The following is a 57,671-nucleotide window of genomic DNA, read 5'->3' as shown; positions in this document are numbered from 1 at the left end:
AACATAAAATTGAAAGGCACCTTTAATTTAATAAGTTTTTGTTTAGTTTGAAACTAAAGCAAATAAAATTAAGCCAGCATTTGACCGGAAAAACATTCAGAAAAGGAATGACGTCCGGTTCCCCGTCATTCCGAGTGGAGAAAATTGGCATTTACAGAAAGGGAATGACATCGGTTTCTACGTCATTCCGAGTCCCTAACATTTTAAAAATGTTCAGAAAGGGTAATGACATTTAGGATATATCATTCTGGCCTCGGCAAGCTCGGCCACCGGGGTTGTCTAGTTGGGAGGTGGGGGTGGGAAAAGCGGCGGCGCCGCTTTTCCCACCCCCACCTTTATTAACCAGATTCTCCGTTCCCCGAGCTTGCCGAGGGGTATTTTACATTTATGTCATTGGTAGTGGAGAAAATTTGGCATTTACAGAAAGGAAATGACATCAAAATGGGCAGTAGACCTCTCCTGACGTCGAGGTGACAAGGCAAAGTTTTATTATAGATTTAATGCTATCTGTAGTTCTAAACACTCGATTTCAAAATCTGTCATTGGTAGTTATGAAAATTAGCATTTACAGAAAAGGTTGTGACATCTAGGTGGGCTGCAGACCTCTCCTGACGTCGAGGTGACAAGGCAAAGTCCTGTAATAGAATTGAATGCTATTTGTAGTCCTAAACCATCAATTTCAAAGTCTGTCAATGGTAGTTACCAACATTTTAAATATGTTGAATACTTAGCAAAACTAAAACACATAAAACATGGCTTCTATAATGTCTTTTTCAACAAAGGCCTTAATTTTGCTTTCTTAAATTCAAAAGAAAAACAAACCAACATTATTGTGAAAAAAATTATTCTTTTGGCAATAGCCTTTCTCCCATTGATGGCAATTGCTCAAGAGCCCGGTATTGGGCTTAGATTGGGAGAGCCTTTATCGATCACCTACAAGACATTTCTTGACGATCAGATTTCTATTGAGGGCATGATTGGTCGCGGAGGTCCAAATAGTGCTCAATATTACAGGCGTTCTTTTGACAATAACCGGCCAAGTTCCAATGCCTTTTATTTTGGACACAGCACGTCCAATTCAGTATCCTTCAATATCAGGGGTGCTTATCACGAAGATTTCACCAGTGATTTAGGAATTGAAGTTGGATACTTATTGGGTTATGCGGGAGTTGGTGCCCAATTGAGGTCTGTGATGGTAGATTATACATACACCGACACATCTATTTCAGCCAACTTGCTGAGGGAAAGTAGGAGAAACATGGATTTTGGCCCTGAAATCTTTGGAGGAGCCGAATACTATTTTGATGAATTGCCAATCAGTGTTTTTGGAGAAGCTGGATTGTTTATGGAATTGATTGACAGGTTTGGGCATTTGAGATTTCAGGGGGCATTGGGTGTCAGGTATTTGTTTTAAGGGATGAAGAAAAAAACAATTGGTAGCTTGTTAGTTTTCCTTATTTTGGGAGGAATGTTATTGTTTTATATTTTGGGTGGTTTCAACCCTATTGAAATTGAAGCTGAGAATCTTGGAGAGATAGACCTTTCTGGCGTCCATTTCAGGGGTAGGCCTCAGGATGAAGCATTGAGAGAGGCCTTCCAAAAAATAGAAGATTTGAAAAAGCTTTACCCCGAGGCCAGGCTGCATACCATTTATTATTCAGAACCTGCTGGGAAAATGGATACTATGGAAGTATTTGTTGGATTGGAATCAAAATGGGTCAAGAAGGAGGAGGGATTGCAAATGATTTCGTTGCAAGCCCAAAAAGCTGTTGTAGCAACTATTACTGCCCATCGTTTTGTGATGCCAGGTCCTATGAAAGTTAAAGCCAGATTAGAAGCATTTGCCAAAGATCAAGAGCTGCCAAAGCCTGAAATTTTTGTGGATCAGATCATTGGTCCCAATGAAGTAAAAGTTATTGCTGTTGGTAATTGAAAAATATATGGAATAGTTTTGTTGGAATGACTTTCTATTAGCCCACAACCAATATAAAAAAAATTCGTCTTGAACTTAATTCTCTTTCATCTAAATAATCAACCCATGAAAAAATTACTTGTATTAATATTTTTGGGAAGCTTTGCCTTCCTTCACGCTTGTGTTGGTCCTGTAGGACCTCCAGGACCTCCAGGCCCCCAAGGTCGAGATGGACTGGTGTTATTAGGTGAGGCTTTTGAGGTGGATATTAATTTCACAGAGGCAAACGGTTACGCAGACATATTTACCCTTAACCCTCCTATTGAGCCAAGCGATGTTCTTCTTGTATATGTCAGGTGGGAAGTAGACAATGGAACGCCCATCTGGAGACATCTACCTCAATCAGTCTTTTTTGATGAAGGTATATTAGTGTATAATTTCGATTTTACCGAAGGTGATTTCGAAATTTTCATGGAAACTACTTTTGATCCAGCATTACTTGATAATTCATGGACTAGAAACCAAAGGTTCAGAATTGTAATAATTCCTGCTGAGTTTGGAAGTGCAAGAATTGATTACAATGACTATGACGGGGTGATGAGTCTGCTTGGCTTGTCAGAAAGTGATATCGTAAAGTTGAAATCAAAAAAAGAAAATTAAATTGGATGCAGTTAAATTACCAGTGCTATGTTAAAGATGAATTGACAATCTTTCCTGCAGAACTTGTCCCGATTCATTCGGGAGACGCAAAGACGTAAAGAAGGATAACTTGAATCTTTTTGCGATGGTAATAACCTTTGATATTAGAATTAACATAACACGAGGTGCTAAATGCAGGTCATCTACATTTATAAGGATGAGATGTATTTAATGAACTAATCCAATTATTTACCAAATCTCTCAGCAGGTGATTCCCTTTTTTGGGGAATCACCTGCTGAGAGATTTTTTGTTCTATCTTTGCGGCATGCAATTGAAAAATGATTTATTGATAAGGGCAGCCAAAGGTGAATCTGTAGAAAGGACGCCTGTTTGGTTGATGCGTCAGGCAGGTAGAATACTGCCTGAATATAGAGCAGTAAGGGAAAGTGTAAGTGGATTCATAGAATTGGCTCAAACGCCTGAACTTGCAGCTGAAGTAACCATTCAGCCTGTTGATCTTTTAGGTGTAGATGCAGCCATTATTTTTTCGGATATTCTGGTGATTCCCGAAGCCATGGGGCTTCCTTATGAAATGGTTGAGAAAAGAGGGCCTTTTTTCCCTGAAACAATACAGTCTGCTTCAGACCTTAAAAAATTGCGGGTTGCCAATGGGACAGATGACTTGAGGTATGTAATTGATGCCATCAGTATTACCAAAAAAGCATTGAATGGAAGGGTTCCACTGATAGGTTTTGCTGGAGCGCCATGGACAATTTTCGCCTACATGATCGAAGGTTCCGGAAGTAAGACTTTTTCTAAAGCCAGGGCGATGCTGTACAGGGAAGCGATTTTGTCTCATAAGCTTCTTCAAATGATCACCGACAGTACAATCAATTACCTGAAAGCACAGATTGATGCAGGGGTCAACTTGGTTCAGGTTTTTGACAGTTGGGCGGGAATTTTGCCGCCTGATCATTACAAGGAGTTTTCTTTACCTTACATAACCCAAATCTGTGATGCTATTCATGAGGTACCGAAGACAGTTTTTGCCAAAGGAGCTTTTTTTGTTAGGGAAGAGATGGGCCAATTGAATTGTGAAACGATTGGCTTGGATTGGAATATAGGGATAGCAGAATCCCGAAAAATGATTGGCCCGGATAAAACATTACAAGGGAATTTAGACCCTGCAGCACTTTATGGAAGTCCGAAGCAAGTTGAGGATGCTACCAATGCAATGATGGATCAATTTAAGGGTTGTAGGCATATTGCTAACCTAGGACATGGAGTTTATCCAGATATTGATCCGGAAATGGTCAAAATCTTTATACAAACAGTTAAAAATTACAGATAATCATAAAATCTGTGAATAATCATTAAAAAAGGAAGGTGTTGCACCTTCCTTTTTTTGTTTTTGTCAAAATTTCAGCTGGTATTTTGAAAATTCTACAAAAAAATAAGTATTAGGTTAATTTTTAAGCTATATAACTCTATAATCATTGTATTTTTGAAAAAATGTGTTAATTTTCGAACTCATAATCAGTATAAAAATGTAAAAAACTTTTAAACTGGTTTAAAAACAAACCTATTTACTCACAAAACCTATTAAACCTATGAAAAACACATTTACAAAATTAGGGGCAGCCCTAATGTTGGTTGGATTGCTGAGCATTTCGACCTTGATTCAAGATGCCAAAGCCCAAGAGGAAAGCAAATTCAGTATGGATGTCACGCTTAACTCAGATATCTTCTTTGGCTTTTATCCTTTCTTCCAAGGTGCCTACAGTATCAGTGATAAAACTGATTTCACATTTTACGGTATCCTTTGGTCAGGAGGAACAGGAAGTGGTTGGGGAAATTGGACTGAATTCGGTATAGGGTTCAGTTCAGAAGTCTCCGAAGGTATCTCCGTCACCCCACAAATCGGATTGTTGAACGGAAGTTTGACATCAGGTCTTGGTGTTCCTGTATTGGGAGAAGGTATTGTGCCAAACCTTACTGTAGGGATAGACAAATCAAAATTTGAAGGAGAGATTTATTTGGGATACTATTATGGTTTGAACCATGGTAACGCCTCAACCTTAAACTTTTTACACTATTGGGTCAATGGTGGCGTTAAAGTAAGCCCATTGTTTTCTGCTGGATTGCATTTTGAGCAATTAAGGTTTACAGGTGGAAGCGAACAAGAACCTGACGCGGCTTATAATTACTATGTAGCCTTGGGCCCATACATTCAGTTTGCAAATCCTAAAGGAGGCGCCTTTACTAGATTCACAGCGGGCGGTGACTTAAGACCGGAAGAGATGGTTGCAAAAAGTGAATGGAGACAGCCTTCTTTCTTTAAATTAACGGTTGGATATAGCTTCTAAAAACAATCAAGTGGCCGGTTTATTTTCCGGCCACTTTACCTTTTGTATGAAGTCACTTGATCTCCTATTTTGATTTTTTCCCCTTCCAAAAGAGACATGTTTTGTCCAAACAACACTTTATCTCCAAAATTCCGATATCCTGAAAGGGTTTTAAGCGGTTCTTTGCCTTTCTCTCCGGTAGTTTGGTCAACTGTGGTCATCACGCACCGGGCACATGGTTTTGTGATTCTAAAAATAGCTTCTCCAATTTTCACCTGACCCCATTCATCCTCTTCAAAAGCTTTCCCTCCGGCAAAAACCAAGTTTGGTCTGAATCGGTCCATGGGTACAGGTTGGTCAAGCCTGCTGTTCAAATCATCCAAAGATGACTGACCTATCAGCAAATAAGGCATCCCATCCGCAAAACTGACAGATTCATTTTTTACGGCATATTTTGACGGGACTTTTCGATTTGTGGAAATGGGCATGTATACCAATTCGCAGGGTAATCCAAAAACATCAGAAAACCAATCGCTTATTTTTTTGTCCACCACTTGACCGATTACCTCATCATCCCATATTCTTACAGGTATCATTTCCTTACTTTTTGGCTCAAGTGGGATATGAATCTTTTTTTCCTGTTGGTTTTTAAGGAAAATCTCAATGCCGCTATCAATTATGTTTGTTTGCAGCAAAGCCATGCTTGGATGTTTCCTTTGGCTCAAGAAGTCTCCCTGATTGTCAACCAGCATCCATCTTCGGTCATATTTTAGCCCTCTTTCTTCTAAAACGGCTTCCTCCAATCTTATACCTCCCAATGATTTGATGGGATAAACGTAAATGTCCTGTAATTGCATTTGGTGTGAAATGATTTTCAAATCTAATCTAAATACTTGTTACCGCCACTCTTTAAATCTATCCGGAATTTCTGGAGAAAAGAGCTTGGTGAAGATAAACCTGATGGGGTTTTCTTGTTCAGCCTTCAAAAGAGCAATAGGATTGTTAATAAAATAGCTGAGGTTTTTGTTGAATGAATTGGGTGAAAGGATAGAAACCATCAAAAAACAGATCAAAAAAATGACAGCCCATTTTTTTCTATCTCTAGCCAATCTTTTTTTCCTAAAAGTTTCCATACAGCTAAGATACAAAAGGAGTGCTTTTGGTTGCAAGGTTAAAAAGGGAATTTTAGTAAATAAAGGTAAAAATCAAAATAAAACGTAAATAATGCTATGCTGATGCAATTAGGTTTTTCATTTATAAGTTTAAAGATTTAAAATCCTGCTTATAAAATTATTGACTCTGACTATAAATAAGATGATATCTAAACTCAACATTGAACATTTGATTTTGACAACTTGGAAATTGCTAAAATCGAAAATCTTGAAATATAGCAATGGTGAGGTGAGGCTGATTTTCACTTTTTTAATAAAATCCAAAAATTTTAACTATTCGAAAAGTTCAATCGTTTTCCTTTGTTGAATCAGCAACAGAAAGCTCTTTTTATTAATGATTGATGAAAAATACCATAATTCTGTTAACAGAGGTTGTCCCAAAACCGATCAGTGACAATTGTTAAAAATTGCAAAATCAAATTTAAACAATCAATTTAGAATTGAAATTAACTATAGAAACCATTTCGTTTTTTTCAAAACAACAAACCCTATGAGAAATTATTTACTTAAAAAGAAAGCATTTTTGATGATTGCTACGCTGATGATCATCAGTATGGCAACTGCAAATGCGCAAGGTCGGGAGGTGTCAGGAACAATCCTCGATGCCACGCTTAAAGATCCTTTGCCAGGTGTAACTGTTCTGATCAAAGGTACTACAAGAGGTACGACTACTGATCTGGATGGTCAATTCAGACTAAACGTTCAGCCAGGTGATGAAACCTTGGTGATCTCGTTCGTGGGCTTTACTCCCCAAGAATTACCAATTGGAAATCAATCGGTTTTTAATGTAGAGTTAGAAGAAGACATCATGAGTCTTCAGGAATCAGTTGTGATTGGTTACGGTACTCAGGATAAAAAGGAAATCACTTCTGCGGTGGCTTCTGTTGGGTCCGAACAATTTAACCGAGGTAACTTCACCAACCCAACTCAATTGTTGCAGGGAAAAGTTGCAGGTCTATCTGTGACCCGTCCAGGTGGTAATCCTAATTCGCAACCAACGGTCAGATTGAGAGGTATATCATCTTTTGGCGCTACTCAGTCTCCACTGATTGTATTGGATGGCGTGATTGGAGCCTCTATTGATGCAGTCGATCCAAATGACATTGAGACTTTTGATGTTTTGAAAGATGCCTCTGCTGCTGCCATATATGGTACAAGGGGAGCGGCAGGTGTAATCCTGATCACTACCAAGAGAGGATCTTCCAGAAAAGGTGTCTCTAATGTGACGATCAATTCTTTTGGCTCTGCTGATGTAGCTACTAATCTTATCCCTATCCTTTCCCCTGAGCAATTTGTAGAAAGAGGTGGCGTGGATTATGGATCAAAGACTGATTGGAGAGACGAAATACTTCAGACTGCTTATAATGGTACTGTCAATGCTTCGGTAACTGGAGGATTTGAAAATACTTCTTATTTGGCTTCTGTCAACTATCGTAACAACGATGGTATCATCAAAGGAACCAATAGGGAAACTTTGAACACAAGATTTAATATGAATCATGGTGCCCTGAATAATAGGTTAAGAATGAACCTTTCTCTTTCCTACACAGATACTGAGGCCCAAGATGTCAATAGTGAGGCGGTAAGATATGCCACGGTTTTCAATCCCACTGCCCCTATCAGGGAGTCAGGTGAAGAAGCAGAAAGAAATTTCGGAGGATATTTCCAAAGACCGTTGTTTGATTTCTACAATCCGGTGGCATTGATCAACCAACAAAAATTTACAACGGAAGTTAGGGCTGCCCTGTATTCCTATAGAGTAGAGTATGATATTTCAGATAAAATCACGGTTGCATCCCAGTTTTCTCAGGATAAACTGACTGTATTGAGTACTCAGTTTTTTTCCCGTCAGGATTTTCAGACAGGATTTGGTCGAAGTGGTCAGGCTGGACAGAACATGTTTGACAGGACACAATCCATCTGGAACGGAACCATCAGGTTTGAAGACGAAATCTTCGATAGGATGAACTTCACTTTCTTATTGGGTGGTGAAACCCAAACTTTTGCTGAAAGGGGTATGAATGCTTCCACCGCTAGGTTTCTATTTGACCTAGGCCCAAATAATCTTGGAGCAGGTGGATTAAGGTTTGGCCCGGGAACAGGAATGGACTCTTTTGCTTCCAGAGCGGTATTGAATTCTTTCTTTGGAAGAGCGAACTTCAACTACAGCAACACCTATTTCTTATCAGCTTCATTAAGAGCTGAGACCTATTCAGGATTCGGTAGAGATAACCAAACAGGATATTTTCCTGCAGTCAGTGCAGGTGCTGACTTTACGCAGATTTTTGATATGGGTATATTCAGTCAGTTTAAGCCTAGGGCTTCGTTTGGTATAGTGGGTCAGTTGCCACCTTCTCCAACTTTGGCTTTGGGAATCTTTGGCAATGGCAATAGAATTCCATTAAATCCTGATGATCCTATTGGTTCAGTGTTTGTTGGTCCAAGAAGATTGAGCAATCCTAATCCTCAATTGCAATGGGAAACAACTCAGGAATTTACAGTTGGTTTGGATTATGGCCTTTTTAATGGTAGAGTGACTGGTCAGATGGATTACTACCAAAGGAATATTTCTGATTTGATTTTCAATGTAACAGTAGGTAGGGGATTCCCAAGTGCAGTTGAGCCAGGAAGACCATACACTGCAGATAATGTTTGGGCGAATGTTGCCTCACTATCCAGTGCTGGTTTTGAATTTTTGGCTACTGTCAATGATGTCAAGTTAGGACCTGTTTCTTGGTCTCCAACCTTGAACTTCACCATTTACAAAAGGACCAGAATTTCGGATCTAGGTGCAGGAAGCTTGAGTATTGGTGAAATTAGACAGGGTGTGCCAGGTTCCCCAGGTCAGAATGACAACCCGATGATTTGGAATAGAGAAGGAGAAAGAATCGGTGATTTCTATGGTCCGAGATTACTGGGGTTAACGGATGGAGGAGAATATATTCTTTCAGGCGAAACTCCAGGAGAATTTGAAAGATTGGGAAGTGCTTTGCCAACAGGTGATTTTGGATTCTCCAACACCTTTGTGTATGGCAATTGGGACTTGAATTTCTTGCTGAGAGGCAGTTGGGGACATTTGATTTACAACTCCTTCAGAGGGTTCTATGAAAACGCCGATGGAGCATCTCTTACATGGAATTCTGTGTTGACCAAAAACACTCCGACCGCTCCGCTTGTTACATCTACGCCTTCTTTCTCAGATCTTTATTTGGAAAGGGGTGATTTTGCAAGATTGGATAACCTTCAGATTGGCTATAATATTCCAACAGGATCTGCCAGTATAAATAACCTTAGGGTATATGGAGGTGTTCAAAATCTATTTACAATTACCCAATTCTCCGGTGTCGATCCTGAAGTAAGATGGCAAGATGGCGATAATCCACTTGCTCCAGGTATTGAAAGAAGAAACACTTACTTCTTGCCAAGAATCTGGACAATGGGATTAACATTAACCTTTAAATAACATAAACTCAAATAATATATGTTACGATCAATTAAATCATTATGTGTTGGAGGCCTCGTCGCATTGACGATGGGGTCATGCTGGGAACTGGAGCAAGATGTTCTTTCGGGAATCACCCAAGAACAATTGGATGCCAATGTTACGCCGGAACTGATAGAAGTGTTAAAGCAATCAGCTTATAGTGCGGTTGTGGGCAATTGGGGAGGTCATGGTGGTCTCTACAGTGCAATAGAAGTATCTTCAGATGAATTGTCGATACCACAAAAGGGTGCTGACTGGGAAGATGGCGGCATATGGCTGAGAGCACACAGACATGCTTGGATCAATACTGATGGCCCTTACAATGGAGCTTGGCAGTATGCTTTTGGTGTGGTAGCCGAAGCTAACCTTTTGATTATTCAGTTTCCTGATCTTGAGGAATTGGTTGCTGAATTAAAGGTTTTGAGAGCTTTAGGATACCTTTGGCTCATTGATAACTTTGGTAATGTGCCAATAGTCGTAGAGACAGACGTGGCGCCAAATCCACCGACAAATAGCAGGGCAGAAGTTTTTGCTTTCATTGAGAGCAGTATTCTTGAAAACGCAGATCTATTGACCAGAAACAATACCAGGACAAACTTGAATTATTGGACTGCCCATATGATTCTGGCCAAATTGTATCTCAATGCTGAGGTATACATTGGTCAGCCAAGATGGGCGGAAGCAAAAGCAGCCCTTGATGTGATTATCAATGAGGGACCTTATAGCTTGGCTCCTAACTTCTTTGCAAATTTTGCCAACAGTAATTCCAATTCTCCCGAAAACATGTTTACACTTCCTTATGATGCCAATAACGCAGGAGGATTTAACATTCATCAGATGACTTTCCATTATAGCACTCAGCAGACTTTCGAATTGCAGGAGCAGCCATGGAACGGCTATGCTGCATTGGAAGAATTCTATAACAGTTACGAAGATGGTGATGTGAGGAAAAACAGTTTAAGAGAAGGTCCTCAATTCCGTTCTGATGGAGTTACCCCGATTATCGATGCTTCCGCGGAAGCCGGTGATCCTGATGGACCGGAAATAAATTTCACGCCAAATATCAATGAATTGGCTCCGAATGCATTTAGACAGGCAGGGACAAGGGTTAATAAATTTGAAATTCCATTGGGTTCAGGTCCTAATTTGAATAATGATTTCCCAATTTTCAGATTTGCTGATGTGCTTTTGATGAGAGCCGAAGCAAGTTGGAGGTTAGGAGAAACTGCTGAAGCCCTAAGCTTTGTCAATCAAGTACGCGAAAGAGCCAATGTAGCTCCACTTACCTCAATTGATGCGGACGTATTGTTGGCAGAAAGGGGAAGAGAAATGTTTGCTGAAGGTCATAGAAGATCTGATTTGATCCGATTTGGTAGGTTTAATGACGCTTGGTGGGAGAAAAGTCCTTCTGAACCTTTCAGAAATCTTTTCCCAGTACCTGAAGCACAACTTTTGGCCAATCCAAACTTGACTCAAAATCCTGGTTATTAATTATATAATTTTAAAAATAATCAATAAAAGAAGTGCACATTGTGCACTTCTTTTTGATTTAATACCCTTCTGTTCTGTCAAATTGTTAATATTACGATTCATAAATAGATATCAGAATCAACTCCATACCTTGAAACGCCCATTTACCGTTATATTCATTTTAGGTTTGATCATCTTTTCCTGTTCCAAAAAACAACAGGAGGATAAAAAGCTTTTCGAGTTGATGGATAAGACTCGGACAGGTGTTGATTTCAGAAATGATCTAGAATATAATGAGCAGTTCAACCCTTATACTTTCCGGAATTTTTATAATGGAGCAGGGGTAGCTCTTGGAGACATCAATAATGATGGACTTGTTGATATTTTTCTTGCAGGAAATCAGTCCGAAAACAGACTTTATCTCAACAAAGGAAATTTCCAATTCGAAGATATTACCGAGAAAGCTGGTTTGGCAGTTCCTGGAATTTGGTCTACCGGTGTCAGCATGGCGGATGTCAATGGAGATGGTTTGTTGGATATTTATATCTGTAAATCCGGTCCATTGGGAGGTGAACAAAGGTATAATGAACTTTTCATCAACAACGGCGACCTGACTTTTACCGAAATGGCAAAGGAATATGGGATTGCAGATGAGGGACTTTCTCAGCATGCGGTCTTTTTTGATTTTGACAAGGATGGTGACTTGGATATGTATCTGCTCAATAATTCAGCAAGGTCGGTGGGTATCAATGACCTGAGAACAGGACAAAGAGATGTCAGAGATCCATTTGGAGGAAATAAACTTTACAGAAATGACGATGGAATGTTTGTGGATATCAGTGAAGCCGCAGGTATATATGGTTCGGCGATCGGATATGGTTTGGGTGTAACAGTCGCAGATATCAATAAGGATGGTTGGCCTGACCTATATGTATCCAATGATTTTTTTGAAAAAGATTACCTCTACATCAATAATGGAGACGGGACCTTCACAGAATCTCTGGAGAACATGTTGAATGAAATCAGCATGGGCTCTATGGGCGCAGACATTGCTGATCTCAACAACAATGGTTGGCAGGATATTTTTGTGACAGAAATGTTACCTGCTACATTGGAAAGGGTCAAAACCAAAACACCTTTTGAAGAATGGGATAAATACCAGGCGAATGTCAATACCGGATATTTTCATCAATTTACAAGAAATACTTTGCAAAGAAATTTGGGTTTTCAGCCTAATTCAGATCAGGTTTATTTTGTTGATGTTGCAAGGCAGTCGGGTGTTCATGCCACCGATTGGAGTTGGGGAGCATTGATCTTCGATGCTGACAATGATGGATTAAAGGACATTTTTGTGGCAAACGGAATCGTCAAGGATTTGACAGATTTTGACTATGTGGATTATTATGTCAACAATCAGAATCTGATTGCCCAATTCCGTAAGGACAGTGTTTTGCTGACCAAAATGATCGATGAATTTCCTTCTGTGCCCCAGCAGAATTTTCTGTTTAAAAATCTGGGTGATTTTAAGTTTGAAAATATTGCTGCACAAATGGGTATGGAACAGTTGACTTTCTCTACCGGTGCGGCTTACGCCGATTTGGATAATGACGGAGATTTGGACCTAGTTGTCAACAACCTGAAGGGGGAGGTTTTTATATTCAAAAACAATAGCCGTGAAATCAATGGCTACCATTTTTTGCAGTTTGACCTGAAAGGGCAGTTTGGGACCCAGGTCACCTTGTATGCAGGTGATCAACTGTTTTTCGCCGAACACAATCCTGTTAAGGGTTATATGTCTTCGGTGGATCATAAGCTGCATTTTGGTTTGGGCGAAATCAGTAAATTGGATTCAATTTTGGTTTTATGGCCAAATGGCAAAACGACCAAACTTCAGGATGTGGATGTGGATCAGCTAATTCAACTTGATCCCGCTTCAGTTGGTTTGGAATGGAAAAGAGAAAAGGAAATCGGGAAAAAATATTTCACTGAGCTTCAAGACTTAATTTCATGGAAACATGAGGAAAGTGATTTTGTTGATTTTGACAGGGATAGGCTGCGTTTCCACATGGCTTCCAATGAGGGTCCTGTGATTGAGGTAGGAGATGTGAACGGCGATGGTTTGGATGACCTGTTTTTACCGGGGGCTAGGGGTCAAGCTTCTTCTGTTTGGACGCAAAGAATGGATGGTTCATTTCAAAAGTCCCAATCTTTTGATGGCGAACAGTTGTCTGAAGATATTGGAGGTTTGTTTTTTGATGCAGATGGAGATGGGGATTTGGATTTATATGCATTGAGTGGCAGTCTTGAGTTTGGTAATAAAAACACAAACTACCAGGACAGACTTTATCTCAATGATGGAAAAGGAAAATTCAAAAAATCAGAAAATACAATCCCAGTTAGGTTCGAAAGTTCTTCTTTTGTCCGGGCTTTTGACCACAACGGTGATGGTAATTTAGACCTATTGGTTGGGACTAGGACAATTCCTTTTGCTTATGGAATACCCACTGATATTCGGATTTTTGAAAATCAGGGAGATGCAGTTTTTGTAGACAAGACATCTCAACTAGCGCCCGGCTTCAAAGATTTGGGAATGACTAGAGAATCTTGGATAGGTGATCTTGATGGGGATGGGAAGGAAGAGATTGTGCTATTGGGGGATTGGATGGGTATCAAAGTATTTAAATTTTTTGAAGGTAAATATTCAGATGTTTCTGCTTCATTTGGCTTTGAAAATACGGGCGGCCTTTGGAATACACTTCATGTCACAGATGTCAATGGTGATGGATTTCCGGATATACTGGCAGGAAATATGGGATTAAATACCCGTTTGTTTGCTACTGATAAAAGACCACTTCAATTGCATGTCAATGATTTTGACCAGAATGGGAGCATTGAGCAGATTATGACCATTTATGAGGGTGACCATGCTTATCCTTTGGTTTTGAAATCTACACTTCTCAAACAATTGCCCGGATTGAGAAAACAGTTGTTGACTTATGATGATTATAAGGATAAAAAGCTATCAGATTTATTTCTTGATGAAATACTGAAAAGAAATTTGATTTTGAACGTACATACTTTGGAAACAAGTCTGTATATCAATCAAGGAAATGGTACTTTTGCCAAGTCTCAATTACCTAACGAACTCCAGCACAGCCCGGTTTATGCCATTCATTCATTCAAAGATGAATCAGGAAAGCTACATATGTTGTTTGGAGGAAATCAAAGTAAAATAAAGCCCGAATTGGGAATAAACATGGGTAGTTTTGGATGGCATTTGGTATCCAATACAAAAGGAGGGTTTGATGTGTTATCTGCAAAGGAATCAGGGTTCTTTGTCAGAGGAGAAGTCAGAAGTATTAAAATTGTAAAGACAAATAAAGGAAATCAAATTGTAGTGGGGAGAAATGACAAAGAACCAGCTTTGTTTGAAATTGATGAAAAGAAATGAAGCCAAATCAATTTAAGTCCATGCACTTTGAAGTTTCAACTATTAAGCTTATTGGTACAAAAAATTGGCTGAAATTAAAATAAACAATGCCTAAAATACAATATTTTATAATTTTCCTCTGTGTTGCATTAGCTTGTCAGCCTCAAACGGAATATGACAAAGTGAAAGAAACGGAATTGGCCTCGGGAAAGGTATTTGAAGATCTTTTTCTGGATATCCAGTTTGGAATGGATAGAAAAACCTTTTATGGAACCTGTTGGGAACATAACAAAAATGGAATACTGACCAATGGAGCGCACTATTTGCAGATTTTATATCATCCTGAACTACCCTCGGGAAAGAAAGTAAATATGCATTTCTATCCTAAATTTGAAGAAAACAAGTTGTATTATATGCCCATTGAACTGACCTACACAGATTGGTTTCCGACCAATGATGCCTACTCCAATGATAAGCTAATGGAAGATACTGTAGGATTGTTGGAGAATTGGTTTGGTACAGGATTTTTTCCAGTCAGCAACAAAGCTAAAACTGTAACTGCTCAAGTAAAAATAGATGGTAACAGACATGTCAGGGTATTCAAAAAAGATATTAAAACAGTAAGGGTTGAAATCCTTGATTTACGGATCAAAGACCTAAAAGATATGATCGAACAAAATGATGAAGCTTAGCATAAGTCTATTAATTTTCCTCCTTGGTTCAGTTTTGTTGGTATCCTGTCAGCAAAAAGAAATTGAGAAAAAGGATACTTTATTTCAGATAGTCTCATCTGCTGAATCAGGAGTGACTTTTAGAAACGACCTCCAATTTGACGAGAGCTTCAATATCTTCACGTATAGAAATTACTATAATGGTGGGGGCGTAGCATTGGGGGATGTCAATAATGACGGACTTTTGGATATGTACCTGACTGCAAACCTTGGTAAAAACAAGTTATATATCAATGAGGGTGATTTCAAATTCAGAGATGTAACCGAAGAAGCAGGAGTCGCGGGAACCCGTGCATGGAGTACAGGAGTAGCCATGGCAGATGTTAATGGTGATGGGCTGTTGGATATCTATGTCTGTAATTCCGGTGATATCCAAGGTGACAACAAACAGAACGAACTTTTCATTAATAACGGTGATGGGACATTTACCGAAATGGCAGAAGCCTATGGTCTAGCCGACGAAGGATATTCCACGCATGCTGTTTTTTTTGATTTTGACAATGACGGAGACCTAGATGTGTACCTACTCAACAACAGTTATCAGGCCATTGGCAGTTTCAACAAAATGCAGAATGAAAGGCCTAAAAGAGATCCGGTTGGCGGTGATAAGTTTTTCAGAAATGACGGTGATAAGTTTACCGATATTTCTGAGGAAGCCGGGATTTATGGAAGTGTCATTGGCTTCGGTCTTGGAATTACAGTAGGAGATGTCAATCAGGATGGTTGGATGGATATTTTTATTTCCAATGATTTCTTCGAAAGGGATTACCTATACATCAACAATCAGGACGGAACATTTAGCGAAAGCCTGACTGATTATATGAGATCAACGTCCGCAGCATCCATGGGGGCGGATATAGCGGATATCAACAACAATGGGCACTTGGATATTTTTGTGACTGAAATGCTTCCTGAACCATCCGAGAGGCTCAAGCAGATCACCACTTTCGAAAGTTGGGACAAGTTTCAGTTCAATGTGGAACATGGATACCACTACCAATATACCCGCAACATGCTCCATGTCAACAACGGAGATGGTACCTTCAGCGATATGGGTCGTTTGGCCAATGTTGAGGCGACGGATTGGAGTTGGGCGGCTTTGATGTTTGATATGGACAATGATGGTCTGAAAGATATTTTTGTGGCCAATGGTATTTACCAAGACCTCACTGATCTGGATTATCTGAATTTCATTGACAATGATGAGACCAAAAAGAAGATCATTTCCCAAAGTGGCGTCAATTACAAGGCATTGATTGACCCGATGCCCATCAATCCGGTTTCTAATTATGCCTATAAGAACAAAGGGGACCTGGTGTTTGAAAACGTGGTCCACGAATGGGGGATGGGTGACCCCATCCATTCCAATGGTTCCGCTTATGGAGACCTTAATAATGACGGTGCTTTGGACCTTGTCGTCAACAATGTCAACAAAGAGGTTTTGATTTTCAAAAACCGCAGCAGGGAATTCCATCCTGAAAACCGTTTCTTGAAGATAGAATTGATAGGCAAGGGTAATAACACTTCCGCTATTGGCACACAAGTGAGATTGTTAGTAGGCGATCAGATATTCTATCAGGAAAATATGCCCAATAGGGGATTTCAGTCTTCTGTGGACTCCAGACTCAACTTCGGATTGGGGAATATTGAAAAAGTCGATCAGGTCCAGGTAAGGTGGCCTGATGGTCAGTTAAGCGTTCTTACAGATGTGCCCCCCGATCAGATGTTGACTTTGAATTGGGCTGAGGCAGGTGACTCCCCAGCTGATTTTGAATTTTTTCCAAATTTACCAGCACCTACATTCACCAAAATCAAACCACTGCTGGAATACCGTCATCAGGAAAATACCATGGTTGATTTTGATAGAGATCGGTTGACGTATCACATGCTGTCAACCGAAGGGCCAAAGGCAGCTTTTGGAGATGTCAATGGTGATGGTTTGGAAGATGTTTATATTGGAGGGGCCAAAGGCTTTGCAGGGCAATTATTTATTCAGAGTAGAAACGGCAATTACCAAGCTTCTTCCCAAAGTGTATTTGAAGCTGACAAAATCTCCGAAGATACTGATGCGGTGTTTTTTGATGCCAATGGTGATGGTCATTTGGATCTATTTGTCACCTCGGGTGGAAATGAATCAGGATTTGGTGCTTTGGACCTGGCAGATAGACTTTACTTCAACGATGGCAAGGGTAATTTCACCAAAGCCGAGAATTCAGGTTTGGTAAGTTTTCGAAACAGTACCTCTGTGGTGAAAATCTTGGATATCAACCGAGACGGAGCCTTGGATATTTTTGTAGGCTCCAGGGTTATTCCTTTTTTATATGGTGTAAATGCAAACAGTTTCGTTTTGATCAATGACGGCCAAGGAAACTTTACAGATGGGACCTCCCAATATGCCCCGGAATTAAAGGAAATCGGTTTGGTGACGGATGCAGCTGTGGTGGATTATGATGGAGATGGTAAAGAAGACATTGTTTTGGTAGGTGAATGGATGGCACCGACCTTTCTCAGAAATACAGGTGGAAAGCTTGAAAAGATAGCCATGTCCGAGATGGAAGAATTGAAAGGATGGTATCAGTCTATTGCTGTAGGTGATTTCAATGGGGATGGTAAACCCGATTTTATATTGGGCAATCATGGGTTGAATACAAGGTTTAAGGCATCCATTGAAAAGCCCATCAAAATGTTTGTCAATGATTTTGATCAAAATGGATCGGTTGAGCATGTCTTTGTACAAAAGGTAGGGGATAAGCATGTTCCTTTCACATTGAAACATCAATTGGAAGCACAGTTGCCCTCAATCAAGAAACGTTATTTAAAATACAGTGCCTACAATAACCAAACCATGGAGGATATCTTCAGTCCTGCCGAACTTGAAAAGGCTGTTATTCAGGAAGTAAACAATTTGGTTTCAACGGTATTGCTCAATGAAGGCAGCGGTAGATTTAAGCCTATCGAATTACCAAGAATGTCCCAAAGGTCATGGATGTATAGTATTGTGGTCACGGACCTCAATGGAGATGGCATTGAAGACCTGATAATGGGTGGTAATCTCAAAGGAGCAAAGCCGGAAGTAGGACAATATGATGGATCATATGGTGAGGTGCTTTTGGGAAAAGGGGATGGAACATTCGAATATTGGCACAACAGAGACCATGGTCTAAAGCTGAACGGTGATATCCGAGACCTCCATGTCATTGATAGAGAAGGACAAAAAATCCTGATGGTGGTTAAAAATGGAGAAAATGTGGAGTTTTGGGAGATAAAGAAATGAAGAATTTTCCCACAAAGGCGCAAAGACGCAAAGCTGAGTTAAATGAGAAACTAAATAGCAAATTTTCGGAATTTGTTGGAATTGGACTGCTTTCATTCTTAATTTTTAATCTAATCTATTGCTCCAAACCCCAAGAAGAAACTCTTTTCACCCTTCTGCCCTCCGATCAAACCGGTATTGATTTCAGGAATGACCTGACTTCTACGGAAGAAATGAATATTCTGGAATACCTGTATTTTTATAATGGAGGTGGTGTGGCTTTGGGCGATATCAATAACGATGGATTGGTGGATATCTATTTCACCTCCAATCAGGGAGAAAACAAACTCTATTTGAACAAAGGGGATTTCCGGTTTGAAGATATTACCGTTGCTGCCAAAGTTACCGGTGATGGAGGCTGGTCTACAGGTGTCACGATGGTGGATATGAATGGGGACGGCTTGTTGGATATTTATGTTTGCCAAGTAGGGGATTACAAAGGTATCTCCGGAAAGAACAAATTATACATCAACAATGGTGACCTGACATTCAGTGAAAAGGCTGAAGAATACGGGATTGATTTTATTGGCTTCTCCACACATGCCGTGTTTTTTGACTATGACCAAGACGGAGATTTAGACCTTTACCTCTTAAACCATTCGATCAAAAAACCAGAAGTCTTTTCCCATGCCGATACCAAATTCACCAATCAGGACGAAAAAGGTGGGGATAAATTGTACAAAAGCCTCATCACGGAAGGAGAAGAAAGGATGATTGAAGTAACCGATGAAGCAGGAATCTTATCCAGCAGTTTGGGTTTTGGGTTGGGTGTTGGCGTTGCGGACGTGAATGGCGATGGTTGGCTGGATATTTATGTGTCCAATGATTTCACGGAAGATGATTACCTGTATATCAACCAAGCTGATGGTACATTTAAAGAATCCCTGAAGGATTTCATTGAAAACACCAGCCGGTACAGCATGGGCAATGACATTGCAGATATCAACAATGACGGACTACCTGATATTTTCACCACAGACATGTTACCGGAAGACCCGGGGATATGGATGAAATCACTCGGTGAAGACAAGCAGGAGGTATATGATATCAAACAGAAATTGGGATATGGAGATCAATATGTGCGAAATCACCTCCAACTCAATAGGGGTGACGGGAGGTTCAGTGAAATCGGATTGTTGACAGAAACCTTTGCTACAGACTGGAGTTGGTCACCATTGATTTTTGACATGGACAATGATGGCAAAAAGGATATCCATGTGACCAATGGCATTGTCAAGAGACCCAATGACCTTGATTTTGTCCAATACAGTCAGGAACTCACACCGGGATTGACCGATAAGGAAAAAGAGAAGCAACAGATCGACATGTTACCCACTGTCAAACTTTCAAACTTCACATACAAAAATGATGGCGGGTTAAAGTTTACCAACGCTTCCAAGCTTTGGGGATTGGATCAGCTTTCCTATTCCAACGGGTCTGCTTATGCGGACCTGGACAATGATGGGGATTTGGACTTGGTGGTCAACAATACTGACCAAGAAGCATTTGTGTACAGAAACAATTCCTCAGAAATGACCTCTAACCAGTTTGTTCAAGTAGATCTCAGATCAGATGTCAAAAATGTTTTTGGAATAGGTGCCCAAGTATGGGTTTTTGCAAATGGGGAGACTTATTATCAAACCTTGAGTACCTCTAGAGGCTTTCAGTCCGGAACTTCTACCACTTTGACTTTTGGATTGGGAAATACAGAAAAAATTGACTCTGTCTTTGTATCATGGAATTCAAGAGAAATTGAGGTCTTTCAAAATCTAGATCTTGACCAAAGACATTTGCTTGTAAAAGGTCAAGGAAATGAAAGTAGACTACCTATTCAAAAAATAGAGTCTGTATTGGAAATTGCTGATATTTCTTTGGATTGGGAGCATGAAGAAAGGTCCATCATAGATGAATTTAGAAGGGAATACCTGATGCCAAGAAGGTATGGAACAGAAGGACCGGCTTTGGCTGTCGGGGATATCAATGGAGATGGGTTGGATGATATCTATTTGGGTGGCGCAAATGGTCAGCCAAGTGCTTTGTTTTTTCAAGAAGTGAATGGTGGTTTTTATAAAGTTGAAAACCCCTTCTTTGAACAATTGAAAACAGCGGAAGATGTTGTCGCCGTGATGGAAGACTTCAATCAGGATGGTTATTTGGATCTATATGTTGGCAGTGGGGGAAATGAATATGGGAGAGGGGAGATTTACAATTTCGATAGGTTGTTTTTGAATGACGGAAAGGGAAATCTGGTTTTTTCCATGAATTCACTTCCTCCCTTTGGAGAGAATACCTCAACTGTAGCAGTGCATGATGTCAATGGGGATGGGAATCCGGATATTTTTGTTGGCGCATCGGTGGTTACAGGAAATTACGGTGCCCTTCCGAGAAGTTATTTACTGCTCAATGATGGAGATGGTAAATTCCAAGATGCCACTCAAAGTTACTTTGGAGAGGAATTGAGGCCGGGTATGATCCAAAATGCCCTTTGGGCAGATATCACCGGTAATGGTCAAAAGGAGCTGTTGCTGTCCGGAGAATGGACGCCCGTGATGGCATATTCCTTAAATGACCAGCAAAAATTTGAAAGGTTAAATATTTCAGGTTTGGATCAGGCAGGTTGGTATTTCGGAATGTCAGTTATAGATGTTGATGGCAATGGACTTCAGGATATCGTCTTGGGTAACTTGGGATTGAACTCCAAACTGAAAGCAAGTCAGGACCAACCTGTATGGTTATACCATCATGATTTTGATGGAAATGGACAGACTGACCCCCTGATTTTTCATTATATGGATGGGAAATTGGTACCATTCGCAAGCAGGGATGATTTGATCAAACAGATACCGGCACTAAAAAGAAAACACGACTCTTATGTTTCTTACTCCAAATTAAAGTCCCCGAAAGATCTATTTGATGACAATCAATTGAAACAGGCCAATAAATATCAAGTGACAACATTGAGATCGGGTGTATTGAGGAATTCTGGAAGTGGTGCTTTTGAATTTGATCCCTTTCCTATAGAAGCCCAATTTGCTCCCATCAAAGATTTCAAATCTTTCACAGGCAAAGATGGTAATCAGTATCTTTTGGGTGTAGGTAATTTTTATGGATTCAGAAATGACTTGGGGAAAAACGGGGCGCAACCGCTGACCTTGCTGAAATGGTCGAATGGAACTTGGGAAAATTTACCTATTGGTATTCCTGCCATTGACTATTGGGGGGAATTTAGAAAAGTGGAGCGCATCAACATTGGTGATACCCCACACCTCATAGCTGTCAGAAACAATGGAAAACCTGTTTTTCTGAAAATCAATCCATAAAACCTGCTAAAAATCAGCTTATTTGCCTGTACAAAAACTTTGGAATCACGTATTAATAATTAGATTTGATGTCCAAAACCCACACAAAACATTCCCTTTTTGTCTTAGAAAAAGAGAATTGTTAAATTTGAAGTCCTATTGTATAAGAATTGCCTCATAATGAAAAATATCTTCCCAAAATTTCTTTTCACTTTATCACTCATTGCTGGTATTGTAGCCTGTCAGGACAATAGTGATTATCAGGAAATCATAACAGATGGTTCCTACCAAACTGCTGCTCAAATCAGATTGACCAATGTCATCATTCACGATATTTTTTCCCCTCCTGTAGCCAGTAGGATTTATGCCTATCCATCCATAGCCGCCTACGAAGTAGCAGTTTTGGCTGATCCCCAATACAAGAGTCTGATGGGTCAATTGAATGGTTTTGAATCCACTGAATTTGACACTGAAGGTGAAATTTATTTTCCTTTGGCCTCTTTGATCGCCTATTATAAGGTGGCCACTGCATTGATTTTTTCTGAGGAAAAGATGGATACTCATAAGGAGGAGGCATTGAAAGAAATCAAGTCAAAAGGAATTCCCAAGAAAGTTTTCAATCGGTCTGTTCAATTGGGTGAGGAAGTAGCGGACCATGTGATTGCATACAGTAAAAAAGACAATTACCACCAAAGCCGCTCTTTTGAAAAATACACGGTGAGCAATGCTCCAAATACCTGGCAGCCTACCCCCCCCGCTTATATGGAAGGTATAGAGCCTCATTGGAATAAAATCAGGTCATTTGCACTGGACTCAGCAGGACAATACAAATCTGCTCCCCCCACTGAATTTTCAAGTGATAAAAGCAGTCAGTTTTTTAAAGAAGCCGAGGAAGTTTTTGTGACTACCCAAAATCTTTCTGCTGAGCAAAAAGACATTGCCATGTTTTGGGATTGCAATCCTTATAAAGTTAATGTCAAGGGCCACGTCATGTTTGCTGAAAAGAAAATCACTCCCGGTGGACACTGGATGGGGATTGCGGCCATATCCTCCAAAACAGCTGGTCAGGACTGGAAGGGTACAGCCGAAACTTTGGCAATGACAGGAGTTGCATTGTTCGATGGTTTTATTGCCTGTTGGGATGAGAAATACAGAAGTGTTTTGATCAGACCTGAGACATACATCAACAAATACATTGACGAGGAGTGGTTGCCGCTTTTACAAACGCCACCTTTTCCTGAATATACAAGTGGACATTCTGTTATTTCCAATGCCGCTGCTGAAACTTTGACCAAACTTTTTGGCGAGCCATTTCATTTTGTAGATTCGACTGAAGTGGCTTATGGACTGCCAGTAAGGGAATTTGATTCATTTAGACAGGCAGCAGATGAAGCAGCAATCAGTAGATTGTATGGAGGAATCCATTACATGCCTGCGATTGTCAATGGCGCAACCAAAGGCCAAAAGGTAGGCCATCATCTTCTGGGCAGGGTTTCTACAAAAAATGAAAATCTTGCAAAAGTGGAATAGGTGAAGTGCTTAAAGAAAATCTTTGAAGAGGCTGTCCAATTTAATTGGCAGCCTTCTTTATTTTCATTTCAAAATTTTCAAACATTTGGGCTTTTTAGAAGACATATACATATCCTTTAATTCCTCAGTCCAATCATCGATATCAAATTTATCTCTTAATTTTGTGGTTTAAATAAAAATCAAATTCATGGACATTATCCTAAAGTACTTTCCTGACCTCACTCTTGAGCAGCTAGAGAAATTTACCAAACTCAAACCCATTCATGAAGAATGGAATGAGAAGATCAATGTGATCAGCAGGAAAGACATGGAGCATTTCTATGAAAAGCATGTGCTTCATTCTTTGGGAATTGCCAAGGTGATTGAATTCAAGCCAGGGACAAAAATATTGGATATCGGTACCGGAGGTGGTTTCCCAGGGATTCCGTTGGCCATTTTATTTCCCGACACCCATTTTCATTTGGTGGATTCCATTGGCAAAAAAATAACTGTGGTCAAAGATGTGGCCAGACAACTCCAACTTACAAATGTAGAAGCCCAACAAACTAGGGCTGAAGATTTGGTAAGAAGGTATGATTTTATTGTCAGTAGGGCAGTTACCAGATTCGCCAATTTCCTTCCATGGGTCAAAGGGAAATTCAAAAGAGAAGATTTCAATGAATTCCAGAATGGCATGCTACTGCTCAAAGGTGGGGATGTGGACGAGGAAATGGAAGAAAGGGACTTAAGTTACGTATCCTATCATTTGGATGATTACTTCAATGAGGAATTTTTTGAAACCAAAAAGGTGGTCTATGTTCCTTGGGAAGGGAAAAGGTGATGGGGAAGGATGAGGGATGAAGGAAAAAGGATGAAGAGCTAAGAGACAAGAAGGGAGAAACAAGAAACAAGAAACAAGAATCAAGAAACAAGAGTCAAAGCTTGTTCGGAGAATCGGGGGTCCAAGGGTGATTTTGATATCTGAAACTATTTTTTACCATATTTAGATCCAAAGGGAGTCCTTCTTACCATATACTGAATACTTCCTGTATATGAATCTACACTGCTGCCAAAGGCGTGTCTTGATTCTGAGTAAAGGTTTTCTCCCCGATCATTAAACAACCTAAAATCAACAGTGGTGTCATAATTCAATTTCGTGCTAGATGAATTTGAGGAAACAGCCTTTCCTGCTGAGTTTTTCTTGTCATTCTGAGAGTTATTGCTTTCTTTTTCCTTATAGGATGTAACCGTTGAGCCATGGGTAGTAGAACCTTTGTTAACAATATTTAGCATTCCAAAAATCACAAATTCAACACCCAATATTTGGGCAATTTCATTGGGGGCAAAACCGGATATATTATTGTGATTGATATTGTTTTTGGTCAGAATAGCATTGGTAGTCATGGGATCCTGAAGTGACAATAGCTCATATTCCTTTTTAACAATATTAGCGGTGTTGTTTTGGGTGAGGATTCTCATGGATTCGACCGTCATTCCGGGATCATTGGTGACAAACTCAAATGGCAATACAGCAATTTTATTTTTTGTGCTAAAGTCGCCACTTGGTACTGTTTGCTTATTGGGGACTTTAGATTGGCTTCCAGATTGACTGTTGATGATTTCCACTCTTCCACTGGAGAATTCTATTTTTTCAACATTCTTTTTACCGATTTCATTGTCAAAATCTTCTCCGGCATACCTAAGTTTAATAACCGTATCTGTAATTCCTGTTATTATCCCCTCTTTAACCTCTCCGCTCAATAAAGTGATTTTATCCTGAGCAAAAGAACTGGTAATAAATACGAATAATAAAACGAAAACCAGAGGTGATACTTTGTTAAATAAATACTTCATGGCAATTTAATTGGTGTTAAAAGCTCAATAAAATTTGAAATGGTTCATTATGAGGGTCTTATAAAATCCCGTTTAATTTTAACGTTTTTTTTTTAAAAATCACAATTTAAAGATAGAAAAATGAAAATTCTGCTCGTTTTGAGATTTTCAGGGTAAATAAAACCTTTTTTGATTTAATTTAATCCATATTCATATGTTCGGTTTTTAGAATGATACTTTGATTTTCACAAACTTAATTTTTTCCCGGTTCCAAGTATAGCAAAAAATCAAATGGCCATCTTCATAAATGATTGAAGGATAAGAAAACTCATTGTTACCTTCCCCGGATTCAATCACTTCTTTGATGGGCCAAGAATTACCATTGTCAAATGAAATGGCCAATTGCATGGGATAGCGCTTGCCCCAATTTTCACCGACCGGATTATAGACCAAAGCAATGGTCTCATCTTGGATTTTGACCAAATCTATGCCGCTGTTATTATTGGGAAGATCGGTCAATTCTACTGGTGACCATGTAAATCCATTGTCCTTGGAGTCACTTCTCCCGATTCTTCCAGCTGAGGTTCTCAGCAGCATATGAATATGTCCAGGTTTAGATTCCCATAATGCTGGTTGTATTACTCCCTCTCCTGTAATAATACTACGGTCCAAAATCAGCGTTTCTGTATTCAGCCAAGTACTTCCGCCATCTTCGGACCGGTCCACAAAAGCATTCCATACTCTGTTTTTTTCGATTGAGGCAGGTGCTAGCCATGTTCCGTCAGAAAGAACCAGCATATGGTTTCTTACTGGACCTCTGCCGCCCTTGTCCCCTTCGACTAACTCTACAGCCTGAGTCCAAGTGCTCCCCCTATCTTCAGAATACATTACCCAGGTTTCCCAATCATCGATTTCCTTTCCCACTTTGAAATACAGATGAAGCCTCCCGTCCGGGGCATTAAAAAGTACAGGATTCCAATGGGCATCTTCCCTTACTTTGACCAACATTTTTGGAGGAGACCAACTGCCGGGACTGCCTTTTGAAAACCAAATCCCTACATCATCATCCTTCTCTCTGGTACCTGCAAACCAAACGATCATATAATTCCCTTCCCCCAGACTTTCGATGGAGGAAGCATGGCATTGGGCAAAAGGACGGTTATCCCCAAAGATGAATTCATCGGATACTACCTGTAAGTTGACATTCTGGGCAAAAGTCCCAAAGCAGAGGGAATAAAGGGATGCAAGAATAAGTTTTTTCATAGGTATTTTGAAATTGTACTTTTGAAGATACGAAAAATGAATAAATATGTATTTTCAAAAATACAAATATTTATTAAATTTGTACCTTTGAAGATACAATGGAATCATTAATATCAAGATATCAAAACCTTTTGAAGTCTATCAATTTGGACTTTAAAAGAAATCTCTACCATCAAATCAATTGGGAGGCAAGAGCAATATGTATCCTTGGCGCAAGGGGTACAGGTAAATCTACGCTTATGCTTCAATATTTGAAAGAGAATTTACCAGTAACCCAATCTCTTTATATTTCCTTGGATGACCTCTATTTCAAGCAGAATGATCTTGTTGAAGTAGCGGAGAGGTTTCTGCAGTTGGGAGGGAAGTATCTATTTTTGGATGAAGTGCACAAGTATGGGGATTGGCAGGCAGCGGTCAAAAACCTGTATGATTTTTATCCTGAATTGAAATTGGTTATCTCAGGTTCTTCCATACTCCCCCTTCAAAAGTCCCAAATTGACCTTAGCAGGAGACTGGTATACTATGAACTATCGGAATTGTCATTCAGGGAATACCTGGGACTTAAGCTTCAAATTGATATTCCTCCAATAGACTTTCTAAACCTCCTTCAGAATCATCAAGAAATTTCAAGCAAGGTAACGAATGTTTTACCGCATCCTTTAGCCCAGTTTGAACAATATTTGCATTACGGAGCTTACCCATTCTTCAAAGAAGGAGAAAAAGATTATATCACCAAAATCAACCAATTGATCAATGTCATTATTGATTATGACCTTCCCGAGGGCAAGGACATCTCCACGTCGACCCAGGCAAAACTGAAAAAGTTGCTTTATATCCTTTCAACCGCAGTCCCTTTTAGCCCGAACATTACCAAATTGGCAGAAAAAACCGAAACCACCAGACCAAGACTTTTGGAATTGCTGCATCTGTTGGAAACTTCAAGATTGATCAGGAACCTAAGAAATTCTTCCCATGGGGTCAGTATGATGAATAAGCCTGATAAAATCTTCCTGTCCAACACCAACCTCATTTACGCATTGGCACATGAAAATCAAAACAAGGGAAATGTTAGGGAAACATTTTTTTATAACCAATTGGCTAACAGTGGCCATTCCGTCACGTATCCTCAACAAGGTGATTTTTTGATCAATGACAGGTATGTATTTGAGGTTGGCGGCAAAAACAAAGACTTTTCCCAAATCGCAAACCTCCCCGATTCATTCATCGCTGCAGATGATTTGGAATACGGATTGGGCAATAAAATCCCATTGTATCTTTTTGGGTTTTTGTATTGAGGGATTACCCCTACTTTGTCATGTTTGGGAAAGGGCTAAAACCTGCCAGGTTTTATAACCTTTAAACTGTTAATCCTTTGCATGTACAGTTAATAAACCTGGTAGGTTTCTTTTAACAATGTTTAATTTGACAAAGTAGGGTTAGACTATTGCCTTAAAAAATTATTGTATGATCGCATTAACCGCTTAACCTCTTTGGATAATTGAGTTGATGTCCCGATTAGTTTCATGTTGATTTTCCAATAGATTCTAACACTTCATCTTTAAGGGATCCCAGATTTCTGGTTATAATTGACCAAATGATAGAATCATCAATATTGTCATAAGAATGAATTAATCTATTTCTCAGGCTAATTATATGCGAGGCATTTTTAAGCTTATTTGTTTTTGACTCCTTCAAAAACTTATTTACTGCTTCTCCAATAATTCCCAAATGGCGTTCTACTGCTCCTTTTGTCTTAAGGTCTTTTTGATATTCAGCAAATGACCCCAGATCCATAATAAATTCTTCAATTAGAGTAATTGAAGTAAAAATATCAGACAAAAACTTTTTCTCTTTTTCCGTCATAGATCAGTTTTTTTGTTCTGTCGATATTTGATTTGAGATATGGGTTTCGTATAGAATCTTCTGTCAATAGATCCACTTTTCTACCAAAAAGTACTTCGAGATTGTCCCACAAGGAAATTAATGCCTCTCCTCGATCAGCTGGATCGTCAATATCAATGGTAACTACAAGGTCAATATCGCTGGTTTTTGGATCAAAATGATCCGTAATGGATGAACCAAAAGCATAGATATTAGCAACTTTATGCGAGCGGCATAAGTCTATAAAGTCAATGTACCTTTCCTTTATCAGTGTCGATAAGTCCATTTTCAAATTTAGTAAATTTTTCCCGACAATTTCCGCCACTGACTTAGTACCCCACGCTTATATGTGTTAATTTGGAAGACCTAAAATTGACAATTGAGCATGTACATTATTTTTGATACCGAAACCACCGGATTACCAAGGAATTATAATGCCCCGATGACCGACTTGGACAATTGGCCACGATTGGTTCAGATTGCCTGGCAGCTTCATGATGCCAAAGGCAAGTTACTTTCCAACAACAATTTTATTGTCAGGCCGGAGGGTTTTACCATTCCCTACAATGCAGAAAAAGTACACGGGATATCCACGGCAAGGGCCAAGAAAGAAGGGCATGAATTGGAAAAAGTGCTGGCGATTTTTCATGAAGATGTAGAAAAGGCAAATTATTTAGTCGGGCATAACATCGGTTTTGATATCAATGTGGTGGGTTCTGAATTTTTGAGAAAGGGAGTTCCAATGAAACTTCGCGAAATGAAGGAATTGGATACCAAGGATATCTCTACGGATTTCTGTGCATTGCCCGGAGGTAAAGGTGGAAAATTCAAATGGCCTACCTTGACTGAACTTCACCATAAACTTTTTGGGAACGGATTCGCAGATGCCCACGATGCAGCATATGATGTGGATGCTACTGCCAAATGTTTCTTTGGACTGATTACCCAGAAGGTATTGGCACCTGCAAAAGGAGTGGAAGTATCTGAAGTCATTTACGAGGCTCCAAAACTGGACATTGCCAATTTTGCCAATGCCAAGGATGAACAGAAAATAGCTGCCAAAGACGTATTGAAAGCAGCGGGAACAGCGGATATATCCGATATGACGGATATGCCTTTTTCCCATTTGCATGTGCACACTCAATATTCCGTCTTGCAGGCTACCTCGGAAATCCCGGCTATGATTGCCTTGGCCAAGCAGATGAAGATGCCCGCCATAGCCATGACAGACCACGGCAACATGATGGCGGCATTTAATTTTGTAAAGACTGCATTGGCCCATGATATCAAACCGATCATAGGATGTGAATTTAACTTGACCAATGACAGAAATAATAAAAGCCAAAAAGACGATGGCTATCAAACTGTCCTTTTAGCAAAAAACAAAGCTGGTTACCATAACCTGGCCAAGTTGTCCTCCTATGCCAATATTCAGGGATATTACTACCTGCCCAGGATTGACAGGGTACTATTGGAACAGTATAAAGGAGATTTGATTGCCACTACTGGCGGACTTTGGGGAGAAATCCCTTACTTGATTTTGAATGTTGGGGATACTCAAGCTGAAGAAGCCTTTATTTGGTGGAAAGAGCAATTTGGAGAGGATTTTTATGTAGAGTTAAACAGGCATGGCATTCCTGAGGAGGAAAAGGTCAATGAGGTTTTACTCCATTTTGCTGAAAAATATGGTGTCAAATATTTTGCTGCAAATAACACCTATTACAACCATAAGGTAGATGCCAAGGCACATGATATTCTGCTTTGTGTAAAAGACGGGGAGTTGGTAGAGAAACCCAAAAAGTATGTAGGAAAACGTGGGAGGGAATTCCGCTATGGTTTTCCCAATGATGAATTCTACCTGAAGAGTCCCGAGGAGATGAAAAAACTCTTCGCAGATCTTCCTGAGGCAATTGCCTGTACCAATGAAATAGTCAATAAGATCGAAACCTATAAACTGGCAAGAGAAGTTTTGCTCCCCAAATTTGATATTCCTGAAGAGTTTAAAGATCCCATGGATGAGGAGGATGGGGGTAAAAGAGGTGAAAATGCCTACTTGAGATACCTCACGTATGAAGGAGCGAAAAAACGATATCCTGAACTTACTGAAGAAATCAGGGAAAGGCTAGACTTTGAATTGGCAACCATTGAAAATACCGGATATCCCGGATATTTTTTGATTGTTCAGGATTTTACAGGCGCTGCTCGGGAAATGGGCGTATCGGTAGGGCCGGGTAGGGGTTCAGCCGCTGGTTCAGCTGTCGCTTATTGTACAAGAATCACCAATGTGGATCCAATTGCTTATGATCTACTATTTGAGAGATTCCTGAATCCGGATAGGGTTTCCCTTCCCGATATTGATATTGACTTTGATGACGAAGGCCGTCAAAAAGTCATCGACTATGTGATCAATAAATATGGATCCAACCAAGTAGCTCAAATCATTACTTATGGTACCATGGCAGCCAAATCGGCGATCAGGGATACGGCAAGGGTTTTGAACTTACCTTTATCCGAAGCAGATAAATTGGCCAAATTGGTACCGGATATCAAATTGAAAGCACTTTTTGATCTGACAAAGGATCGGGCAAAGTTAGCCGACAAACTCAAAGGAAACGGGGAGGATTTGGGTAAGGCCGATGAGCTTATCCGTATTTCCAAAGGGCATGATGAACTGTCCAAAACCATCAATCAAGCTACCATACTTGAAGGCTCCGTAAGGAATTTGGGGATTCATGCCTGTGGTGTTATCATCACACCTGGAGATATAACAGATTATGTTCCTGTGGCATTGGCCAAGGATTCTGATATGGTATGTACACAGTTTGATAACTCAGTGGTGGAAAGTGCCGGTCTGTTGAAAATGGATTTTTTGGGTTTGAAAACCCTGACACTGATCAAAGATGCTGTCAGGATTGTCAAGCAAAGGCATGGGATTGAACTTGATCCGGACAGTTTTCCTATGGATGACGTCAAGACATATGAGTTATTTCAAAGGGGTGAAACAGTTGGTATTTTTCAATATGAATCTCCAGGGATGCAAAAGCACATGAGGGATCTTAAGCCTACGGTTTTTGGGGATTTAATTGCCATGAATGCTTTGTATAGACCCGGCCCATTGGCCTACATTCCTTCATTTATCAAAAGAAAGCATGGCACAGAACCAATTGCGTATGACCTTGAGGATATGAAGGAATACCTTGAGGAAACTTATGGCATCACTGTCTATCAGGAACAGGTGATGTTGCTTTCTCAAAAGCTGGCTGGTTTTACCAAAGGTGAGGCAGATGTCCTCCGTAAAGCAATGGGGAAAAAGCAGAAGGATGTTTTGGATAAGATGAAACCCAAGTTTGTCGAGCAAGCCGCATCAAAAGGACATGATGCCAAAAAACTGGAAAAAATCTGGACGGATTGGGAAGCTTTTGCTTCCTATGCATTCAATAAATCCCACTCGACCTGTTACGCTTGGATTGCTTATCAAACTGCCTACCTCAAAGCCCACTACCCTGCGGAGTATATGGCTTCGGTGTTGAGCAACAACATGAATGACATTACCCAAGTGACGTTCTTTATGGAAGAATGCAAGCGTGGTGGAATAGCAGTATTGGGACCTGATATCAATGAGTCTAACAGTGGATTCACTGTCAACAAAGAAGGTCAGATTAGATTTGGTCTTGCGGCAATCAAAGGTGCTGGAGGAGCTGCAGTGGAGGCAATTATTGCCGAAAGAGAGAAATCAGGTACTTACAAGAATATCTTTGAGTTTTGTAAAAGAGTCAATTCAAGGGCAGTCAACAAAAAAACCTTAGAGGCATTGGCGATGGCAGGAGGTTTTGATTGCTTTCCTGAGCACCACAGAAGGCAATATCTGGAGGCGGCTGATGGAGATGCCAATTTGCTGGAAAAGGCAGTTAAATATGCTCAGAAGGTACAACAGGAAGCGGATAGCTCACAGGTGAGTTTATTCGGTGGTGGTGCCGGTATGGAAGTGCCGCTACCTTCTGTGCCCCCTCTTGAACCTTTCAGTCAGTTGCAACAACTCAACATTGAAAAGGAAGTGGTCGGTCTATATATTTCAGGGCATCCTTTGGATCAGTTCAGGGTAGAAATAGAATCCTTTACCAATACACCCATGACGGAATTTCCTGATATGGATTCATTGAGGAAGAAAGGTGAAATCAAAGCAGCAGGGATGGTAACCACTTTTGCCCATCGGACCACAAAAACAGGAAAACCTTTCGGTACGCTGACCATGGAAGATTACCATGGCGGACATACCTTCTTTTTATTCGGCGAGGATTATATCCGGTTCAAAGAATATTTTATGACGGGATGGTTTTTGTACCTTACAGGTTCTGTACATCCCAATAAATGGAAGGAAAATGAGTTTGAATTCAAGATCAACACCATTTTATTGCTCAATGAGGTGAGGGGCAAAATGATCAAAGGGTTGCGGGTCAATATTGACTTAGATGACCTGACTCTGGATCTGATGGAAAAATTGGAGACGATTACCCAAAAGTATAAAGGCGAAGCAAAGTTGTATATCAATGTCATTGACAGCAAGGAAAACATTACTTTGGACTTGATGTCTAAAAAATTCACAGTAGATCCCTCTAATGAAATGATCAATGATTTGGGGCAGATTCCGGAAGTGGTTTATCAAATTTTATAGTATCAAATTCATGCCACGACTTTGAGTCATGGTATGAATAGTCTTGGTATAAATTTAAATATGTGCCATAGATTTTATCAATCATATTTAATCCAGTTGAGGAACTTATTAGCAGTGAATACACTTACCTACTATATTTAGAAATTCAAGAAACAAATTAAAAATATATTACAATGGCAAAAGCAATAGAAATTACTGACGCAAATTTTAAGGAAATAATGAATTCTGACCAGCCCATCTTGGTCGATTTTTGGGCAGAATGGTGTGGCCCCTGTAAGATGATCGGACCCTTGGTAGAAGAATTGGCCGGAGATTACGATGGCAAAGCCATCATCGGCAAAGTTGATGTAGACGCTAACCCTGGTGTTGCACAACAATTCGGCATCAGAAGTATCCCCACCCTTTTGTTCTTCAAAGGTGGTGAAATCGTGGACAAACAGGTTGGAGCAGTTCCAAAAGCTGTATTGGCCCAAAAACTTGACGCACAATTATAATATTTGAATATTTCAAGTAGTAGCCACAAAGATTCATTCTTTGTGGCTATTTTTATTTTTAACCAAATTCAATTTAATGAAAGAGGTACAGATCGGGCTGGAAGAATTTCTGGAATTGAGGAAAACAGCACCCATTATAGATGCAAGAAGCGAAATGGAGTACGGGAAAAGCCACATTCCCGGAGCCATCAACTTGCCCATTCTGAATAATGAGGAAAGAAAAATAATTGGGACTACCTACAAGCAGCAAGGAAATCAGCAGGCAGTCATAGAAGGTTTTGAGCTTGTTGGTCCGAGATTCCATTTGATTATCAAAAATGCTTTAGATCTTTTTCCGGAGAGAAAAGTATTGATTTATTGTTGGCGAGGTGGAATGAGAAGTGAGATACTTTCTTGGTTATTGGGAATGGCTGGTTTTGAAATTTTCCGATTAAAAGGAGGGTATAAGTCTTATCGTACATATACTTATGTGACCGTCAGGGAAAAAAGGGATTTTTTGACTCTAGGTGGGAAAACAGGTGTGGGCAAAACCAGACTTTTAAAATTGCTTAAGGAATCAGGAGAGCATGTTATAGATCTTGAATCCCTCGCAGGACATAAAGGATCGTCTTTTGGAGGGATTGGAATGCGTCCACAGCCAAGTATTGAGCAATTTGAGAATCTTTTAGCTGAAGAGTTTTTTAAAATCCCAAAGGGAGCTACTATATGGATTGAAAATGAAAGTAGGAGAATAGGCAAAGTGATTCTTGCAAATGAATTGTACGCATCAATTATAAATGCTCCTTTGGTTGAAATCCATAAATCTTTGGTTCAAAGGATATCACATATACAAGAGGAATATGCTTCATTGCCAAAGGGTGATCTTATTGCTGCGGTTGGTAGACTTCAAAAAAAACTGGGAGGTCTGAGGACTTCAGAATCCATTGAGGCAATCCAAAACAATCAGCCCGAAGTTTGGATTAATTATTTACTTCAATATTATGATAAGTCTTATGATTTTGACCTTGAAAAAAACCAAAGAGATCAAATAGTAAAACTGGACTTGAGCAATGAAAATCAAGAAGGCGCTATAGAAAAGCTTTTAAATATTAAGACTAAAAGGTAAATGGAAGACCAAGTAATCAAACTAACCCAATTCAGTGAGGGTTCGGGCTGTGGCTGCAAAATCCCTCCTGCAGTTCTGGACAGTATCCTAGCCAATAGAAAAACTGTTGATTTGCTAGACCCCAAACTTTTGGTTGGAAACTCCTCAAAGGACGACGCAGCTGTTTATCAGATCAGCGAAGATTTAGCCATGATCAATACAGTTGATTTTTTTACCCCAATTGTTGATGATGCTTTTGATTTTGGAAGAATTGCAGCTGCAAATGCTTTGTCCGACGTGTTCGCGATGGGAGGGAAGCCGGTTTTTGCCAATGCAATTTTGAGTTGGCCTGTAGAAAAAATAGATCCATTACTGGCAGGAGAAGTATTGGAAGGAGGGCGGGAGATTTGTCATTTGGCTGGAATCCCTTTGGCGGGGGGTCATAGTATCGCTGCAAAAGATCCAATCTTTGGGCTGTCAGTCAATGGGATCGTTCATCCGAAGAATATCAAAACCAATATGGGTGCTCGTGAAGGAGATTTGATTTATATCACCAAGCCATTGGGGATTGGCATATTGGCTACGGCATTGAAAAGGGATAAAATCAAGTCAGCGGATTACGCAAGCATGATCCAACATGCTACCCAAATCAATACCATTGGAAAGGATTTTGGCAATTTGAATTTTGTCCATGCCATGACCGATGTGACAGGTTTCGGGATTTTGGGACATTTGATGGAAATGGCAGAAGGAGCAGGGCTTACGGCAAACATCCAAGGAAGTGGTATTCCATTGATCGATGGTGTGCAGGAATATATTTCACAGTTTATTTTCCCTGACAATACTTACAGAAACTGGAATGCCTACAGTAGCAAATCGGAAGGCATTATCGGGATGGAGTTGGTAAAATTCTGCGATCCTCAGACCAATGGAGGCTTATTGGTCGCTGTGGAACCTGGATTTCAAAAAGAGTTTGAAGCTATATTGGAAAAACAAGAACAAAAAGCATGGCTGATTGGGGAGTTTTATGCCCAATCAGCCGTCAGTGTAAAGGTCCTTTAGTCAAGGACTTTTACTTTGATATTTCTGTAATAGATCACGCTTTCGGGGTCATGTGCTTGCAATGCAAAAGTGCCTCTATCAATTTTCTTTTCACCTGCATTTTCTGGTCTGTTCTTGTCTTCTGACTCAATGTATTCCATAACAGTTTTACCGTTTATTTTCACAGTTACATGGTCTCCTTTGACTATGATGTGTTCGGTATACCATTCCCCATCTTTTACATAGACTTCTTTTACATCATTGAAGGAATATAAACTGCCTGTCTTTCTCCAATCACTGTGACTTTGGTTTACCTGAACTTCATAACCTTTGTCCGGCCAACCGGTTTCTTGGTATTTGGTATGGAAAAAAATTCCTGAATTGGCTTTGGGCATGGTTTTTACTTCAGCACTGAATTCAAAATTTTTGAAATCTGCATTGTTGACTTCCCCAACATAAAAAGCGTGGGCACGTGGGCCGTCTATTTTGATCTCTCCATTCACCACAGTAAAGGAGGATGGATTTTCTGAAACTTTCCAACCGTCAAGATTTTTTCCGTTGAACAATGGAAACCAACCATCCTCTTGGGCGAAGACCACCGTAGAGAAAAGGATTAAAGTAAATAGGCCTAAGAATCGTTTCATGATTTGATTTGGTTTTAGGGTTTAAGTTTTGATTTTTTTATTTAATTAGAATCACGATGGTGATGTTTATTGATAGTTATTCAACTTTTGGCAACAGGGAGACTCCTCCGGAAACAATAAATTTCATCATGTCAGCGCTCTTTACATTTTTCAAGATACGCACATTTTCTTGAGGTACCAGATATAAATTACCTGAGAAATTATAACTATGTGGGAAGTAAATGGCTACAAGATTTTCTTCTTCCAAAACAGAAAGGTCATCCTGAGTGATAAATCCCAGCCTTGACATTCCCTCAGAAAGTTTTACGATCACTGGGATATTGAATTTTTTCTTGTCCCCAACAAAAGCAGACATTAGGTCTTTAATACTGGTATAAAGGATATTAATTAATGGGATTTTAAATACCCATCTTTCAAATATTTCAAATAGAGGTTTTGTGATAAAGATACTTGCCAAAAAACCAACAAAAGTGATAAAGGCCAGCATGATTAAAATCCCCAATCCCGGAATGGGAATGGGTAATATCCCATCCAAAAACTGAATGATCAATACTATCACATAAATGGTCAGGGCAATTGGAACCACAAAAAGTAGCCCTCTGAAGAAATAGGTAAGGAATCTTTTGTATGTAAAGGCCATAAATTGATTTTTAGATATGTAAAAATAGACAATCAGGAGATATATTCCTGAATTGGGAAGGTTACTTTCTTCTGGACTTAAAGATAAGTTTAAGGAAATATTTTATTTGTAAAAATGAACACACTGTTTGTAAACTAAAAATAACAAAAAAGCCCCGGAATTTCTTCCAGGGCTTAATTTTTTATTTATGACAAATTATAAATCAATTCCCATAAAGGACATAAATGCGATCCCCATTAATCCTGTCAAAAGCATGGTGATGCCCAAGCCTTTCAGACCATTAGGAACATTGGAATATTTCAGTTTTTCACGAATTGCAGCCAGGGCAATGATTGCCAAAAAGAAACCTGTTCCTGAACCAAAACCATAAACTGTCGCTTCAGCTAAAGTATAGTCTCTTGTGGCCATAAATAGAGAACCACCTAAAATGGCACAGTTTACTGCAATCAGAGGAAGAAATATTCCCAATGCACCATAAAGAGCAGGGGCAAATTTTTCAACAACCATTTCTACCAACTGCACCATGGCAGCGATAATGGCTATGAACATAATAAACCTTAAAAAGGAAAGATCGATTGTGGCAAAAGATTCGCCTAACCAGGATAACCCACCTTCTTTTAAAATAAATTCATTCAAAAGCCAGTTGGTTGGAACAGTTACCGTCAGTACGAAAATAACTGCAGCACCCAAACCTAAAGCCGTACTCACTTTTTTGGAAACTGCCAAAAATGAGCACATTCCCAAAAAGTAAGCGAAAACCATGTTTTCAATAAATATTGATTTTATAGCTAAATTAAATAATTCCATGTCTGTCTTTAGTTATTAATGTTCAACATAACCGGTTTTGGTACGCTGTACCCAAATGATCAGTCCTAAGATAATAAATGCTCCAACTGGAGATACCATCAAGCCATTTGTCGCTAAATTGAAATCTTCTCCAAATAACCCTGATATCGCATCATAGATGGGTACACCAAACAAAGACCCTGACCCAAGTAATTCTCTAAAGAATGCTACTGCCAGAATAATCCATGCGTAACCCAATGCAGAACCGAAACCATCTAAAATTGAATCATATGGTTTATTTCCCAAAGCAAATGCCTCGAGACGTCCCATTACGATACAGTTTGTAATGATCAATCCTACAAAAACAGAAAGCTCTTTGTACATGTCAAAAGCAAAAGCTTTTAAAAACTCATTTACCAAAGTTACCAATGTGGCTACTACAGCGAGTTGTACAATAATCCTTACCCTGGTCGGGATAGTATTCCTTAATAATGAAATGGTAAGGTTGGCCATTACAATAACAAATATTACTGATATAGCCATAACCAATGTAGGTTGCAGCTGGGTAGTAACGGCTAAGGCTGAACAAATCCCCAATACCTGTATGGTAATTGGATTGTCGTCAATTAATGGATCGGTTACTAACTTTTTTCTTCTTTTTGACAGAAGCGCCTCTTCGGGCTTTTTTACTTCTGCAACTTGTGCTGTTTCTGTACTCATTATTTTAAAGATGAAACGTTCTTAATCAATTTAAAGCGGCAATTTCTGTTTTGGCGGATTTTTGCTTTTCCATGTAAGCAATATAATAGTTGAGATAATTCTTCAACATATCGTTGACTCCATTAGCTGTAATTGTTGCGCCTGACAATCCATCTACTTTATGTTTATCTGAAGAATAATCTCTTCCCTCTCCTTTTTGCATATAGACAGATTGAAGTTCTCCGGATTCATCAAAAATCTCCTTTCCTTGATAGCGTTGTTGAATTCCTTGATTGGTAATCCTCGCTCCTAATCCCGGTGTTTCTCCTTTATGGGAGAATGTCACGCCTTCAATGGTATTCAGATCAGTTTGAAGTGCAAGGTATCCCCAGATTTCATCCCAAAGGCCTGAACCATAGACTGGAAAAACATAAGACTCAACATCTTCTGGATTTCCGTCAGCATGATACATAAATATAGGGAAAAGCCTGTTTTCTGGAGCCATTTTATAGTTCTTGGCTACATTGACTTTCTCGGCCACGATGGGATTTCCATCGGCATCATTTTCCACTTCCAGGCCTTCAATATTCACTACCTTAGATGCGATTCTGTTTTCGTAGAATGAAAGTACTTCTTCGGGATTCATGGCACTGAGTTTTTCAGGTTCCAATACCGCACCTAAAATTTGCTTCTTGGTATCTAATTCCTCTGCTTTTTTCTGAAGAGGTCCCAATACCTGAGAAGTTCCTGACAACAACAATCCCAAAACTACTGTGAGGATTATTGAAAATGTGATGATATAAGCGTTAGACTGTTGCACGTTGTAACCTCCTGTTCTTATTTGCTTTAACTATATAATAATCAATTAATGGGGCGAAGACGTTCATGAAAAGAACGGCAAGCATTATACCCTCCGGATAAGCTGGGTTAGTAACCCTAATGATGACAGTAAGTACACCAATCAGCAATCCATAAATCCATTTTCCAGTTTCTGTCTGTGCAGCTGAAACTGGGTCAGTTGCCATGAATACGATACCGAATGCAAGGCCTCCAACTACCCAATGGTACTCTGGACCCATAGCCATGTATTCATTTACTGCAAAAAGGTTCATGATGAAACCCATGATATAGGCTCCTGCAAATCCACTCACAATGATCTTCCAGCTGGCAACTCCTGTTCCAATCAATATCAATGCACCTATTAAGGCCATCAAGGTGGATGTTTCACCAATTGAACCTGGAATCCAACCCATAAACATATTAGAAAGACTGTAAATTCCATCTCCTAAGGCAGTATTATGTTCTGCTAATGCCTGAGTAACCGGGTCTCCGTCCACACCTGCATTATACGCAACTGCTAAAGCTGTCGCTCCAGAGAAACCATCCACAGCGGCCTTATCTCCTAGATAGGTCCAAACCTGATCTCCAGAAATTTGTGCAGGGTAAGCAAAGTATAGAAATGCCCTTGCAGTCATGGCGACATTTAGGATATTCATCCCTGTTCCACCAAAAACTTCCTTTGCAATCACTACAGCAAATATAGTGGCTAACGCAACCTGCCACAAAGGCAATGTTGCAGGCACAACCAAAGGAATCAACATACCCGTAACAAGAAAGCCTTCATTGATAGGGTGTTTTCTGATTACCGCAAATCCTGCTTCAACTAATCCTCCAGCTGCATAAGCTACGATTACGATTGGAAGAACCAATTCAAGTCCAATTAGTAACTTTGGTCCAAAATCTTCCCACAATCCTGCCGTTTGGCCTGTGGCGAGAAAATGCTGATGTCCTGTATTGTAAATACCAAATAATAAACACGGGATCATTGCAATTACTACCGTGATCATCATCCTTTTAAGGTCGATGGCATCTTTTACTTGAGCACCCTTTATACCGTTGGTGTGCTTTGGCGAAAACAAAAATGTTTCACCAGCCTCAAAAGCATAATAAAGGCCCTCTAATTTTCCTCCTTTGTGAAAAAGAGGTTTCTGCTTATCTAACAGATCTCTTAGAAATTTCATATTGATTAACTGTATTGAATTAAATCTATCCCTTTTCTAACTATTTCCTGTACTGGGTGTTTGGAAACATCTACAAATTCGCACAATGCAAGATCTTCTTCCACTATTTCATATATCCCCAATTCTTCCATTTCATCAAAGTCCTCAGCCATGATGGCTTTAAGGAGATAGACAGGCAAGATGTCCATAGGAGTTACACTTTCAAATACGCCTGTTTGTACAAATGCCCTTTCCTCTCCTCTAACGTTCGTATCCAAAACAAATTCTTTTTTGGGACTAAGAAACGACAGAAGACCCAATGCTCTATGATAGCTTAATTTTTCTGCAGTAGGCTTCATCCAGCCCAGAAACTCGTAATATTCACCTTCAGGCAACATGGTAATTTGATTATCATAATAACCCAAATATCCATCTTTATTGATTTTTTCGCCTGTAAGGACATTTCCGGAAACTATTCTTGTTTCAGGTGCAAGGTCGGACTTTGCATCAGTTCCAATATTACCGTTTACAAAAGTGTCCACACAAGCACCAATAAATGTTTTGGTGTAAGCAGCTTTTTTTGCTCTCGAACCAGTAATGGCAATCACTTTTGAAGCATCGTAATGTCCTTCAAGAAATAACTTGCCGATTTGTACAACCCCATAAGGCTTTACTGTCCAAACAATGTCATTCTTATTAATTGGATCAAGATGGTGTATCTGGACTCCTACATTTCCTGCTGGATGAGGTCCACTGAATTTATTGAGCTCAGCACCATTCAAATTGGCATAAACTGAGGGCAATTCTGTATCGGCGCTTACATTTAAGTGGACTTTCCCGGATGTGAGTTTTCCAAGAATATCAATTCCTGCTTGGAAATATTTTTCTTCTCCACTCAATAAAAATCCGTAATCAGGCGCTAGAGGATGAGTATCAAATCCTGATATAAAAATAGATTTTGGGTTGTCATCAGGATTGGCTACTACGCCAAATGGCCTTTGAATTAATTGAGGCCAAACACCACCTTTTGTCATTTGGTTGATTGCATCTTCCCTGGTTAGGGATTTTATCGTGGATTCAGAGAATTTATCGAACGATTCATAACTGATTTCTGAATCAGCGAGAATCTTTATTTCCAATAATTTTCTTCTATCTCCTCTTTTGATCTCTACAATTTCTCCGGAAACTGGTGCAACATATTGAACCTTTTCCATGGATTTGTCGAACAAAATCGGAGTTCCCGCTTTTACAACGTCTCCCTCGTTTACAGTAACTTTTGGCCTCAGCATCCCGATGAAATCGGTAGGCTTGATTGCAAAAGTCTTGGACGGCTTGAAGTCTGCAAGCTGTTTTTCAGCTTTGCCTACGAGCTTAATATCGAATCCTTTCTTAAGCTTTACTGTTTTTGACATATGATTTTTGAACTGTATGGTCTTTTGAAAAACGCCTCAAATCTAATAAAATAGATCAGTTATAAGAAGATAATTTTGGGAATATTTGTGAGGTTGATCACCGACTATTTGGATTATTTTTTCAATTAATCATTAATTATTCTCCAAAATAAGGTTTTCTTCCATGGATTTTAGATGTTTCATCACCTGTTCCATCAGCCACATAGGAGTTGAGGTCGCCCCACAGATGCCCACTCTGTCATTCGAATTGAGCCAAATTGGATCAATTTCCGTTTCGTTCTCTACGAAATAACTTCTTTCATTGACTCCTTTGCAAACTTGAAACAATGCTTTCCCATTTGAACTTTTTTTACCTGAAACAAAAATGATTATATCATTCTCTTTGGCAAAATTTGCGAGTTGTGGTTCCCTGTTCGAAACTTGACGGCAAATGGAATCATTGGCATTAAAATCCAATTCATTTAGAATTCCTTTTTCGTTCTTGATTTTTTCTTCTATTTTGGACTTGAGCTCATAAAAACCCTTAGTGCTTTTGGTCGTCTGACTGAAAAGGGTCACAGGCTTTGCAAAATCAATTTTTTCCAAATCTTTGTCCTCCATGACCACAATGGCTTTTTCCAATGTTTGTCCGGTCAAGCCAATTACTTCTGCATGTCCTTTTTTTCCATAAATGACAATTTGGCCATTTTCTTTTTCCATTTTATCAAATGCTGTCTTCACCCGGTGCTGCAGCTTTAGTACCACCGGACAGGAAGCATCTATGAGTTCGATGTTGTTTTCAATAGCCGTCCTGTAGGTTTCAGGTGGCTCTCCATGAGCCCGGATCAGTACCTTGCAATCATTCAATTCCTGCAATTGATCTCTATCAATTACAATTAGACCTTTTTCGGAGAGTCTTTTAACCTCCATATCATTATGGACTATGTCTCCGAGGCAATAAAGTCTATCAGAGCTTTCCATTTCGTCTTCGGCCATTTTGATGGCAAACTCTACCCCAAAACAATAGCCTGAATTTTTATCAATGGTTACTTCCATATTCGTTATAATAAGTGCCGATTCTTACTTTGGCCAATTCCACAATTTGATTTACCTGTTCCTCAAAGTCAAGGTTACTTGTATCTAATGCTATAGCGTCTTTAGCCTTTAAAAGAGGACTTTCCTTTCTATTGGAATCAGTTTTGTCTCTTTCTGAAAGGTTTTGTAAGATTTTATCCAAATCAACCATATCACCTTTTTCCATCAATTCTTTTTGGCGTCTCTTTGCTCTGATATTTAGGTCAGCTGTCATAAAAACTTTCAATTCGGCATTTGGGAACACAACGGTAGAAATATCCCTACCATCCATTACCACACCTTTATTTCTTCCCAAATGCTGTTGTTGTGCCACTAAAGCAGTTCTCACTTCTTTGATTTTACTGACTTCACTGACATATTCAGAAACTTTCATGCTTCGGATCTCAGCTTCTACATTTTCGTCATTGAGAAAGGTCTCTTGTTTCCCGTTCTCCTGATTGATATGAAAAGATATCCGAAGGCTTTCAAGGTTCTTCTCAACATCCTCTGTGTTTGAAAGTGTTACATGGTTATTTAAAAAATGAAGGGTTGCAGCACGGTACATTGCTCCTGAATCAATATAAGTATAATTCAAAATTTTAGCTACCGCTTTGGCAGTGGAGCTTTTGCCACATCCTGAATATCCATCTATAGCAATTACAATTTTTTGCATCTAATATAAGTAACCCTGGCATTATTTAATTTCAGGCGCAAATATAGTAGTTTTAAATCTAAATCCTTTGACAAAAAGATGTATTCCGCTTTCTTGTAAGGGTAATTCATTTTCCTGTTGAAATTTGAAAATAAATAATTTAAAACCTGTATTTTATGAGTGTTTTTAGTATTTCAGGACAGTTTGTTGATATTCTAGATAAAACCATTTACTGTATCGAAGTCCAAATTGAAAAAGGTGCAATTGTTTCCATTCAGATGATTAGAGAGGATAAAACTTTGCCTTTTATTTTGCCAGGTTTTATAGATGCCCATGTACATATTGAGTCTTCTATGCTGGTTCCATCAGAGTTTGCAAGATTGGCTGTGCCCCATGGCACTGTTGCCACTGTCTCTGATCCTCATGAAATCGCGAACGTCTGCGGTATGGAAGGAGTGAACTACATGATTGATAACGGGAAGCAGGTTCCTTTCAAGTTTTATTTTGGAGCTCCGTCCTGTGTTCCGGCTACTCCATTTGAAACAGCAGGAGGGGAGATTACGGTAAAAGACATACATGACCTATTGGAAAGAAAAGAAATCAGCTATTTGGCTGAAATGATGAACTGGCCCGGTACTGTCAATAAAGATCCAATCGTCATGGAGAAGATTGCTTTGGCCAAAAAATACGGGAAACCTGTGGACGGACATGCCCCCGGTCTGAAAGGAGAATTGGCTGCAAAATATGCTTCTGCGGGAATCACAACAGATCATGAATGTTTCACCATGGAAGAAGCCTTGGATAAAATCCATTTAGGAATGAAAATCGCCATCAGAGAAGGTAGTGCTGCCAAAAATTTTGAAGCTTTGATTGACCTTATTGATGATTACCCTGATATGATCATGTTTTGCTCGGATGACAAGCATCCCGATAACCTTGCCCTAAGCCATATCAATGAATTGGTAAAAAGAGCCGTAGCCAAAGGGAAAGATGTTTTTGATGTGTTAAAAGCTGCATGTATAAACCCTGTTCAACATTATAATATGGAGGTAGGTCAGTTAAAGGTTGGAGACCCTGCCGATTTTATTGTGGTGGAGGACCTGAAAGACTTCAAGGTAATCCAAACCTTCATTGATGGGCAAAAAGTTGCTGAAAATGGCAAGACATTAATCCGAAAGGTCAACAATGAAATCATCAATAATTTTAATACCAATAAAAAAGAAATCGAAGAATTCAGGCTTCCCGCAAAAGGGAATAAAGTAAGGCTAATTGAAGCTTTGGATGGCCAATTGATAACCCCGGAAGTACATGGTGACATATTGGTTAATGATGGCTTTGCCCAATCCAATCCCGAATCGGATATATTAAAAATCACCGTTGTCAACAGGTATGAGGATGTTAAGCCAGCAATGGCATTTATCAAAAATTTTGGTTTGAGGGAAGGTGCTATTGCCTCTTCTGTTGGTCATGATTCGCATAATATCATTGCAGTTGGTGTGGATGATGATTCCATTTGTAGGGCAGTGAATTTATTGATTGAAAAAAAAGGTGGGGTATCGGCAGTAAGCAAGGAGGAAGAAATGGTATTAGCCCTTCCCGTGGGTGGAATTATGTCCAATGAGGATGGGTATCAAGTAGCAGCGGCTTATACCAAAATAGACCAAATGGCAAAAAAGATGGGGTCAACACTTCAGTCTCCTTTTATGACATTGAGTTTTATGGCTTTGTTGGTGATTCCTGATCTTAAACTCAGCGATAAAGGATTGTTTGATGGGCAAAAGTTTGAGTTTGTGGATGTTTTTTTGCGTTGATTCGAAGATGCGGGAAAAATTAAAAATATTTTATTCAAAATTTTATTTTAGTATAGTCCAATTTATTGTTTGATTATTTTGTGATTTCTATGGGTCTTAATCTGTTTTTGAAGGTCTTTTGAATATAAGCAGCGTAAGTGCTAAACCTTGTAAAACTTTGTAAACCTATACCTTACACAAGAAGTTTGTACTTTAGTGAAATAAACCCAAATATAAATCAGAAGTATAATTATGATGAATTTTAAGCTCAACGAAAATCAAGTGATGATTGCTCAGATGGTCCGTGATTTTGGAGCAAAGGAGATCACTCCTTTCAGAAAAGAATGGGACGACAATCAACACTTTCCCAAGGACCTTTTTAAAAAACTTGGAGAACTCGGTCTCATGGGAGTTCTTGTTCCTACTGAGTATGGCGGGTCAGGGTTCAGCTATTTTGAATATGTGACTGCTATTGCAGAATTGACCAAATTGGATCCATCGGTTGGGCTTTCTATGGCTGCCCATAATTCCCTTTGCACCGGACATATTATGATGTTTGGCAATGAAGCGCAAAAGAAAAAGTATCTGCCAAAATTGGCTACCTGTGAATTTTTGGGAGCTTGGGGTTTGACTGAACCCAATACCGGTTCGGATGCAGGGAATATGCGGACCGTAGCTGTAAAAGATGGGGATCATTATATCATCAATGGTGCAAAGAACTTTATCACGCATGGCGTTTCAGGTGATGTTGCTGTTTTGATTGCAAGAACAGGCGAGGTAGGGGATTCCCATGGGATGACAGCATTTGTGATTGAGAAAGGCACTCCCGGATTCAAAGGTGGAAGAAAAGAGGACAAGCTTGGTATGCGTGCTTCTGAGACAGCCGAGATGATATTTGAAGATTGCCGGGTTCATGAAAGCCAGGTCTTGGGAGAGGTGGGAGATGGATTTATACAGTCCATGAAAATATTGGATGGCGGAAGAATATCCATCGCGGCCCTTTCCCTGGGAATAGCCGAGGGGGCTTTGGAAGCTTCTATTCAGTATTCCAAAGAGCGGCATCAATTCAATAAACCAATCAACAGTTTCCAGGGTATTTCTTTCAAGCTTGCAGATATGGCAACTCAAGTGGAAGCTGCAAAATTACTGACTTTCAAAGCTGCGGATCTTAAGAACCGGGGTGAAAAAGTGACTTTGGCAGGTGCCCAGGCCAAATATTTTGCTTCCGAAGTAGCTGTAAGTGTTTCTAATGAAGCAGTACAGATTTTTGGAGGTTATGGCTTTACCAAAGATTATCCGGTGGAGAAATTTTATAGGGATTCTAAGTTGTGTACCATTGGTGAAGGAACTTCTGAGATTCAAAAGATTGTGATTTCAAGGGAAGTGTTGAAGTAATTGAAACTTTCCCAAAGTTAGAAACTTTGGAAAAGTTTCTTTTAAAACAATGGCCCCCTCGCAAAATGTACTTTCAGGTCATTTGCTTTTCTAATCCCGAAAAGACTGCATAAAACCCCCTTTTCATAAAAAGTCGGATACAAAGGTCTTATGCCGGGTTTCACGCCGATGCCTGTGTCTTCACAGGCATTCTTTATCCTAAATTGAATTAGATGGATAAAATATTAATTTGGCTAAAGCCTTGGGAGAATAGGGTCTCCTGTAATCGTCCAGCTAAAGCAGGATGGCATTTCACCAGATAGATTTGTTATTTTTTCCTTTTGATTTTTGAAGGGTTTTGTCTCGTATCAAAAACATCAGCAATTTTAATCAACTTCTTTTTCTCGTCAATTGAATAGATGATTTTGTAGTTTTTAAATAACAAATATCGGTAGATAATTGGTCGTTCCTTTAAAAATTCCTCAACTTGACCAATGAATGGTGTTCTTTTCAATTTGTTCGGGACTTTAATAATTTGACGGATATGCTTGGCAGCAAAACTTAAACTTGATTCTTTAGCATAATAATCAAAAATTTCGTCCAATTGTTTTTCTGCAAATTCAGACCAAATGACTTTCATCTATTCATTTATTGAAATTTTTCCAAAAGTTCATCACTACTTTTGAACATTCCTTTTTTAAAATCCAGTTCAGATATTTCAATCCTGTTATTTAGTCCCTCTTGTTCAAATGGAGAATGAGAAATTCCATTCAATTCCTCTTTTTCTTTATTCAATAATTTTTCAAGTTTTGAAATTGCCTTCTCATTCTGAAGTTTTAAAAACTCCTGTACAAATTTGATTTTTCTGCTTTCTATATTCATTGGAATTTAACTTTTACCAAATTTACATAAAATTCAGTAAATGGAATTTATTTGGCTAAAGCCGAGAGAAAACAATAGTCTTCTCTAATCGTCCAGCTAAAGCAGGACGCAATTCATTGTTCCTTCAACTTTCATCCTTCTGCCGTCCTTTCTCCCTTCTCCTACCTCTCCACCCTGATCTGCCTTCTGATCACACCGCCTTTATAATGAATATGAAGGTAATATAACCCATTTTTCTGTTTCCCGGTATCTATGGTTTACAGTAAAGAGATGTGATATCCCTACATGCGTACCCTTTTCAAGAGTAATCTTAAAGCCATATTATTTCAATTTTAGGTTCAGGGATTTCAACAGGTAAGGTGACAAATGCAAATTTGAATACATTAGCTTCTTGAAACATCGTTTCAATAATTTCAATTTCAATTTTGAATTGCTTGTCACAGTTTTCAATAAGTTTAATCTCCTGTATAAATGGGAAAGAATTCCTTGGAGGCACTTTGATGACTATTACATAACTTGTGTTAAAATCAACTTCGGGATTGTCCGGTAAACATTCTGAAAAAACCTTGTATTGTTCTTCCTTTGTGACTTTCCGGACTCCATCTTCATCCAATCCCAATTCGGAATTTTTAAGGCATGTACCTTCATATACCCAAAACGAATCCGATTCTATTTCTTGACCTATACAATCCTCCGGACCGGGCGAATTGACACATGCCAAACAGAACAACAAAATGACAATCTTGATGTATCTTGGGCTAGATTTCAATAAAGTTGATTTATCAGTTGTTCTGCAATACATGAGTTAAATTGTTATTAATGCTGGAAAATTTAAAATTGATTTTTATGCCAGTACGAATTTAACTTTCAATCTGCTACAATTTAAAGCCAATTATTTTCAAAAAGAATAATTAGTTTAAAAACGGTTAAGAAATTAAGTGTGGTTGATCGGGGTTTTAAAGGTAATGTAACATCTTGATAAGTTGTATTTTATGTGTACATCTGTACGGGGCTACACCCAGCCACCACTGAAAGTCAACTCTATGCCTAGATGGGGGAAATTTTTTCATATTCAACTGTAAGGATAAGCCCCCAACCACTCCCAAAAGTTTTCCCGATGTATGATTTTTACAGTCTTGGGAATATAGGTTTCGATAAATGAGTTAGGGATTTTTCCTTTGGCTTTAGGATTCCATTTGGATTTCATCCCCATTCAAAAAAAGAAAGTCAGGATCAAGATCACGGGCCAATCTATTGACCAAGGTAGATTTCCCGGGGACCAAGCAAAATCAGGGCTTTTTTCCAATCTACTTTTGCAGCTAGCTTTTCCTCAAGGATTCTAGTGATATGCATATTTAGGGATTATAATCCCCAAAATCACATTATTTCCTTCAGTTTGCCTTTGTATATGGTGTAGGACTCATCTTCTTTATCCTTGTTGAGAGGCTTCATCCACCAGATTTCATCATCGATCACGCCGTAACTGTCGTAGTGCATTTTAGGATGATGGATTCCTTGGCTGATGATTTCGCCATCTTTAACCACTACCGTTCTCGGTTCAGCTTTTTGGAGATATTCTTCCTTAAGATTTTTAGGAGCATCTTTGGAAAATGCATGCTTCCATTTTTCGACATCAGACTTAGGGGGGCCAGGTTTATAATTGATCAAAAAATAATCTCCGACTTTTTCCAAACTGTAAATCTTTGAGGAATAATGGCTGTCCAAGTTTTCCGTATTTAATTTTCCATAGGGAATTTGGTTGTAATCCCAGCCTTCATGTTCATGAAAACCTTCCAAATCTAACCTGTTGTGATTCGTGAGTTTAGGTTCATATCCAGACCAGTCATACTCATAGAGTACAGGTTCATTTTGGAATATCAGGTATAATTTGGACTCCTCTTCTTCAAAATAAAATGCCGGTCTGAAGTCCTCAAATGGAAAAGCCTTACCGGATTGGTAGAATTTACTTTCTGTTGGAAAATATAAATGTTGGCTGCTTTCACCGGTACTCAGGCTTGTCAAAAGCAGGTTTTTTCTTCTTTTGTAAAAGCTTTCCCCGATGGTTTGCACCTCATCCATCAAATCCAGATGGTGCAATAAATAATCATGTCCTGATTTTCTGATGACCTGTGATTTTCTGAAAAGCTTGACATCTCCATAGATTCCTGTCTGATATTGAAAAGGTTTGCCATCCAGTAACAAGGTACCATCTAAGCTGAATACTTTTACTCCATTCAGATTATCTGAAACAACAATGTCTCCTTTTGAAGTGAGCACCAGGTTATCGGCTATCATGCTAAATGCACCGGGAACATCTCCCGATTTTGTCCAGTCATTCACAAGGTTTCCGCTTCTATCAAATACAAATATTTTGGAAGCACCAGCATCCCTGAAAAATATATGTTCTTTATTGACATTTTGAAATAGGAACAAAGCTGCCAAAATATTATCGACTGTGATGCTGTCAGTCGGGATGATTTGGAAGGGATATTTTTCGGTTGAATAATCGGAATCTTCTTTTTGACTACAGGAAAATGCAAAGAGAAACAGTACTGCTATGATTTTATTGAAATTCATATTCATGAATGAATTAAGTTGCTGTTTCAGAAACTTAGTAAATAATAAATCACCGCTTATCGAAATACAATGGAACGCTGATAACGCTGATAACGCAGATGTAGCAGATTTTCGCAGATAAAAAATCAGCGAAAATCAGCCCAATCATTGTCATCAGTGTTCCATTAAACCATTCCCCCAGCTCCCAACAATAAGTAAATCCCAGCAGCCATAGAAGCTCCAATGATTGGTCCCAAGATAGGTACCCAACTGTAGGCCCAATCACTTGTTCCCTTTCCTTTGATCGGGAGCAATTGGTGCATCAGTCTAGGACCAAAATCCCGGGCCGGATTGATGGCGTATCCTGTTGTGCCTCCAAGTGACAAGCCGATTACCCAAACCAAAAATGCGACAGGCAAAGCCCCAAGTGCGCCAAGGCCTATCGGGATTTCCTCCCCGTCGGTATATTGTATCACAGGATTTGTTGAATAAAGAATCACAATAATCAAAACGGAAGTTCCGATGATTTCGGAAAAGAGATTAGAGGGGAGGTTTCTGATAGCAGGCGCAGTTCCGAATGGAGCGAATTTGAGACCTGCCTCTTCTGTTGCATCAAAATGATCTTTGTATACTAACCAAGATATCGTGGCACCAAACATGGCACCCAAGATTTGGGCCAGGACATAACTGGGTACCATAGCCCATTCAAAATACCCGGCAATGGCCAAACCAATACTTACAGCTGGATTGAGATGTGCACCGCTGTAGGGACCGGCCACCACTACTCCTATAAATACGCCTAAAGCCCATGCAGTTGTTATCACGATCCAGCCACTATTGTTTCCTTTTGTACCTTTCAATACCACATTTGCTACTACTCCCGAACCCATGGTAATCAGCAGGGAGGTACCTACAAATTCTGCTACAAATGCATCCATATTATTCTACCCAGTTTTTAGACCTTTCAACTGCTTTGTGCCAAAAATGTAAATATTTTTCCACTTTATCTTTGTTCATCTTTGGTTCAAAACTTTTGTCTGCCTCCCATAGTGATTTGAGTTCTTCTTCATCTTTCCAAAACCCAACGGCTAATCCGGCCAAAAATGCAGCTCCAATAGCTGTAGTTTCGATAATTTTTGGTCTGGTAATTTTGCAATCCAAGATATCTGATTGGAATTGCATCAGGAAGTTATTCGCTGTGGCACCGCCATCTACGCGGAGTTCCTTGGTAGGTTCACCACTATCTTTTTCCATGGCTTTGAGTACATCATAGACCTGATAGGCGATGGCTTCCAATGCAGCACGGGTCATATGCGCGATGGTGGTTCCTCTTGTAATACCAAAAAATGCTCCTCTGGCATCCTGATCCCAATGTGGTGCACCAAGTCCTGCCAAGGCAGGTACAAAATAAACTCCATCATTGTCCTCTAAGCTGATTGCTAATTTTTCACTCTCTTTGGCATGCCCAAAAAACTCTATGCCATCTCTCAGCCATTGAATGGCAGCACCTCCTATAAAAACCGATCCCTCCAATGCATAATTCACTTTCCCATTCACTTCCCATGCCACAGTTGTTAATAATCTGTTGTTGGATTTTACAGGTTTCTCTCCTGTGTTCATTACCAAAAAGCAACCCGTACCATAAGTAGTTTTTGTCATGCCGGGTTGTGTGCAGAGTTGGCCAAAAAGTGCTGCCTGCTGATCTCCTGCAATTCCCGCTATTGGGATTTTGACTGATAGAATGTCCCCTGTTGTTTCTCCATACACTTCTGAGCTTGATTTGACCTCAGGCAGGATGGATTTCGGGATTCCGAATAAATCCAACAACTCTTTGTCCCATTCCTTATTATGGATATTATAAATCATTGTCCTGCTGGCATTGGTTATATCGGTGAGGTGATGTTTTCCACCGGTAAGTTTCCATACCAACCAAGTGTCCACTGTACCAAACGCCAATTCTCCTTTATCAGCTTTATCCCTAGCACCTTCCACATTATCCAGTATCCATTTGATTTTGGTTGCAGAAAAGTAGGCATCTATAATCAAACCGGTTTTTGATGTAATCATTTCTGCTTTCCCTGTTGCTTTCAATTTGTCACAATAAGCTGAAGTCCTACGATCCTGCCAGACTATGGCGTTGTATATAGGTTTTCCGTTTTTTCTATCCCATAGAATTGTTGTTTCCCTTTGATTAGTAATCCCAATCGCAGCGATATCACTGGCTTTGATACCCTCATTAGCAAGAGATTCTATCAGTACAGCAGATTGACTTGTCCAGATTTCCTGCGGGTCATGCTCTACCCAACCTGATTTAGGAAAGTATTGCTTGAAATCTTTTTGAGCTACAGAGACTATCTGACCTTTTTTGTTAAAAATAATAGATCTGGAGCTGGTTGTTCCTTGGTCCAGCGCCATGATGTATTGTTCTTTTTGGCTCATGGTTATTGGGTTATGATGTATTTATTGACTGTTTTTTCAAATTCTTCCAACTCTGTTGCAATCCATTCTTCTCCATGTCCCATTTCATTAGCCATTAACCTAGCTATCTTTGGCCCCATTTCTTTAGCTGCTTTTGCATCCAAAAGCAAGATTCGGAATCTTCGCGACAGGATGTCCTCGAGTGTTACAGCCATTTCATTTCTCACCATCCAAATCAGTTCTGCTACAGTATAGGTATGGTTAGGGTGCAATTTTTCAGCCCAATCAGGATGATCTTTAATCATGAACTTGATCTGAGAGGCATCCGAGCCATAAACAGACATGTGCCCTTCCTCTGGATTTTCTGTAAAACCATGGAGTTTTTGATCGGCAGACTTACTGGCTTTCATGGATTCACCGGTGACTTTAGTGAAATAATCTACTGTATCTTCCCCCATTTTTCTAAAAGTGGTCCATTTTCCGCCTGTAATGGTAACCAAATTAGAGTCTGAAACAATTACTTTATGGCTTCTTGAAATTTCTTTGGTTTTAGCACCCTTTTCTTTTGGAGCTGCCAATGGTCTTAAACCAGCAAAAACGGATAAAACATCCGATCTCAAAGGTTTTTTGGTCAAGTAAGCTTGTGCCGTTTCAAGCACAAAATTGATCTCTTTTTCCAAAGCTTCAGGTTCGAGTTTGGCTTTGTCCACAAGGGTATCTGTGGTACCGACTACCAGTTTCCCCTGCCAAGGAACGGCAAAGAGCACTCTGCCATCAGAGGTTTTTGGAATCATCAAGGCATCTTTTCCACCAAGAAAAGATTGATCAAAGACAAGATGAATTCCCTGACTTGGTTGGATGCTTTTTCTAACTCCAGGTTGGTCCATTTGCAGGATTTTGTCAGCAAAAACACCGGTAGCATTGACCACCATTTTTGCTTTGATTTGAAAATGGTTATTCCCAATCTGATCATCGAACATCAGTCCGTTTACTTTTCCATTTTCGTCCTTGGTCAAGCCTGTCACTTTTGCATAATTGAGGACGCATCCACCCAACTCATCACAAGTCTGGGCAACGGCAATGATCATTCTGGCATCGTCAAACTGACCATCGTGATAAACCACTCCGCCTTTCAGTCCATCCTGATTGATTTGGGGAAGTCTGGCAATGGTTTCTTTTTTATTGATAAATTTGGATTTTCCCAGACGCCATTTTCCTGCCATCCAATCGTAAAGCTTAAGCCCTACACTGTATTGAAGTTTATCAAACCAAGTATAAATCGGTATGATAAATGGCTGGTTGTAGGTAAGGTGGGGAGCATTTGCCAAAAGCCTTCCTCTTTCCTTCAGTGCTTCCAACACTAGTCCAACATCTCCCTGTGCCAAGTAGCGGACACCACCATGCAGCAGTTTTGTACTTCTGCTAGATGTGCCTTTGGCAAAATCGGATTTATCCAATAAAACAACTGATAGGCCGCGGGACAAGGCATCCAATGCCACACCGAAGCCCGAGGCTCCTCCTCCAATAATTGCTACGTCCCAGATTTTTTCCTGACTTTCTTTTAACCTATTTAGGCTTAATGACCTATTCATAACGAAAAATTTTTGTTTTCAAGTTATCAAAAAATCACCAAAATAAAATCGAATCATTGTGAATATTCTCAATTCAACATATCGAAAAGAATGAATATCTGCTATAATGCCGGTAATCTAATTTGCCCTGCTGCATGTGCTAAAAGTTGCCTGACTTGCGGTCGGCTGGGAACATCGACGATAATATGAGTCGATATTGTAACTAACTCAAATATTTGTGTACTAACTTTTTTGTTAAAAAGCTGATACTAAATTTTAAAATTCTTTGTAGATAGCCCTTTTTACCTTGGAACCTCCATCTTTGAATAAATCCACTACAAAAATATAATCATACTCAATATCTTCAAGTTCTGGGTATTTTTCCTCGGATCCCACAAAATAATTGACAACATTTTGAATAGAATTGCTGTGCCCGACCACAAGGGCATCGCCTTTATTTTTTCTCAAATTTTTAACAAGGTCATCATGATTTTTGACATCATATATCTCAATTGTTATTCCCAGTTTATCGGCCAAAGACTGAACAGTAGCTTTTGTTCTGATGGTGTTGGTGCTGTAAATATGCTGGATATCTTTCTCTTCAAGAATTTGAGCAAGTTTTTTGGATCTTACAGTTCCTGCAACACTCAATTCAGGATCGTCTCCACTCAATAATTTCTCAGCATGTCTTACAATATAGATTGTTTTTGGTTCCTGACTGGATTCACAAGAAAACATTGCTAGAAATAAAATGATAAGAATCAGGTGGCTTTTCATAATTTTGGAGTGGTTTAATAAACTAAATTGAAGAATGAAACTATGATTTGAATCTGCCAAGGGTAAGTTTTTCAAGATCTAACCACTGTAACTGTTGTCAATATGTTGATCCTTTCCCTTATGCGGTTCAAATTCCAAATACTGTTCCCAGAATGGTTCTTCGGGTAATGCAGCGCGGAGGTATAGTTTTTCTTTTTTGATCGGGTGGACAAATACCAAATGGAAAGCATGCAAATTGATACTGGCATCCGGATTAGCTTTGGAAAAACCATATTTCAAATCACCTCGAATAGGACATCCTATGCTGGCCAATTGAACTCTGATTTGATGTGGGCGCCCTGAAACAGGTCTTACTTCTACCAACCAATGGTCATTGAGTTTACCCATTCTTTTATAATTCAATTCGGCTTTCTGAGAACCGTCTACTTCCTTTTCGTATGCAGTCACCACGTTGCGTTGTTCATCTTTTACCAGATAATGCGTCAGTTTTCCAATTTCCTCTTTAGGTTTGGATTTGACAATCGCCCAATAGACCTTGTGGATTTCACGTTTGCGAAAAAGCTCCATCATCCTTTCCAAACCTTTGGAAGTACGGGCAAATACTACGAGGCCGCTTACCGGCCTATCTAATCTGTGGACTGGATGAAGAAATACATCTCCCGGTTTATCGTATTTTTTTTTGATGTAGTCCCTGCAATAGTCTGTAAGGGTTTTGTCTTTTGTTTTGTCACCCTGAACCAAAATACCCGCAGCCTTATTGACTACCAATAGGTGATTGTCTTCATAAACAACATTGAAGGGTTTCTTTTTCATATTTATTGACCGAAAGGTTTTCCTCCCACAAAGACACAAAGTCACGAAGGAAAATTTGATTTAATTGATTACTAAATTTAAACAAACCAAAACTTTGTGTCTCAGTTTCTTTGTGGGATTTTTTTGTTAAAACTCAGAAGTGAAATGGAATTCAATTTCAGGATAGTTTTCCTGCACCATTTGAAGCCAGGATTTGGATTCGGCCATAAAGACTAATTTCCCATCCTTATCATAGGCAATATGCCGATTTTTTGATCTTACGAATTCATCCAACTGCTTTTTGTCCTTACTGCTGATCCAGCAGGCTTTGTACAGGTTCATTGGTGCAAACTCCACAGAGGCATTGTATTCATTTTTCAATCTGAATTGAATGACCTCAAACTGCAATTGTCCCACTGTTCCAACAACCTTTCTATTTCCCATTTCATAGGTAAAATATTGGGCGACTCCTTCTTCCATCAACTGTTTCAGCCCTTTCTCCAATTGCTTGGTTTTCATAGCATCTTTGTTGATTACCTCTTTGAAAATTTCGGGAGAAAAACTTGGGATTCCTTTGAAAGTCATGTTTTCGCCTTCTGTAAGGGTATCTCCAATTTTGAGGTTTCCTGTATCAAAAAGGCCTACAATATCTCCTGGGAAAGCTTCATCCACAATTTCCCTGTCCTGGGCCATAAATTGGGTTACATTGGAAAATCTTAAAGGTTTTGGCCCGCGAACGTGGTTATAGGGTTTGTTTCTTTCAAATTTTCCTGAACAAATGCGCAGGAATGCAATTCTGTTTCTATGATTGGGGTCCATGTTTGCATGGATTTTGAATACAAAACCTGAGAATTTAGGTTCTTCAGGCAACACTTCTCTTTCTTCTGTATGTCTACTTTTCGGGGTAGGTGCAATTTTGATAAATGTATCGAGCATTTCATTTACACCGAAGTTGTTCACCGCTGAACCAAAAAATACCGGAGCAATTTTCCCTTCTAAATATTCTTTTGGGTCAAAATCCGGATATACACCTTCAATTAATTCCACATCTTCTCTGAGCTGATTGGCGTTGGTTGTTCCTATCAGCTTATCTAATTCTTCGTTATCGAGGTTATCGAAAGTCTCCCTTGCATCGCTTAATTTTCTTTGGCTGGGCGTAAAAAGATTCAGTTTCTTATCATAAAGATTATAAACACCCTTAAAGCCTTTTCCCATTCCGATCGGCCATGACAAAGGCCTAACTTGAATATTGAGTTTTTCTTCCACCTCATCCAACAATTCGTAAGGATCTCTGCCTTCCCGATCCAGTTTATTGATGAAGCAAATTACAGGTGTATTTCTCATACGGCAGACTTCCATGAGTTTTTCGGTCTGGATTTCAACACCTTTCACGCAGTCAATAACCATTATGACCGAATCCACTGCTGTCAAAGTCCTGTAGGTGTCTTCCGCAAAGTCCTGGTGACCAGGGGTATCCAATAAATTGATTTTGACCCCTTTATATTCAAATCCCATCACCGAAGTAGCTACTGAAATGCCTCTTTGTTTTTCAATTTCCATCCAATCTGACTTGGTGGCAGTATCTATTTTGTTGGACTTGACGGCGCCAGCAGTCTGGATTGCCCCCCCAAAAAGCAATAATTTTTCGGTCAGTGTTGTCTTTCCGGCATCGGGGTGGGCGATGATGGCAAATGTTCTCCTTTTTTGAATTTCTTTGGTCAGGCTCATGTAATTTACTGATTCTGTAATTTTTCAGGCTGCAAAGGTAAGGTTTTAATTTGTAGGTTGGAAGGTTATGAAACTTTAATCAATTATATACGACAAGGTGCTATGGTTAGGAATTTGAATTAGGCTTTTTGTCCCAAAAAATCTTCTCTCTTGAATCCGGAAATTCCTTCTTTGGTTCCATTGAGTACAATTCTGAATGTTGTGCCTTTACCAGGTTCAGAATTTTTTACAAATATTTTGCCATCATGATATCCTTCAATGATCCTTTTTGCCAAAGTGAGTCCAAGACCCCAGCCTCTTTGACGAGTTGTAAATCCTGGATTA

46 protein-coding genes are annotated in these 57,671 nt (G+C 39.5%); 20 read left to right on the top strand and 26 right to left on the bottom strand.

Going from position 1 to position 57,671, the window contains the following annotated elements; translation table 11 throughout:
• Positions 1–832: 832 nt before the first annotated feature.
• The 5 genes from HMJ38_RS16590 (at position 833) to HMJ38_RS16570 (ending at position 4,918) form a co-directional block, all read left to right on the top strand.
• Positions 833–1,414 carry a hypothetical protein gene (locus tag HMJ38_RS16590; RefSeq protein WP_194975543.1) on the top strand — a complete coding sequence of 194 codons (582 nt, stop codon included), beginning with the start codon at positions 833–835 and terminating at the stop codon, positions 1,412–1,414.
• 3 nt (positions 1,415–1,417) lie between these two features.
• Complete coding sequence (locus HMJ38_RS16585; protein WP_194975542.1) at positions 1,418–1,933, top strand: hypothetical protein; 516 nt, start codon at positions 1,418–1,420, stop codon at positions 1,931–1,933.
• Positions 1,934–2,038: 105 nt separating this feature from the next.
• Positions 2,039–2,572, top strand: a complete 534-nt coding sequence (locus tag HMJ38_RS16580) for a hypothetical protein (RefSeq protein WP_194975541.1) — start codon at positions 2,039–2,041, stop codon at positions 2,570–2,572.
• A 305-nt stretch (positions 2,573–2,877) separates the two neighbouring features.
• Entirely contained in the window at positions 2,878–3,903 is a 1,026-nt protein-coding gene (gene hemE, locus HMJ38_RS16575) for a uroporphyrinogen decarboxylase (protein ID WP_194975540.1), read from the top strand.
• 259 nt (positions 3,904–4,162) lie between these two features.
• Positions 4,163–4,918 (top strand): DUF6733 family protein, encoded by a 756-nt coding sequence (locus tag HMJ38_RS16570; RefSeq protein WP_194975539.1) that lies wholly within the window; start codon positions 4,163–4,165, stop codon positions 4,916–4,918.
• A gap of 35 nt (positions 4,919–4,953) precedes the next feature.
• On the opposite strand, the gene HMJ38_RS16565 is transcribed toward HMJ38_RS16570, so the two are convergent.
• The gene (locus HMJ38_RS16565) at positions 4,954–5,754 is read right to left on the bottom strand and encodes an MOSC domain-containing protein (protein WP_194975596.1); all 801 of its coding nucleotides are present in this window, start codon (positions 5,752–5,754) and stop codon (positions 4,954–4,956) included.
• A gap of 805 nt (positions 5,755–6,559) precedes the next feature.
• Here HMJ38_RS16565 and HMJ38_RS16560 point away from each other — a divergent pair.
• The 8 genes from HMJ38_RS16560 (at position 6,560) to rsmG (ending at position 24,146) form a co-directional block, all read left to right on the top strand.
• On the top strand, positions 6,560–9,532 hold the full coding sequence (locus HMJ38_RS16560) for a SusC/RagA family TonB-linked outer membrane protein (protein ID WP_194975538.1): 2,973 nt from the start codon (positions 6,560–6,562) through the stop codon (positions 9,530–9,532).
• An 18-nt stretch (positions 9,533–9,550) separates the two neighbouring features.
• Positions 9,551–11,044 carry a RagB/SusD family nutrient uptake outer membrane protein gene (locus HMJ38_RS16555; protein ID WP_194975537.1) on the top strand — a complete coding sequence of 498 codons (1,494 nt, stop codon included), beginning with the start codon at positions 9,551–9,553 and terminating at the stop codon, positions 11,042–11,044.
• A 130-nt stretch (positions 11,045–11,174) separates the two neighbouring features.
• On the top strand, positions 11,175–14,474 hold the full coding sequence (locus HMJ38_RS16550) for a VCBS repeat-containing protein (protein WP_228780104.1): 3,300 nt from the start codon (positions 11,175–11,177) through the stop codon (positions 14,472–14,474).
• 86 nt (positions 14,475–14,560) lie between these two features.
• Positions 14,561–15,145 carry a hypothetical protein gene (locus HMJ38_RS16545; RefSeq protein WP_194975536.1) on the top strand — a complete coding sequence of 195 codons (585 nt, stop codon included), beginning with the start codon at positions 14,561–14,563 and terminating at the stop codon, positions 15,143–15,145.
• Entirely contained in the window at positions 15,135–18,458 is a 3,324-nt protein-coding gene (locus HMJ38_RS16540) for a VCBS repeat-containing protein (RefSeq protein ID WP_194975594.1), read from the top strand. The genes HMJ38_RS16545 and HMJ38_RS16540 overlap by 11 nt, the downstream gene beginning before the upstream one ends.
• Positions 18,455–21,817, top strand: coding sequence for a VCBS repeat-containing protein (locus tag HMJ38_RS16535; RefSeq protein WP_194975535.1), 3,363 nt, complete (start codon positions 18,455–18,457; stop codon positions 21,815–21,817). Before HMJ38_RS16540 ends, HMJ38_RS16535 begins: the two co-directional genes overlap by 4 nt.
• Positions 21,818–21,976: 159 nt before the next feature.
• Positions 21,977–23,326 (top strand): vanadium-dependent haloperoxidase, encoded by a 1,350-nt coding sequence (locus HMJ38_RS16530; protein WP_194975534.1) that lies wholly within the window; start codon positions 21,977–21,979, stop codon positions 23,324–23,326.
• A gap of 187 nt (positions 23,327–23,513) precedes the next feature.
• Entirely contained in the window at positions 23,514–24,146 is a 633-nt protein-coding gene (rsmG, locus tag HMJ38_RS16525) for a 16S rRNA (guanine(527)-N(7))-methyltransferase RsmG (protein ID WP_194975533.1), read from the top strand.
• A gap of 146 nt (positions 24,147–24,292) precedes the next feature.
• Here rsmG and HMJ38_RS16520 read toward each other — a convergent pair whose 3' ends face one another.
• Together HMJ38_RS16520 and HMJ38_RS16515 are read right to left on the bottom strand one after the other, a co-directional pair.
• Positions 24,293–25,159 (bottom strand): hypothetical protein, encoded by an 867-nt coding sequence (locus HMJ38_RS16520; RefSeq protein WP_194975532.1) that lies wholly within the window; start codon positions 25,157–25,159, stop codon positions 24,293–24,295.
• 204 nt (positions 25,160–25,363) lie between these two features.
• Entirely contained in the window at positions 25,364–26,401 is a 1,038-nt protein-coding gene (locus HMJ38_RS16515; protein WP_194975531.1) for a sialidase family protein, read from the bottom strand.
• A 98-nt stretch (positions 26,402–26,499) separates the two neighbouring features.
• Between HMJ38_RS16515 and HMJ38_RS16510 the strand changes: the two genes are divergently transcribed.
• The gene (locus tag HMJ38_RS16510; protein WP_228780102.1) at positions 26,500–27,696 is read left to right on the top strand and encodes an ATP-binding protein; all 1,197 of its coding nucleotides are present in this window, start codon (positions 26,500–26,502) and stop codon (positions 27,694–27,696) included.
• 226 nt (positions 27,697–27,922) lie between these two features.
• Here HMJ38_RS16510 and HMJ38_RS16505 read toward each other — a convergent pair whose 3' ends face one another.
• Positions 27,923–28,264: a HepT-like ribonuclease domain-containing protein gene (locus HMJ38_RS16505; protein ID WP_194975529.1), complete on the bottom strand. Its 342-nt coding sequence runs from the start codon at positions 28,262–28,264 to the stop codon at positions 27,923–27,925.
• Entirely contained in the window at positions 28,233–28,568 is a 336-nt protein-coding gene (locus HMJ38_RS16500; protein ID WP_194975528.1) for a nucleotidyltransferase family protein, read from the bottom strand. The genes HMJ38_RS16505 and HMJ38_RS16500 overlap by 32 nt, the downstream gene beginning before the upstream one ends.
• A 99-nt stretch (positions 28,569–28,667) precedes the next feature.
• On the opposite strand from HMJ38_RS16500, the gene dnaE reads away from it, so the two are divergent.
• From dnaE to selD, 4 genes are all read left to right on the top strand, one after another.
• Complete coding sequence (gene dnaE, locus HMJ38_RS16495) at positions 28,668–32,954, top strand: DNA polymerase III subunit alpha (protein WP_194975527.1); 4,287 nt, start codon at positions 28,668–28,670, stop codon at positions 32,952–32,954.
• Positions 32,955–33,127: 173 nt separating this feature from the next.
• Complete coding sequence (gene trxA, locus HMJ38_RS16490; protein WP_194975526.1) at positions 33,128–33,448, top strand: thioredoxin; 321 nt, start codon at positions 33,128–33,130, stop codon at positions 33,446–33,448.
• A gap of 76 nt (positions 33,449–33,524) precedes the next feature.
• The gene (mnmH, locus tag HMJ38_RS16485; protein ID WP_228780101.1) at positions 33,525–34,553 is read left to right on the top strand and encodes a tRNA 2-selenouridine(34) synthase MnmH; all 1,029 of its coding nucleotides are present in this window, start codon (positions 33,525–33,527) and stop codon (positions 34,551–34,553) included.
• Positions 34,554–35,594 (top strand): selenide, water dikinase SelD, encoded by a 1,041-nt coding sequence (selD, locus tag HMJ38_RS16480; protein ID WP_194975525.1) that lies wholly within the window; start codon positions 34,554–34,556, stop codon positions 35,592–35,594.
• Here selD and HMJ38_RS16475 read toward each other — a convergent pair.
• The 9 genes from HMJ38_RS16475 to cmk all read right to left on the bottom strand — a co-directional run bounded on the left by HMJ38_RS16475 (position 35,591) and on the right by cmk (position 43,480).
• Complete coding sequence (locus tag HMJ38_RS16475) at positions 35,591–36,217, bottom strand: 3-keto-disaccharide hydrolase (RefSeq protein WP_194975524.1); 627 nt, start codon at positions 36,215–36,217, stop codon at positions 35,591–35,593. The two genes, selD and HMJ38_RS16475, sit on opposite strands and share 4 nt — an antisense overlap.
• 76 nt (positions 36,218–36,293) lie before the next feature.
• Positions 36,294–36,857 carry a DUF502 domain-containing protein gene (locus tag HMJ38_RS16470; RefSeq protein ID WP_194975523.1) on the bottom strand — a complete coding sequence of 188 codons (564 nt, stop codon included), beginning with the start codon at positions 36,855–36,857 and terminating at the stop codon, positions 36,294–36,296.
• A 195-nt stretch (positions 36,858–37,052) separates the two neighbouring features.
• Complete coding sequence (gene nqrE / locus HMJ38_RS16465) at positions 37,053–37,664, bottom strand: NADH:ubiquinone reductase (Na(+)-transporting) subunit E (RefSeq protein ID WP_194975522.1); 612 nt, start codon at positions 37,662–37,664, stop codon at positions 37,053–37,055.
• Positions 37,665–37,679: 15 nt separating this feature from the next.
• A complete protein-coding gene (locus tag HMJ38_RS16460) occupies positions 37,680–38,363 on the bottom strand; it encodes an NADH:ubiquinone reductase (Na(+)-transporting) subunit D (RefSeq protein ID WP_194975521.1) in 684 nt (227 codons plus the stop codon).
• Between the two features lie 25 nt (positions 38,364–38,388).
• Positions 38,389–39,162: an NADH:ubiquinone reductase (Na(+)-transporting) subunit C gene (gene nqrC, locus HMJ38_RS16455; RefSeq protein ID WP_194975520.1), complete on the bottom strand. Its 774-nt coding sequence runs from the start codon at positions 39,160–39,162 to the stop codon at positions 38,389–38,391.
• Positions 39,149–40,363 carry an NADH:ubiquinone reductase (Na(+)-transporting) subunit B gene (locus tag HMJ38_RS16450; protein ID WP_194975519.1) on the bottom strand — a complete coding sequence of 405 codons (1,215 nt, stop codon included), beginning with the start codon at positions 40,361–40,363 and terminating at the stop codon, positions 39,149–39,151. Before HMJ38_RS16450 ends, nqrC begins: the two co-directional genes overlap by 14 nt.
• Positions 40,364–40,368: 5 nt before the next feature.
• On the bottom strand, positions 40,369–41,754 hold the full coding sequence (locus HMJ38_RS16445; RefSeq protein WP_194975518.1) for a Na(+)-translocating NADH-quinone reductase subunit A: 1,386 nt from the start codon (positions 41,752–41,754) through the stop codon (positions 40,369–40,371).
• Between the two features lie 132 nt (positions 41,755–41,886).
• Entirely contained in the window at positions 41,887–42,789 is a 903-nt protein-coding gene (locus HMJ38_RS16440) for a 4-hydroxy-3-methylbut-2-enyl diphosphate reductase (RefSeq protein WP_194975517.1), read from the bottom strand.
• Positions 42,773–43,480: a (d)CMP kinase gene (cmk, locus tag HMJ38_RS16435; protein WP_194975516.1), complete on the bottom strand. Its 708-nt coding sequence runs from the start codon at positions 43,478–43,480 to the stop codon at positions 42,773–42,775. The genes HMJ38_RS16440 and cmk overlap by 17 nt, the downstream gene beginning before the upstream one ends.
• A gap of 155 nt (positions 43,481–43,635) precedes the next feature.
• Between cmk and ade the strand changes: the two genes are divergently transcribed.
• Positions 43,636–45,270 carry an adenine deaminase gene (gene ade, locus HMJ38_RS16430; protein WP_194975515.1) on the top strand — a complete coding sequence of 545 codons (1,635 nt, stop codon included), beginning with the start codon at positions 43,636–43,638 and terminating at the stop codon, positions 45,268–45,270.
• 234 nt (positions 45,271–45,504) lie between these two features.
• Positions 45,505–46,644 carry an acyl-CoA dehydrogenase family protein gene (locus tag HMJ38_RS16425; protein WP_194975593.1) on the top strand — a complete coding sequence of 380 codons (1,140 nt, stop codon included), beginning with the start codon at positions 45,505–45,507 and terminating at the stop codon, positions 46,642–46,644.
• 307 nt (positions 46,645–46,951) lie between these two features.
• Here the strand turns inward: HMJ38_RS16425 and HMJ38_RS16420 are convergent, their stop codons facing one another.
• The 12 genes from HMJ38_RS16420 to HMJ38_RS16370 form a co-directional block, all read right to left on the bottom strand.
• A complete protein-coding gene (locus HMJ38_RS16420) occupies positions 46,952–47,263 on the bottom strand; it encodes a type II toxin-antitoxin system RelE/ParE family toxin (RefSeq protein WP_194975514.1) in 312 nt (103 codons plus the stop codon).
• Positions 47,264–47,271: 8 nt separating this feature from the next.
• Positions 47,272–47,505, bottom strand: a complete 234-nt coding sequence (locus tag HMJ38_RS16415) for a hypothetical protein (protein WP_194975513.1) — start codon at positions 47,503–47,505, stop codon at positions 47,272–47,274.
• Between the two features lie 310 nt (positions 47,506–47,815).
• On the bottom strand, positions 47,816–48,307 hold the full coding sequence (locus HMJ38_RS16410; protein ID WP_194975512.1) for a hypothetical protein: 492 nt from the start codon (positions 48,305–48,307) through the stop codon (positions 47,816–47,818).
• Positions 48,308–48,577: 270 nt separating this feature from the next.
• On the bottom strand, positions 48,578–48,712 hold the full coding sequence (locus tag HMJ38_RS25550) for a hypothetical protein (RefSeq protein WP_262892900.1): 135 nt from the start codon (positions 48,710–48,712) through the stop codon (positions 48,578–48,580).
• A 170-nt stretch (positions 48,713–48,882) separates the two neighbouring features.
• On the bottom strand, positions 48,883–50,082 hold the full coding sequence (locus HMJ38_RS16405; protein WP_228780100.1) for a hypothetical protein: 1,200 nt from the start codon (positions 50,080–50,082) through the stop codon (positions 48,883–48,885).
• A gap of 164 nt (positions 50,083–50,246) precedes the next feature.
• Positions 50,247–50,999 (bottom strand): MIP/aquaporin family protein, encoded by a 753-nt coding sequence (locus tag HMJ38_RS16400; protein WP_194975510.1) that lies wholly within the window; start codon positions 50,997–50,999, stop codon positions 50,247–50,249.
• A gap of 1 nt (position 51,000) precedes the next feature.
• A complete protein-coding gene (gene glpK / locus HMJ38_RS16395) occupies positions 51,001–52,500 on the bottom strand; it encodes a glycerol kinase GlpK (RefSeq protein ID WP_194975509.1) in 1,500 nt (499 codons plus the stop codon).
• Between the two features lie 2 nt (positions 52,501–52,502).
• Positions 52,503–54,071 (bottom strand): glycerol-3-phosphate dehydrogenase/oxidase, encoded by a 1,569-nt coding sequence (locus HMJ38_RS16390; protein ID WP_194975508.1) that lies wholly within the window; start codon positions 54,069–54,071, stop codon positions 52,503–52,505.
• A gap of 255 nt (positions 54,072–54,326) precedes the next feature.
• Complete coding sequence (locus tag HMJ38_RS16385) at positions 54,327–54,827, bottom strand: histidine phosphatase family protein (protein ID WP_194975507.1); 501 nt, start codon at positions 54,825–54,827, stop codon at positions 54,327–54,329.
• A 78-nt stretch (positions 54,828–54,905) separates the two neighbouring features.
• Positions 54,906–55,640, bottom strand: coding sequence for an RluA family pseudouridine synthase (locus HMJ38_RS16380; protein WP_194975506.1), 735 nt, complete (start codon positions 55,638–55,640; stop codon positions 54,906–54,908).
• Positions 55,641–55,766: 126 nt separating this feature from the next.
• Positions 55,767–57,347, bottom strand: a complete 1,581-nt coding sequence (locus HMJ38_RS16375; protein WP_194975505.1) for a peptide chain release factor 3 — start codon at positions 57,345–57,347, stop codon at positions 55,767–55,769.
• Between the two features lie 119 nt (positions 57,348–57,466).
• The coding region (locus HMJ38_RS16370) for an ATP-binding protein (RefSeq protein WP_262892899.1) at positions 57,467–57,671 on the bottom strand (205 nt) is incomplete at its 5' end.

It is taken from the genome of Aquiflexum lacus (assembly GCF_015476655.1).
Taxonomy (GTDB): domain Bacteria; phylum Bacteroidota; class Bacteroidia; order Cytophagales; family Cyclobacteriaceae; genus Aquiflexum; species Aquiflexum lacus.
The sequence above is the reverse complement of the archived record's forward strand: the minus strand, read 5'-3'. Positions and strand labels throughout refer to the sequence as shown.

Excerpts from the sequence above, each read along its gene's own strand:
- hemE (WP_194975540.1), top strand. The coding sequence starts at position 2,878 with ATGCAATTGAAAAATGATTTATTGATAAGGGCAGCCAAAGGTGAATCT.
- HMJ38_RS16535 (WP_194975535.1), top strand. The coding sequence starts at position 18,455 with ATGAAGAATTTTCCCACAAAGGCGCAAAGACGCAAAGCTGAGTTAAAT.
- HMJ38_RS16540 (WP_194975594.1), top strand. The coding sequence starts at position 15,135 with ATGAAGCTTAGCATAAGTCTATTAATTTTCCTCCTTGGTTCAGTTTTG.
- HMJ38_RS16520 (WP_194975532.1), bottom strand. The coding sequence starts at position 25,159 with ATGAAGTATTTATTTAACAAAGTATCACCTCTGGTTTTCGTTTTATTA.
- HMJ38_RS16420 (WP_194975514.1), bottom strand. The coding sequence starts at position 47,263 with ATGAAAGTCATTTGGTCTGAATTTGCAGAAAAACAATTGGACGAAATT.
- HMJ38_RS16450 (WP_194975519.1), bottom strand. The coding sequence starts at position 40,363 with ATGAAATTTCTAAGAGATCTGTTAGATAAGCAGAAACCTCTTTTTCAC.
- HMJ38_RS16560 (WP_194975538.1), top strand. The coding sequence starts at position 6,560 with ATGAGAAATTATTTACTTAAAAAGAAAGCATTTTTGATGATTGCTACG.
- HMJ38_RS16500 (WP_194975528.1), bottom strand. The coding sequence starts at position 28,568 with ATGGACTTATCGACACTGATAAAGGAAAGGTACATTGACTTTATAGAC.
- HMJ38_RS16425 (WP_194975593.1), top strand. The coding sequence starts at position 45,505 with ATGAATTTTAAGCTCAACGAAAATCAAGTGATGATTGCTCAGATGGTC.
- HMJ38_RS16510 (WP_228780102.1), top strand. The coding sequence starts at position 26,500 with ATGGAATCATTAATATCAAGATATCAAAACCTTTTGAAGTCTATCAAT.
- HMJ38_RS16400 (WP_194975510.1), bottom strand. The coding sequence starts at position 50,999 with ATGGATGCATTTGTAGCAGAATTTGTAGGTACCTCCCTGCTGATTACC.
- HMJ38_RS16530 (WP_194975534.1), top strand. The coding sequence starts at position 21,977 with ATGAAAAATATCTTCCCAAAATTTCTTTTCACTTTATCACTCATTGCT.
- HMJ38_RS16380 (WP_194975506.1), bottom strand. The coding sequence starts at position 55,640 with ATGAAAAAGAAACCCTTCAATGTTGTTTATGAAGACAATCACCTATTG.
- HMJ38_RS16565 (WP_194975596.1), bottom strand. The coding sequence starts at position 5,754 with ATGCAATTACAGGACATTTACGTTTATCCCATCAAATCATTGGGAGGT.
- glpK (WP_194975509.1), bottom strand. The coding sequence starts at position 52,500 with ATGAGCCAAAAAGAACAATACATCATGGCGCTGGACCAAGGAACAACC.
- HMJ38_RS16585 (WP_194975542.1), top strand. The coding sequence starts at position 1,418 with ATGAAGAAAAAAACAATTGGTAGCTTGTTAGTTTTCCTTATTTTGGGA.
- dnaE (WP_194975527.1), top strand. The coding sequence starts at position 28,668 with ATGTACATTATTTTTGATACCGAAACCACCGGATTACCAAGGAATTAT.
- HMJ38_RS16515 (WP_194975531.1), bottom strand. The coding sequence starts at position 26,401 with ATGAAAAAACTTATTCTTGCATCCCTTTATTCCCTCTGCTTTGGGACT.
- trxA (WP_194975526.1), top strand. The coding sequence starts at position 33,128 with ATGGCAAAAGCAATAGAAATTACTGACGCAAATTTTAAGGAAATAATG.
- HMJ38_RS16415 (WP_194975513.1), bottom strand. The coding sequence starts at position 47,505 with ATGAATATAGAAAGCAGAAAAATCAAATTTGTACAGGAGTTTTTAAAA.
- HMJ38_RS16405 (WP_228780100.1), bottom strand. The coding sequence starts at position 50,082 with ATGAATTTCAATAAAATCATAGCAGTACTGTTTCTCTTTGCATTTTCC.
- HMJ38_RS16470 (WP_194975523.1), bottom strand. The coding sequence starts at position 36,857 with ATGGCCTTTACATACAAAAGATTCCTTACCTATTTCTTCAGAGGGCTA.
- rsmG (WP_194975533.1), top strand. The coding sequence starts at position 23,514 with ATGGACATTATCCTAAAGTACTTTCCTGACCTCACTCTTGAGCAGCTA.
- selD (WP_194975525.1), top strand. The coding sequence starts at position 34,554 with ATGGAAGACCAAGTAATCAAACTAACCCAATTCAGTGAGGGTTCGGGC.
- HMJ38_RS16390 (WP_194975508.1), bottom strand. The coding sequence starts at position 54,071 with ATGAATAGGTCATTAAGCCTAAATAGGTTAAAAGAAAGTCAGGAAAAA.
- HMJ38_RS16385 (WP_194975507.1), bottom strand. The coding sequence starts at position 54,827 with ATGAAAAGCCACCTGATTCTTATCATTTTATTTCTAGCAATGTTTTCT.
- HMJ38_RS16410 (WP_194975512.1), bottom strand. The coding sequence starts at position 48,307 with ATGTATTGCAGAACAACTGATAAATCAACTTTATTGAAATCTAGCCCA.
- HMJ38_RS16460 (WP_194975521.1), bottom strand. The coding sequence starts at position 38,363 with ATGAGTACAGAAACAGCACAAGTTGCAGAAGTAAAAAAGCCCGAAGAG.
- HMJ38_RS16445 (WP_194975518.1), bottom strand. The coding sequence starts at position 41,754 with ATGTCAAAAACAGTAAAGCTTAAGAAAGGATTCGATATTAAGCTCGTA.
- HMJ38_RS16475 (WP_194975524.1), bottom strand. The coding sequence starts at position 36,217 with ATGAAACGATTCTTAGGCCTATTTACTTTAATCCTTTTCTCTACGGTG.
- HMJ38_RS16375 (WP_194975505.1), bottom strand. The coding sequence starts at position 57,347 with ATGAGCCTGACCAAAGAAATTCAAAAAAGGAGAACATTTGCCATCATC.
- HMJ38_RS16570 (WP_194975539.1), top strand. The coding sequence starts at position 4,163 with ATGAAAAACACATTTACAAAATTAGGGGCAGCCCTAATGTTGGTTGGA.
- HMJ38_RS25550 (WP_262892900.1), bottom strand. The coding sequence starts at position 48,712 with ATGAAATCCAAATGGAATCCTAAAGCCAAAGGAAAAATCCCTAACTCA.
- HMJ38_RS16555 (WP_194975537.1), top strand. The coding sequence starts at position 9,551 with ATGTTACGATCAATTAAATCATTATGTGTTGGAGGCCTCGTCGCATTG.
- mnmH (WP_228780101.1), top strand. The coding sequence starts at position 33,525 with ATGAAAGAGGTACAGATCGGGCTGGAAGAATTTCTGGAATTGAGGAAA.
- HMJ38_RS16505 (WP_194975529.1), bottom strand. The coding sequence starts at position 28,264 with ATGACGGAAAAAGAGAAAAAGTTTTTGTCTGATATTTTTACTTCAATT.
- cmk (WP_194975516.1), bottom strand. The coding sequence starts at position 43,480 with ATGCAAAAAATTGTAATTGCTATAGATGGATATTCAGGATGTGGCAAA.
- HMJ38_RS16545 (WP_194975536.1), top strand. The coding sequence starts at position 14,561 with ATGCCTAAAATACAATATTTTATAATTTTCCTCTGTGTTGCATTAGCT.
- HMJ38_RS16440 (WP_194975517.1), bottom strand. The coding sequence starts at position 42,789 with ATGGAAGTAACCATTGATAAAAATTCAGGCTATTGTTTTGGGGTAGAG.
- nqrE (WP_194975522.1), bottom strand. The coding sequence starts at position 37,664 with ATGGAATTATTTAATTTAGCTATAAAATCAATATTTATTGAAAACATG.
- ade (WP_194975515.1), top strand. The coding sequence starts at position 43,636 with ATGAGTGTTTTTAGTATTTCAGGACAGTTTGTTGATATTCTAGATAAA.
- HMJ38_RS16580 (WP_194975541.1), top strand. The coding sequence starts at position 2,039 with ATGAAAAAATTACTTGTATTAATATTTTTGGGAAGCTTTGCCTTCCTT.